The sequence below is a fragment of the Rhodothermus profundi genome, from assembly GCF_900142415.1.
In the GTDB taxonomy this organism is placed as follows: Bacteria; Bacteroidota; Rhodothermia; order Rhodothermales; family Rhodothermaceae; genus Rhodothermus; species Rhodothermus profundi.
In genome coordinates, this window is record NZ_FRAU01000001.1 from 343,954 (window position 1) to 400,806 (window position 56,853).

Genomic DNA, 56,853 nt, shown 5'->3' on the forward strand with positions numbered 1-56,853 from the left:
ACGCGATAAATACAATAGCGCCTCCGCCAAGCGCCCTCATCACCGGAATTGCAGCCCGGGCGCATCGAAGATGCGCCCGCAGATTGAGTTCAATCAACGCCGACCAGTCGGCCTCCGAAGTCTCTTCAAAGTAGCCACGTCGGTTACCACCGGCATTACCCACGAGAATATCTACCCGCCCAAACTGCTCGCGAGCCGCTTGCACCAGACGTTCTCCTGCTTCTGGATGCGTTACATCCAGCGTTAAGGTAACAACCTCAGCACCCTGCGCCCGAAGCATGTTGGCTGTAGCTTCCAGGTCCTCAGCCCCTCGAGCGCAGAGCACCAGCCGGCACCCTTCCGCTGCCAGACTTCGCGCGATTCCCTGCCCAATGCCGCGACTTGCTCCGGTTACAATCGCTACTTTTTCGCGTAAACCCAGATCCATCGTTCCAGCCGCTTGCGTTCCTGTCGAAGCTACTGCATATTTTCTCCGGTTCGCAAGCAAACACCCCCAGCTATAATGGACACTCCCTCCACACCCGCTGACGTTCCGCTTTCTTTTGAAGAGGCGCTGGCGCGCCTGAAGCAGATCGTAGAGCATCTGGAAGGCGACCAGTTAGACCTGGAAGCCTCCATTCTGGCCTACGAAGAAGGCCTCAAGTTAGCGCGTTACTGCCTGGAGCAGCTCCGAACAGCCGAACTGCGCATTCAGCAACTCTCCCTTAACGACGACGTCAACCTGGAAAATGCCGAGTGATCTCCCTGTACAGGTTAGCGTTAAATAGTGCTGTTTGCAAGCCGAAGGTAACGCCAACCATGCAGTTGTTTGCAGCATTCCCCGATGAAGCCCGCCTGTGGATCTTTGCTGCCAGTCGATCGCTATCGCCAACGGAAACGCAGACGCTGCTTGCCTCCCTTCAACCCTTTTTAGCAAGCTGGCAGGCTCACGGCCTGCCAGTGCACGGCCAAGCAGCAATGCTGCACCAGCGCTTTCTGCTGTTGGCCGGTTACGTACCGAACGGTGAGATTTCCGGATGCAGCATTGATGCAGCCACACGAGCCGTCAACGCAGCCGGGCAGGCCCTGGGTATTACCTGGCTGTCCCCCCTCGTTATCTTCTACCGAGACGCGGAAGGTACCGTGCAGCATGCTACCCGCGCCCAATTTCGCCGCCTGATTGCGGCGGGACAGGTTACCGCAGCAACGCCGGTGTTCGATCTGTCGCTGACGACCGTGGGAGAACTGCGCCGCGGAGCCTTCGAGAAACCGGCTGGCCAGAGCTGGCATGCCCGTGTTTTTTCGCTGACGCCCCAGCCATGAAGCCCCATGTCTTCGCTCAACCGTTTCTTTGAGCGCCTGCTACACTGGATCGTCCATGCAGAGGCAGAGCGGCGTGAGATTCTGCTGGGCTCGCTGCTGCTGGTATTCATCATGCTGGGCGGTACCATGGGGTACCGCATTATTGAAGGGTGGACATGGATCGAGGCCTTCTACATGACCTTCATCACGCTCACGACCATTGGCTTTTCAGAGGTTCGTCCCCTGTCGGAGGCTGGTCGACTTTTTACCGTACTTGTCGCGCTGGCAGGCATTGGTACGGTCGCTTTTATTGCGACCCGTATGGTACAGTTTATTCTGAGCAATACCGCCCTCCGCGATCGCTATCTTCGTCGAAAACTCAGAGCCATGCATGACCACTTTATTGTTTGCGGCTACGGACGCGTTGGGAAGCGGATTGTGGAAGACCTGCTGCAGGCAGGCCGACCGGTTGTCGTCATTGAGCGCGCTGCTGAAGAGCTGGAAGAACTGCGCGCAGCCCACCTGGTCTTTGTGGCAGGCGATGCCGAGGAGGAAGAAACGCTTCGTCAGGCAGGCATCGACCGGGCACGCGCCCTCATCCTGGCGCTAGCAGACGACAGCGCGAACGTGTTTGTTACCCTTCTGGCCCGCGAACTGAATCCCAACGTTTTCATTCTGGCGCGCACAAATGATCACAAAAATATGCGCAAACTGCTGCGCGCTGGCGCCAATAAAGTGATCGCTCCCAGTGAGGTTGGGGCCGATCGCATGGCTCAGGTTGTGTTGCGTCCGCATGTTGATGCGTTTATGGAACGAGTTCTGGGAACCGGAGCGCTGGGACTCCAGATGGAAGAAATTCGGATTGAAGCGGGCGCGCCCCTGGCCGGCAAAACGCTGGCCGAAAGTAACTTTCGCCAGCGCTACAACGCAATCGTAGTGGCCATCGTCGACGGCCAGACAGGAGCTATTCGGTATAATCCTGGAGCAGACGCTCGCCTGCAGGCCGATGACATTTTGATTGTGCTGGGCATCCCGGAAGCCATTGAAAAGTTGCAAACCGAGGGATGCCGCGCCCCATGAAAGGGAACTGAAGCCATTGCACCTGCTTTGTTCAGGAATTGGCAAGAAAAAACATGCTGAAGTTTACTATGTATCGCGGTATACTGGGACTGCTGTTGCTGGCGCTGGCTTTGCAGCCGCAGATGATATGGGCCCAGGACTACATCAATCAGACGGCTCTGGAAGATATTCTGGAGCACCAGAACGAGGACCTCGATGCGATTCCCGAGGTGCAGTATCACTACTATATCTTGCACCATAGCTCAGGCAACAACGTACTGGCCCGCAATACGCTCTACAAGGTGCTGGGCGATGGAGACCTCGCGCTCGGAAAAAAACGCGCGCGTCTGGTAGAGCTACTGAACCGCGTGCTTATCCGCAACCTGAAAATTGGCGACACGCTGGTTATTCCGAACCAGTTTGACCTGGATTTCCGGGCCTATTCGCCGTTTCCGCGCTACTATCCAGGCGGTCGCGACTTTGACAAATTGTTCATTATGGACAAATCGATCCAGGCTTTCGGCGCCTACGAATACGGAAAACTGGTCCGCTGGGGCGTTATCAACACCGGTGCTCCAGAAAACCCCACGCCAAACGGTCGTTTCAACTTCAACTGGAAAGAAGAATACCGCATTTCATCTCTGAGCCCTCCAGGCGAACCCTGGGAGATGTACTGGGTCTTTAACTTCCATGATGCCCGTGGCATTCACGTCCACCAGTATCCAATGCCAACGGGCGGGCCGGCCAGTCACGGCTGCGTGCGGCTCATTGATGCCGACGCCCGATGGGTCTTCTACTGGGCAGATCCCTGGCAAACCACAGCAGGGGGCACCGGAATTGAATCGCGGAAGGGTAAAATTATCAAACAGGGCACGACGGTTCTCGTCATCGGCGAAGATCCTGTAGGCCGTCCTCGCCCTTTTCTTTTTAAGAAACGGTACCCCGTACTGAAACGCGTGGAGCTGCCGGCGCATCCTTACGACGTGCCTCCGGGAACGCCGCAGCAGGAGTTCTTTGATCGGCTGCGGGAAACGCGTGCGGGAACCTCACGCTGAAGGCTCAGCAATAGTGCCCGATGATCCAGATAATTCCTACGATCAACAGATACCATCCGGCCAGCAACAGGTAAAAACGTAACCGTCCCCACTTAGGCCGAACCGACGGTAGCCATAGCAGATAGAACGCTCGCATCGGTTTACCCGGATTACAGAGCTCCTGCACTCTGGAAGTGCGAAAACCATTCCCAACCCTCAGATAGGCTTTCCAAGCAGCAATGCGGCTCGTTAGTGCACAGGGCGAAAGAGACGGTTCCAGCGAATCCGATGCTGCTCAGGATCCCAGGAAAGGTAAATGAGCAGGGCTTTCCCTACGATGTGATCGGCAGGAACGAGCCCCCAGGCCCGACTGTCAAGCGAGTTATCGCGGTTATCTCCCATAACAAAGTAATAATCCTGGCGGATCACGCAGGAGCGACCAGGCCGGCCATTGATCAGGAACGTACCGTCAGGCCGGGGATAGATCTGGTATCCTTCAAAACGTAGAAGGAGCTCCCGATAGAAAGGCCACGTACGGAGCGTCAGGTAGAGCGTATCGCCACGTCCAGGAATATAGACAGGCCCCCAGCCCTCCTCTCGACGAGCTTTCTGCGCGGCTGCTCCTTGCAATAATGCCGCGGCGGAGTAGGGCCGAAGCGTATCGACTTCAGCAAAGCCGGCAATATGGCGAGCAACCGCTACCGTCGCGTCAAAAAACAGGAGCCCCGCCCGATAAGCCGAACGCGAAACGTTGCGGGCCCCCATCGCTTGCAGCGAATCGAGCGAAAGCTGGGCGCCCGGGCGCAGTTGGAGCATCCAGCGCCGTTGCACCAGATCAGGATCGGGAAAGGGGCGACCGTTCACATAGACCACTTTGTCCTGAATCCAGAGCGTGTCGCCTGGCAGCCCGACCACCCGCTTGATGTAATGCGTCTTGCGGTCAATGGGACCTGTCTCGACCGGGTAATTGAAGACGACCACATCGCCGCGCCGAATCCCTGTCAGTCCGGGCAGGCGGAGATAGGGCAGCTCAACGCCGGGGACATACCACGCCGTAAAGGGCAATCCTAGTGACATGGGCATGCGAGGGCCGTAGTGGAGCTTGGAGACCAGTACAAAGTCTCCTACAAGCAACGTCTGCTCCATAGAAGGCGAAGGAATGCGATAGGCTTCCAGCACAAAAATGCGAATGAGCAGAGCGAGCGCCACGGCCAATCCCAGCGCGGCCAGCCAGTCCCGCATGCGCTGCCACCATGGGACAGGCCGTGCGGACGCGCCGTCTGTTTGCACCTCCGAGACCTTCCTTTCCTGCCCCCCCCTCACGGCCCGTCAGCGAATCGGTTTGAAGAGTCGGTTCAGGCGCGGCAGGTGGTGCCGGCTATCCCATGAGAAATAGATAAAGAGGGCTTTTCCGACCACATGATCCATGGGCACGAATCCCCAGAAACGGCTGTCCTCCGAATTGTCTCGGTTGTCGCCCATGACAAAGTAATAATCCTGGCGGAAGGTGTAGGTGGCCGTTGGACGGCCATCAATCAAAAACGTACCATCCTGCTGGCGACCGGTTGTATGTCCCTCGTAGCGCCGGATTACGGGCTCCACAATGGGCCAGTTTTCCTCTGTTAGCGTAATGGTCTGTCCACGGGCAGGAATAACCACCGGACCATAATTATCCGGCGAGTAGCCCATGCCGGGCGGATACATCAAGTCATTGTAGGTACTTCCCCGAGGAATGACCAGGGGTTCCACGCGTTCGACATAGGGCCACTGCGCAATAGCTTCTGCCGCCTCGGGTGTAGCCATGACCAGCACCTGGCGCGGATCAGGCGTTGGCTGCACCTCTTCAATGCCCAGTTCAGCCAGACGCACTTCTGGAAGCATAATGCGTGGATCGCTTTTGATCACCCGCCAGTACTGCTGCATGGTAGGGCGAAGCGGCTGGGGCTCACCGTTGACATAGACCACTTTGTCCTGAATCCAGAGCGTGTCGCCTGGCAACCCGACCACCCGCTTGATGTAATGCGTCTTGCGGTCAACCGGTAGATCCTCCTCTGGCGGATAGTTAAACACAATTATATCCCCTCGCTGAATCTCCGTAAATCCAGGCAAGCGCGTGTGCGGCAGCGTAACGCCCTTCAGATAGATTTTGGTAAAGGGGATACCGAGAGAGATGGGCGTGCGCACCCCATAGTGCAGCTTGGAGACAAATAGATAATCCCCTACCAGCAGCGTTTTTTCCATCGACGGCGTGGGGATGCGGAAGAGATCAAACAGAAACGTACGCACAACCAGCATCACCACCAGCGCAAAGCCCAACGCCTCAATCCACTCGCGCAACTTGCTTTTGGAAGGCCGGGCCTGACCATCCGCCGAAGGAGCGGATGCCCCCTTAATCTTACTCCGTGGCTTACGGGTACGCTGTTTTGTGGTCGATTCGGAACGCGTCGCTGCCAAGGCTCGGTGGGGTTTGGTCTGAATAACGTCGGGAAAACGCTACAAAACGCTTCCGGTTCAATGAACGTCTGACAGACGCGGCCGCCCGAGAATTCGGGCAGGCCGCCGAATAGGCGTAAGGAAAAAGTGCTGCCCATCAAAGCCTGTCAGATACCAGGTATCGGTCTCAGGCTGGTAGTAATAATCCACAAACGGGGCCCGTTTTGGATCGTCGATCAACCGTCCCAGCAGTGCCTGACGGATCTGCCAGAGTTGATCACGATAACGCGGCGCACTTGCTACCACCAGACCTCGCTCTAAAGGCCCGTTCACATCCATAATGCGGAACGGGATCGAGTCGTTCAGGACCAGCCAGTACTCGAACTGAATGTACTCATCACGCGGGCGGCGCCGAAAAAGATCGACTTCAGCCAGCGTGCGCGTTGGATTCCCAAAATGCGCCTGCAGGCGAGCCCGAAGCTCCGCAGTCCGGAGCGTGTCCAGCGGCGTCCAGCTATTGCTTCCCAGGTAAGCCCACCCTTCCTGGCCGAATCGTCGCTGAAACCAGCGTTGCTCGAAGCGTCGCACGACCCGCCACCGCGTCAGGGTAAAGCGGGGCCTGCGTGGCTGTCGGGAGGAGTCCTGCCTTAGCAGACGACTCAGGGCCGGGTAGCGCTGGTAGAGCGTAACGGGCAATAGCTCCGGTGGACGCGGTGGCAACAGGGTGGTCCATTTGGCCGCCTGCTGTTTGAGCCAGGCTGCCCGATAGGTCCACACAAGCGCCCGTTGCGCCTGAATGCGCTGCAGGAGATGGTCTATTTCCTGTTCCTGGGCTGCCGCAACGCCTACCAGCAGCAAGCCAAGCAGCCTGCCGCCCCATCCCACGCCGTAGCCTATCAGGCTTTTCATTGTCCTAGTCTCCCACCGAAAGCACGGCCAGAAACGCTTCCTGAGGCACCTCTACCCGTCCTACCTGTTTCATGCGCTTTTTCCCCTCCTTCTGGCGTTCCAGCAACTTACGCTTACGCGTTACGTCGCCGCCGTAGCATTTGGCGGTTACGTCCTTGCGAAGTGCCTTGATTGTCTCGCGCGCAATGACCCGCGAGCCAATGGCTGCCTGAATCGCCACGTCAAATAGCTGCCGTGGAATCAGCTCCCGAAGCTTTTGCGTCAGTTTTCGTCCCACTTCGTAGGCTTTGCTCCGGTGCACAATGGTTGAAAGCGCATCAACCGGTTCACCGTTGATCAAAATATCGAGGCGCACCAGATCGCTGGGCCGATAGTCCAGCATTTCGTAGTCGAACGACGCATATCCTCGGCTGACGCTTTTAAGCTTGTCATAAAAGTCGAAGACAATCTCTGCCAGAGGAAGTTCATACTGCAGATTGACGCGCGTGCGATCCAGGTAGACCTGGTTACGATAGATCCCCCGCCGGTCCTGGCAAAGCTGCATCAAGGGACCAATGTACTCGGTCGGAGTAATGATGTCGGCCCGCACGTAGGGTTCGCGAATTTCGGCAATCTTACCGGCTTCTGGCATTTTGCTGGGGTTATCCACCGTAATCACCTCGCCGGAGCGAAGCACTACCTGATATTCGACGTTGGGCACGGTGGTAATGATGTCCAGTCCGAACTCACGCTCCAGACGCTCCTGCACGATCTCCATGTGAAGCAATCCCAGAAAGCCGATGCGAAAGCCAAAGCCCAGCGCGGCCGAGGTCTCGGGTGAGAATGTCAGCGAAGCATCATTCAATTGCAACTTTTCCAGGGAAGCCCGCAGGTCTTCGTACTGATCGGGGTTTGTGGGGAAGACCCCGCTGAAGACCATCGGTTTGACCTGCCGGAACCCGGGAATGGGTTCACGAGCGGGACGGCGCGCCTGGGTTATCGTATCGCCCACGCGCGCAGAGCGAATGTCTTTGATCGAGCCGATCACATATCCTACTTCACCGGCCCGCAACATTTCTACTGGCTGGCGTTCCAGCCTCAGAATGCCCACTTCTTCGGCTACATATTCACGGCCGTTCGACATGAACTGGATACGCTCCCCGGTTTTCAACGTACCGTCAAACACGCGCACGTAGACGATTGCCCCCCGGTACGTGTCAAAGACCGAATCAAATACCAGGGCACGCAGCGGAGCTTCCGGATCGCCTTTGGGCGGTGGGATGCGCTGCACAATGCGCTCCAGGAGCTCAGGCACCCCTTCCCCCGTCTTCGCGCTAATGCGCAGGATGTCTTCTGCGGGCTCGCCAATTAACTCTTCAATGGACTGGGCTACTTCGTCGGGCCGCGCATTAGGCAGATCGACTTTATTCAGCACCGGAATGATTTCCAGGTCATGTCCGAGCGCCAGGTACAGGTTGGAGATCGTCTGCGCTTCGATTCCCTGGGAAGCATCCACGACCAGAATAGCGCCTTCGCAGGCCTTGAGCGCTCGCGAGACTTCGTACGTAAAATCGACATGTCCGGGGGTATCGATCAGGTTCAGAATGTACTCCTCCCCATCGCGAGCGTGGTACTTCATGCGAATCGCATGGCTTTTGATGGTGATGCCCCGCTCGCGCTCCAGCTCCATACTGTCGAGCACCTGGTCCTGCAACTCCCGCGCCGAAAGCGTACCGGTCAGCTCCAAGAGCCGATCGGCCAGCGTGCTCTTGCCGTGGTCAATGTGCGCAATAATGCAGAAATTTCGGATCCGATCGCGATACGACGCCATAGCCTACACGACACCACGCAAAGCTCCTGGAATGCAGCGCTGATATACCGCCTGGAATCTCTGGGTTCCGCGCTGCTGCTACGACTCCTCGACCGGCTGTTCCCGGGGGGTCGGTGCGGCCGCTGTCGCCATCTGTCGGCGATGAAACTCCTTTTGAAAGAGCAGCAGCCCTACCACCCCGGCCACAATGGCCATATCGGCTACGTTCCAGATAGGAAACAACGCCACGTAGGCCCCACCGATGAAGGGAATGGATTCTGGCAGATAGCCCCGCCAGATATCAAAGTGAATGAAGTCAACAACGCGCCCGTGAAAGAATCCGGCATAGCCGTAAAGCAGCCCGTAAAACAGCCGATCAATGATGTTGCCCAGCGCGCCGCCCAAAATCACTGCCAGACTGGCGCGGTAAGGGACGTATCCGTCGCGGATGCGATAGAGATACCACGCAATCAACACCGTGGCCACAATCGCCAGGATGGCCACTGTTCCGGGAGGCCCGAACGACAATCCAAAGGCCATACCCGGATTTTCCGTGTAGGTAAGCTTAAGCCAGTCATCCAGCAGGGGGATGGACTCGCCAGGGTACATGGTCTGGACCACCAGCACTTTGGTAAGCTGGTCCACCAGTACCACCAGCAACGTAATCCAGAGTATTCGCATATGGATCAACCCCGCGCCCCTGGAAACGGTTATTTTTTCTGCTTCAGCTTAGCCTCGATAGAGACCTCGGTATGCGGTACCGCCTCCAGACGCTCACGGGGGATTGGCTTGCCGGTCACCTTGCAGATTCCGTAGGTCTTGTTTTTGATGCGCTCGAGCGCCCGGTCCAGATGGCTGATGTACTTTTGCTGGCGCGCGATCATCAAAAAGAGCTTTTCGCGCTCCATTGCGTCGGTGCCGGCATCCGCCATGTGAAAACTGTAGGCCGTATCGGTGCCTCCCTGCTCACGTGCGTCCTCCAATTGCGCCTTCATGCGCTCAATGTCTTCTACAGCCTGCCGGCGCCGCTCCAGAATTAACTGTCGGAAGTACTCCAGTTCTTCATCGGTAAAAGGAGTCCGACGCACGGGCTCCGTCTTTTCTGGTTCCTGCGCCGACGTCTTCTGGTTCGACGTGGCGTTGTGTTCGTGCTTTTCCGCCATAGTACTTGCAGAACTTAACGTTACCACCCCACGCGTGTCTGAAAAAACAAAAGGGCAGCAGACCACTGTTGCAAAGATCAGGCCTGCTGTCCTGTGACTGTCCCGATCGGGATGCGCTGTACGCCTACCGTAAAGGTCTCCCCATCGATGTCGAATGTCTCTACGTGAGCTCCCGTAGGCTGCTCGGACGGTTGCAACGCTACGGCCAGCGTCTCGTTCCGGATCCAATCCCCATGGCGCGCCAGCGCCTGGGCCAGCCGTCCGCTTGCCTGGTAATAAACGGTAATGCGGTCGGTTACCTCAAATCCAGCTTTTTTACGCAGGTTCTGAATGCGGTTGATAACTTCCCGGGCCAATCCTTCCAGGATGAGCTCCTCGGTTCGGGTGGTGTCAAGCGCCACCGTTACTCCTTCTTCCTGGCCCACCAGCCACCCTTCAATGCCTTCACTTTTGATCTCCAGATCGTCGGGACCGAGCTCCACCTGCTGCCCCCCCACCTCCAGCACCAACCGTCCTTCCTGCAGATACCGGTCAATTTCTTCCTCAGTAAGCTGTGCCACGCGAGCCGCTACGCCTTTCATGAGCTTACCGAGACGCTTACCCAGGCGTCGATAATTCGGCTTAGCGGTGCGCCGCACCACCCGACTGGTCCCCTCCACATACTCAATGTCTTTGACGTTGACTTCTTCCAGAATGAGCGACCGTACCGACTCGACCACCTCACGTGCAACTCCGGTTCCGGTTACGACCAGAATACGAGGCAACGGTTGCCGCACGTTAATTCGCGCCTGGTTGCGCAGCGCCAGCACAATGGAAACAATGGTACGCGCCAGCGCCATGCGCTGCTCTAGCTTTGTATCGATCGCCCCACGCTCCACTTTCGGAAAATCAGCCAGATGCACCGATTCCGTCCCCTTCTTCTCACGACCATCCTGCAGAGCCCGATAAAGCCATTCGCTGAAAAATGGGGCAATAGGCGCCATCAACAGAGCGGTCGCTTCCAGGCATTCATAGACCGTCTGATAAGCAGCCTGCTTATCTCGTTCATTTTCCTGCTCTCCGGTGCGCGCGCTCCAGAAGCGCCGCCGCGAACGTCGGATGTACCAGTTCGACAATTCATCCACGAAGCGCTCAATGGCCCGGGCCGCCCGCGTCGGATGGTAGTCCTCGTAAGCAGCCTCCACCTCGGCTATCGTGCTGTTTAACCGGCTAATGATCCAGCGGTCCAGTTCCGTCCGCTCAGCAACCGGCATCCGGGTTGCCGGATAGACGAAGTCGTCTATGTTGGCATAAGTGGCAAAGAACGTATAGACATTTTCCAGCGTGTTAAAGAAACGGCGCCGGGTGGCCTCCAGCTCGCGTTCTGAAAACCGAAGATTTTCCCAGGGCGGCGCATTGCTGATCATGTACCACCGCACGGGATCGGCCCCGTAACGCTCCACGACCTCGAAGGGATCGACCACATTTCCCTTCGACTTGGACATTTTTTCGCCTTTCTCGTCAAGCACCAGCCCGTTAACCACGACGTGGCGGAAGGCTACGCTGTCCATGACCAGCGTAGCGATTGCATGCAGCGTGTAGAACCATCCCCGCGTTTGATCCACCCCTTCCGCAATGAAATCGGCCGGAAACGTACGTTGGAAGACCTCCTGATTCTCAAAGGGATAATGCCACTGCGCAAAAGGCATGGCACCTGAATCGAACCAGACGTCGATCAGGTCGGGCACGCGCCGCATGGTGCCGCCATCCGGGGCCGGCCAGGTAAGCCGATCCACATAGGGCCGGTGCAGGTCGAGCTCACCGGTCTCTGGATTGATCGCTTCCGGCGGAAACGTGCCGCCCAGCTTCTGGCGCAGCTCTTCAATTGAACCGATGACTTCGATGTAGTCTGGATTGCGATCGCTTTGCCAGATAGGAAGCGGCGTGCCCCAGTACCGCTGGCGACTCAGCGCCCAGTCCACATTGTTACGCAGCCACTCGCCAAAGCGTCCCTGGCCAATAGCAGGCGGATGCCACTGGATCGTCTCATTCAGGGCTATCATCCGGTCTTTGACGGCCGTGGTCCGGATGAACCAGCTCTCCACCGGGTAGTTCATCAACGGCGTGCCCTTACGCCAGTCGTGCGGATAGTTATGCCGATAGGTTTCCTGCCGGAAAAGCAGGCCCCGCTGCCGCAAATCGCGCAGAATAACCCGGTCGGCATCTTTAAACCACAGACCGGCCACCAGGGGCGCCTCGTCGGTAAACGTCCCTTCAGGCGTAATTGGATTAATCAGGGGCAACCCCTCTTTCTGCGCTGCTTCATAGTCTTCGGCCCCAAAGGCAGGTGCCATATGGACAATGCCGGTACCTTCTTCGGTGGATACAAAGTCGGCCGCAATGACGCGCCAGGCTTCGCCCTCCTTAAAGCGCTTTTTGAAGTACGGGAACAGCGGTTCGTAGAGCGTACCGACCAGCGCTCGTCCAGGAAACCGCTCGACCACTTCAGCCGATTCGTCATGCAGCACGTCCAACCGATCCTCCGCCAGAATCAGATATTCGGTTCCGTGCACTGCGTCTTCGCGACGCACTTTAACGTACGAGATGTCCTCTCCAACAGCCAGCGCAACGTTCGAGATGAGCGTCCAGGGCGTGGTTGTCCAGGCCAGCAGGTAGGTGCGCTCAGCGCCTCGCACGGGGAAACGCACGTAGGCGCTCGGGTCCTCTACCTCCTTGTAGCCCAGGCTCACCTCGTGCGAGGAAAGCACGGTACCAGAACCCGGGCTATACCACTGGATCTTGTAGCCTTTGTACAGCAGTCCCTTCTGGTAGATCTGCTTGATCAGCCACCAGACGGATTCGATATACGCATTTTCAAACGTGATATATGGATGCTCCAGATCCACCCAGTACCCAATGCGCTCGGTAAGCTGGTCCCAGAGTTCTTTGTAACGCAGCACGCTGCGGCGGCAGGCGGCATTGTATTTCTCAATACCAAAGGCCTCCACCTGCGCTCGCCCTTCCAGGCCCAGTTCCTTTTCAACTTCAATTTCCACCGGTAGCCCGTGCGTGTCCCAGCCCGCCTTACGCTCTACCCGGAATCCCTTCATGGTTTTGTAGCGGCAGAAAATGTCCTTGATCGTTCGGGCCAGAACGTGATGAATGCCGGGTTTGCCGTTGGCTGTAGGCGGTCCCTCGTAAAAGGAGAACGTGGGCCCCTGCTCCCGCTGCGCAATGCTGCGCTGGAAGATCTGGCGCTGCTTCCACCAGCGCAGGATTTCGCGCTCCATTTCGGGATGGCGAAACTGCGCAACCTGCTTAAAGCGCTTCATGCCTTTCGGTACCGACGGTTGACTGCTTGCGTCTGCGCATTCAGGAATCTCTGAAAAATACGCAATTCAGATGGCACGCGCGCTGCTGGCCCGTTAAGAATGCTGAAGAAACGCATGGCCTTCGCAAGGGCTTTTTCTTACCGTAGCTGCCTTCTTCTCCGGGGAAGCGGAGAAGCCATCTAGTTCCCAACGCTTTCACAAAAAAGGCCCGCTCCCCTGGTCGGGGGGCGGGCTCCGCGAGCGTCACCCCGTAACGCTTACGCAGCTTTTGCAGCCTACGACCGGACGTTAACTGGGCACCTTTTCCTGTTGCAGCAAACGCTCATAAGCGGGCAGCGTCATGAACTCGACGAATGTATCGGAGCGCACCAGTTCATCCAGCACTTCGGCGGCCTCCCGGTAATAGGCTGCGTCTCGGCCGCCCAGCTTGGCCAATTCTTCGTCCCGCACCTGGGCATACAGTTCAGGCGTAATAGGCCGGCCATCGTCCAGTTGGGCTTCGCGGTGGACCCACTGCCAGAGCTGAGCGCGGGCAATTTCAGCCGTAGCCGCATCTTCCATCAGATTGAAGATGGCGGCTGCCCCGTTGCCCGAAAACCACTGGTTCAGGTACTGGAGCGCTACACTTACGTTGTTGCGCAACCCGCTTTCCGTGATGCGTCCACCTGGCACCCGGAAGTCCAGGAGCTCCGCGGCGGTCACCTGTACGTCTTCACGCAAGCGGTCCTTCTGATGCGGCCGATCGCCCAGGTAGCGGTTAAACACTTCCTCGGCTACCGGCACCAGATCGGGATGCGCTACCCAGGTGCCGTCAAACCCCTGCCCGGCTTCCCGCTCCTTATCCTTGCGCACTTCGGCCAGCGCTCGCTCATTGACTTCGGGATTGCGACGCGAAGGAATGAAGGCCGCCATTCCGCCAATGGCATGCGCCCCGCGCCGGTGGCACGTCTTCACCAGCAACTCCGTGTACGCGTACATGAAGGGCACCGTCATTGTTACCTGCGCCCGATCCGGGAAGACCGGTGCCGTAGCATGGAATTTCTTGATGCAGCTAAAGATGTAATCCCAGCGCCCGGCATTTAACCCGGCGGCATGATCCCGCAGCTCGAAGAGAATCTCGTCCATTTCCAGGGCAGCCAGGATTGTCTCGATGAGCACCGTAGCACGGATCGTTCCGCGCGGAATGCCCAAGTAGTCCTGAGCAAAGTTGAAAACGTCGTTCCAGAGCCGGGCCTCCAGGTGGCTTTCAAGCTTTGGCAGGTAGAAATACGGTCCGCTTCCTCGCTCCAGCAACTCGCGGGCATTGTGGAAGAAATAGAGTCCAAAGTCAAACAGCGAGGCGCTGACCGGCTCCCCATCAATCCAGACGTGCCGCTCTTCCAGATGCCACCCGCGAGGACGCACCAGCAACGTGGCGAGCTGCTCCTTCAACCGGTACTCCTTCCCTTCCGGCGAAGTGTACTCCAGCGTGCGCCGCACCGCATCCATCAGATTCTTCTGCCCCCGCACTACGTTTTCCCAGGTGGGCGACAGCGCATCTTCAAAATCAGCCATGAAGACCCGGGCCCCGGAATTCAGGGCGTTGATCATCATTTTGCGATCGACTGGCCCGGTAATTTCCACGCGCCGGTCCTGCAAATCGTCGGGGCAGGGCGCCACCTTCCAGTCTCCTTCACGGATATGCCGCGTGTGAGCCAGAAAGTCCGGACGCTCCCCTTCCAGTAAGCGACGCCAGACTTCACCGCGACGAGCCAGCAGCCCCTTGCGAACCGCATTGAATTCACGATGCAACCCGGCCACAAATTCCAAGGCCTCGGGCGTCAACACCTGCTCGGCTTCAGCCAGCCGTGCACCTCGAATCTCAATACCTTGCATAGGTCCCTCCAGAATGATTGCTGGTTGCGCTGCTACAAACTTAGGATGCACTCTTGATTTTGTCAATAGATGAAATTATTTTTTATTAAACGAAAAACAAATCCAACGCTACGCACGGTTATGGCAACACGCAAACCTGGACGGACGCGCACCAGCGAGCCAACTGGTGTGCGGGCACTGGAGCGGGGATTGCGTCTGCTTGAGGAGTTGGGAGGCGGGGAAGCGCTCTCCCTTTCTGAACTGGCGCGGCGCACCGAACTAACGCCCAGCACCACCTATCGTCTGCTGGAAACGCTACGACGGCGACGCTTTGTTGACTGGGACGAAACCTCCGGGCTCTGGCGCATTGGGCTGCGTGCTTATCAAATCGGCCAGGCGTTCTGTCATCCGAACAGCCTTTCGTCGCTGGCCCTTGAGGCCATGCAGCAATTAGTTGCCAGCGTCAACGAAACGGTTAATCTCGCTGTACTCGACGGTACCGAAGCGGTTTACATTCAGCAGGTTGAAAGCAGTCAGATGCTGCGCATGTTCACACAACTGGGCGCCCGCGTGCCGCTACACTGCACGGGGGTGGGCAAGGTGCTCCTGGCCTGGCGGCCTCCCGAAGAAGTGCGTCGGCTACTGGGCCCTGAGCCATTGCCAGCCTTTACGCCGAATACGCTGACGCGTTTGGAGGCGATCCTGCAAGAACTGGCTCGGGTACAACAGCAGGGTTATGCGCTTGACCGCGAGGAACGAGAAATTGGCGTGCGTTGCCTGGCAGCTCCCGTGCGCGATGCAACCGGCCGCGTGGTGGCTGCCCTTAGCCTGTCGGCACCGGCCGTGCGACTACCGGACAGCCGGCTAACAGAGCTGGTACCGGCCGTACTGGAAACGGCTCAGACCCTTTCGTTGCGTCTGGGCTGGCAACCAGAAACTGCGTCGCTGCCGACAGGTCAGTCCAGTCCTACCTGAAAACGGGTGCGCAAGCGCTGCACGTGCAGGGCCAGCGCATTGCGCAGCTCATAGACTTCCTCATAAAGCGTGCGGTAGCGATGCGCTGTCATATAAGGAGCCAGGCGCAGCTCGGCCAATGTGGCCAGCGCCCGATTGGCCGTAATCAGGGCATGCCGCGCGCACACGATGTTACCGCCCAGCGTCTCCCGCTCATAGCCCAGCATATGCCCCTCAGCTAACTCCAGGGGAATCTGAGCCAGACAGGTGCAGAAGTGCACCAGGGCGCTGGTTTTAAGCGTGCCGGGCAGGCGGTTGGCCCATTCCAGCACAGCGTTGGCGAGCGCGCGGGCCTGGGCCATTAGGGCGCGGCAGGCTTCAGCCTCGGGGATGAGCGTCTCTTCGGCTTCGCTCTCCCCCTCACCGATGCCTTCCTCCTCAAACGGCCATCCGGCCTCGCGAGCCCGAAGCAATCCCTGAATTGCTGCCTGGCTCCAGCCGCGCGCTTCCAGAAAAGAACGCAAGCGCTGTCTCCAGGCCTGCACCTGGTCAGGCAGCGCATGCTCTGGATAGGGATCGTAGCGCGTAAAGGCAAAATAATCTTCCAGCAGGCGATCGATCTGGCGTCGACGCGCCTTCAGGTAGGCTTCCCAGCGCTCCTCATCCCAGATTTCACCCTCCCAAGGCAGCATTGCATAAGACGTCCATTAGGTTGAAGGCGCCGTCGTCTGCTGCCCCACGGCTTCGACAACGGCTTTCATCAGTCGGGTCAGACGGGGCTCGGCTTCAGCAGCCGCTGCCAACACGGCTTCAAGCGACAGGGGTTCGAGCGCATCGGGAAAGCACTCATCCGTAATGACCGAAATGGCCATCACGCGGAGGTTCATGTGGCGCGCCACAATGACTTCAGGCACTGTGCTCATGCCCACCGCGTCGGCCCCAATGAGCCTCAGAAAACGATATTCGGCTTTTGTTTCGAGATTGGGCCCCAGCACCGCAACGTAAACCCCCTGTTGGAGTTTGATGCCTAGCTCCAGCGCCTTCTCTTCGGCCAGGCGGCGCAGCTCTGGATCGTAGGGCTCGCTCATATCTGGAAAGCGCGGTCCCCACTCGTCGATGTTGGGTCCCACCAGCGGATTGTGCCCCTGCAGGTTGATGTGGTCGGTGATCAGCATCAGATCACCCCGGCGAAACAGCGGATTCATGCCGCCGGCTGCATTCGAAATAAGAAGCGTGTCAATGCCCAGCGTTGCCAGCACGCGCACCGGAAACGTTACCTGCCGGGGGGTATAGCCTTCGTAGAGATGGAAACGACCCTGCAATGCATAAACCGGCACCCCGCTTAGATGGCCAACAATCAACCGCCCGTGATGAGACTCAACGGTAGAGAGCGGAAAGTGGGGAATCTCGTCGTAAGGTAGCGTCATTTCCGCCTCAATTTCCCGGGCCAGTTCCCCCAGGCCCGTTCCCAGAATGATGCCTAGGCGTGGCCGCAGGGTCGTACGGTCCTGAATGTACGCGGCGGCCTCTTCAACGTGCGCGCGGTACGTCTTGACGTCGAACAGTGACTCCTGCATAGCGCTACTCAATCCAGATCTTTAAGGATACGACGAATTTTTTCGAATTCTTCGCTTACCTGTCCACTTTGCTGAGGCGTCTGCGTCTCACCGGAAGTCTGCGAAGGAGGCGGTGAGCCTACGATGCTCCGCACGGTCCATCCTTTTCGCTCTCCAGGCGTCTCCGAGGGAGCTGGTGTTTCGGGAGCGTCCGCAGCCTCGGGAGCCTCCGCCACTTCTGGTGGCTGCGGGTACGCCGTGAAGCGAGGCAGCGCAGGCGATTCAGCAGTCTCCGATAGCCCTTCCTGCGCTTCTTGAGCAAACGTCTCTGCCGAAGGGGCAGCAGCTTCTTCTGTTTCGGAGGGCGGCGTTTCGTACGAGGATGCAGCCGCTGCCTCCAGGGTCTTGCCGGATGTGTCGTCTCCAGCCGATGCTGAGGATTCAGCCTTCTGCTCCAGGGCACGCTGCTCGAACTTAGCCAGCACTTCCATTTCAGCCCGCAGGAAAGCCCGCAGCCGGGCGATCAGTTCATCGCGGCGCTCGGCAAGTTCAGCGATGCGTTGCTGCAATTGTCGCCGTTCCTGCTCCGCCTGCCAGCGGATTTCATCGGCCCGGTTTTTTGCTTCTTCAAGGATAAGGCGTGCCTTTCGCTCTGCCTGTTCAACAGTCTGACGGGCACTTTCGCGTGCCGTCTCCAGCGCTTGCTGCAACGCCTCTTCAATCCGTCGATAGTGCTCCAGCTTTTCCTCTAACTCTCGGATGCGTTCAGCCTGTCGGCGATGTTCGTCGAGCAGTTGCTGCCACTGCTCAGATACAGTCTGCAGAAAGGCCTGCACCTCCGTGATTTCATAGCCGCGAAACGCCCGCGTAAATTCTTGTTTGCGAATGTCCAGCGGGGTTAGTTTCATGGTAGCGCACCGGCTGGCTCAGGGTTCAGGCAAAGATAGGAAAAAAAGCGTCCCCCTGCACATTACTTCTCCAGACGTGGGCCAAACAGCGCGCTGCCCAGGCGTATATGCGTAGCGCCCTCTTCAATGGCCACCTCAAAGTCGCCGCTCATGCCCATGGACAGATAGCGCAGGCGCACGCGCGGGTTACGGCGCGGGTTGTACGTTTCGGCCAACTGGCGCAGCAGGCGAAACTGGGGCCGCACTGCCTCGGGGTCTTCGGCCGGCGCGGCCAGCGTCATGAGCCCTACGATTTCCAGATGCTCAAAGGGAGCCAGGGCGTCCAGAAAAGCATGCACGGCGTCAGGCTCCAGACCAAACTTGGTGGTCTCGCCGGAGACGTTCACCTGCACAAAGCAGGGCAACACGCGCTCGGCCATGGTTGCCCGTCGCTCCAGCGTTTCCGCCAGCCGCAGATTATCCAGGCTATGAAGCCAATCGGCATGAGCTACAACGTCTTTGGCCTTGTTGCGCTGTAGATGTCCGATCATATGCCAGGTAATGGCACCACCTTCAATCTGTCCAGGTAATACTGCGGCCTTGGCCACCAACTCCTGCACTCGGTTTTCACCAAAATGGCGCACTCCTGCTTCATAGGCCGCCTGCACTACAGAGATCGGAAACGTTTTGGTTACGCCAATGAGCGTGATCTCATCGGGACTACGTCCGACCCGCCGGCAGGCGCGGGCAATCCGCTCCTGAATGCGCGCCAGTCGTTCCTTGAGCGCAACGCTGTCTGCGACGTACTGCTCGGCCATGCGACCTGCGTTTTTTTGCAGCTCGAATGTTCAATCCCGGGGAAAAGGTTCCAACAGAGAAACCCGAAGGCTTGTGATGGGGTAGGCTAAGCAGTTTTTTCTTCCTTCCGAATCAGAGGTGATGCAACACAACACAAGGATGGCAGAATTTGGGGCCGCTTCAGAGAACGAACCAATCTGGTGGTACGAAACCGGTACCGATGACGTGACGCTGGGCTTCCGCATGCGGCTACTTCATCGGGAGCAAACCGCCTACCAACTGTTGGAAATCTACGAGCATCCTTTCTTTGGCCGCGTGTTGGTGTTAGACGGTAACCTGCAAACCACCCAGGGCGACGAGTTCATCTATCACGAGATGCTCACCCATGTACCGCTTCTAGGCGCTTTGCCGGCCAGCATGGAGGATGCTTCGGTGCTGATTATTGGAGGCGGCGACGGCGGCACGTTGCGCGAGGTGCTGCGCCACGACTGGGTTCGGCGGGTCGTCATGGTTGAAATCGACCCGGTAGTTATCGAGCGCTGCAAAGAATATCTGGGATTTCATGGCAACTACGACGATCCCCGGGTTACCCTGATTATTGGCGATGCGGCGCAATACGTGGCGGAAGAGGCACCGCGCCAGCAGCCGTTCGACGCCATTCTGGTGGATTCAACCGATCCGGTAGGTCCGGGCGAAGTGCTTTTTACGCCTGAATTTATTCGCAACGCCTGGGCCTGTTTAAAGCCCGGAGGCGTGTTTGCCCGTCACCTGTGCATGCCGCTGTTTGACGGTCCGGTTGTGCGCGATGGAGTTGCCCGGCTGCGTCAGGTGTTTCCTCGGGTTGAAGTTTACCAGGCTACCATCTTTACGTATGTAGGGGCCCAGATGGCGTTTGTGGCCTGCACAAAGGACGGTCACTCCGTCCGAGAACCGCAGCGCCTGCTGACAGCGCGCTACTACAATCCCGATGTGCATCGGGCCTCCTTTGCGCTGCCTACCTGGTGGATGACCGAGCTGATTGACGCTCCAGCGGCAGCAGCTGGATTGTAAACCTACCTGTCGCTCCAAAGCGCCAAAAGAAAGGCCGGGTTAACTCCCGGCCTTTCTTTTTGGTTGCCTTGCAGCGGTTGCTTACAGGTTCTTGATTTCGTTAATCAACTGCATTAGGGATTCCCGGGCATCGCCAAAGAGCATGCGCGTATTGGGCAGGTAGAAGAGTTCGTTTTCAATACCTGAATACCCGGGCCGCAAGCTACGCTTTAGCACCAGCACTGTTTTCGCCTGATCCACGTTCAGAATAGGCATGCCATAGATCGGGCTGCTCTGGTCGTAGCGAGCGGCTGGATTGACCACGTCGTTAGCCCCGATGACCAGCGCCACGTCGGCAGTGGCAAACTCGTCGTTGATTTCCTCCATTTCGAAGAGCTGATCATAGGGCACATTCGCTTCGGCGAGCAGCACGTTCATGTGTCCGGGCATGCGGCCGGCAACCGGATGAATGGCATACTTGACCTCCACGCCGCGCTCTTGCAGTAGATCTGCCAGCTCCCGCACCTGATGCTGCGCCTGGGCCACCGCCATGCCATACCCCGGCACGATAATCACTTTATTCGCATACGCCAGCAGAATGGCTGCATCTTCTACCGTGGCTTCGTGGACCGTCTTACCTTCAGCAGCCGCCACTGCTCCTCCTTCCCCTGCCTCGCCTCCGAATCCGCCCAGCAGCACGTTGAGCAGCGAACGGTTCATTGCCTCGCACATGATCCGCGTCAGGATCAATCCCGAAGCGCCCACCAGTGCCCCGCTGACGATCAGTGCCGTATTGTCCAGCACAAACCCGGTAGCAGCCGCAGCGAGTCCTGAGTAGGAGTTGAGCAACGAGACCACTACCGGCATGTCGGCCCCTCCAATTGGGATCACCAGCAGCACGCCCAGCACGAGCGCCAATCCGGAAAGGACTACCATGCCCCACACAACCGGATCGGAAACCGCTGGAAAGGTATTGGCACCGGCCACCACGAATCCCATCGACACCAGCGCACCCAGCGCGATCAGCAGCGTCAGCAGGCGCATCCCCGGGAAAATGACCGGATTACCTGTAATGTATCCCCCCAGCTTGCCAAAGGCCACAAAGCTGCCGGAGAAGGTGACCAGACCGATCAGCACGCTGAGCACTACCGTGATGGCCTGCACGGCATCGAAGGGTACCTGTTCAAGCGCCGGCAGCAGAGCAGCAAGCGCCACGGTGGAATTTTCAGGAATCAGGTAGCGGGCTACCTCGGCCGCGGCGACCAGAGCCGAAGCCAATCCGCCAAATCCGTTGAAGGCGGCCACCAGCTCGGGCATGGCCGTCATTTCGACGCGTCGCGCCAGCACGGCGCCAATCGTCCCCCCGATGACCAGGCCGGCAATCATTTCAATCGGGGTAATGATCTCGTGCAGAAAGAGCGTGGCTACTACGGCCAGCAGCATGCCCAGGGCTGCTAGCTGGTTGCCTCCTCGAGCAGTTTTAGGGGATTGCAGCCGTTTCAACCCGAAGATAAACAGGGCGGCTGCCACCAGATAGGTCAGATCAATCAGCGTGGTCTTCATGGGTACGCTCTGGATGGATGGCCGTCCACATGAGATCAGGACACAGTAGCCGGTTCGGCTGCCTCCGTCTTTGCGGCAGGAGCCTGCGCAGGTGCTCGCCGCTCCCGTGCCTTGAACATTTGCAACATTCGATCGGTCACCAGAAAGCCGCCCACCACATTAATCGTGGCGGCAATCAGGGCAACCATGCCCAGCCATTTCGACCAGGTGCCGCCCACCATACCCGCCACAACCAGGGCTCCTACAATGGTAATTCCACTGATCGCGTTAGAGCCCGACATGAGCGGAGTGTGCAGCGTCTGCGGCACCTTACTGATAACTTCGAACCCTACAAAGGCAGCCAACACAAAAATGATCAGGTTGTCTAGCATAGCTCCCCCTATCGGTCTGTTCTACCAAATCGTCCGGTTCAGGCAGCCAGCAACGCCCGAACGCGCTCATTAACCACTTCGCCGTTGTAGGTCACGCAGGCGCCTTTGAAGATTTCGTCTTCAAAGTTAGGCTGGAAGCCTTCCGAGGTGGCGAATTCCTGAATCATAGCCAGCAGGGTACGTGCATACATCTGGCTGGCATGCACCGGCATTTCGGCAGGGAGGTTGAGCGGTCCCACAATCTGAACCCCGTTGCGCACTACCGTTTCGCCGGGTTGCGTCAGCACACAGTTGCCTCCGTTCGGGGCCGCCAGATCAATGATCACCGAGCCGGGCTGCATCGCTTCCACCGCCTCTTCTGTGATCAGCACAGGTGCCCGGCGGCCCGGCACCTGGGCAGTGGAAATCACCACATCGGACCGCCCGATATGGGGCACCAGCAACTGCGCCTGCTGCCGCTGTTTTTCCTCAGCCAGCGCTTTGGCGTAGCCTGATACATCCTGCGCGTCGGGCACCTCAAAGGGCAGCTCTACAAACGTTGCGCCCAGACTTTGCACTTCCTCTTTGACCACATCGCGGATGTCATAGGCCGACACCCGCGCTCCCAACCGCCGCGCGGTGGCAATAGCCTGCAAACCAGCTACACCGGCGCCCAACACCAGCACGCTGGCCGGCCGCACCGTCCCAGCCGCTGTTGTCAGCAACGGGAAGAATTTAGGCAGCAAATTGGCCGCAATGAGCACGGCCTTATAGCCGGCCACGGCTGCCATGGCCGAGAGTGCATCCATTTTCTGAGCCCGCGAAATGCGCGGCACCAGCTCCATCGCCAGCGCCGTTACCCCCTGACGGGCCAACTTTTCGGCCAGCTCAGGATGATCCAGGGGACTTAAAAATCCGATAAGCACACTGCCTGACCGCAGCAGCGCGATTTCCTCCTCCGAAGGAGGCTGAACATGGACCACCAGATCGGCAGCCCACGCTTCCTCTTGCGTCACAATCCGGGCGCCCGCAGCTTCATAAGCTGCGTCGGAAAAGAACGCCCCCTCCCCTGCTCCTCGGGCCACCCGCACCTCCATTCCCTGCTGCGCCAGGCGCTTCACCACATCAGGCACCAGAGCTACCCGCCGTTCACCGGCAGCCGTTTCGGCCGGAACGCCAATTTGCAAGGCCATAATCAGAGGACTGGTTAGGATTTACGGATAAAAAACCGTACTCCTGTTATTTTTTCAACCTGGCAGTAATAAACATTGAAAAAAGGCGTCCGGCAATGCCTTTTCACTGTTTGACCAATCCATCACATAAAATCAACCGTATCTTTGCTCAAAATAGTCCATAAAGGATATAAGAGCCTCCACTGCTTCAATCGGGCAGGCGTTGTAGATGGAAGCGCGCAATCCTCCTACAGAGCGATGGCCTTTCAGGCCAATAAGGCCCGCCTGTTTGGCTTCTTCGACAAAGCGCTGTTCCAACTCTTCAGAGGGCAGCCGGAAGGTTACATTCATCTTAGAGCGCGAGCCAGGCTCGGCAGTCCCACGATAGAAGTCACTCCGATCAATGCGTTCGTACAGCAGTTGGGCCTTTCGGTTATTAATAGCTTCCATGGCAGGCAGCCCACCCAACCCCTCCAGCCAGCGCAATACCTTCTCTACAAGGTAGACGGCAAAGACCGGCGGCGTATTGAAGATCTTGCCGACGTGCGTGCCGTAGTCCAGCATCGTAGGCAGCGGTTGATTGCGGCGCTGCAAAAAGTCCTCCCGAATCAGCACCACAGTCACGCCGGCTGGTCCTACGTTCTTCTGGGCTCCTGCGTAGATCAGTCCATACCGCTCCGGCGTGATGCGCCGGCTTAAGAAATCGCTGGAAGCATCACATACCAGGGGGACTTCAACCTCGGGTTCGGTCTGAAATTGCGTGCCATAGATGGTATTGTTCGACGTAAAGTGCAGATAAGCGGCTCGGGGATCTACCTCCCAGGTAGAAGGATCTGGAATGTAGCTGAAGTTGCGGTCTTCACTGCTGGCGGCCACGCGCGCATTGCCCAGGAATTTTGCTTCTTTGTAGGCCTTCTTGGCCCATGATCCGGTAATCAGATAATCAGCAGAACCGTCTTTGGGCAGGAAGTTCAGTGGCACCTGATGAAATTGCAGGGAGGCACCGCCTTGCAGAAAAAGTACGTGCCACTCCTCCCCCAGTCCTAGCAGCTTTCGAAGTAGCGTCTTGGCTGAGGCATCAATGGCGGCGTATTCAGGAGAGCGGTGGCTGATCTCCAGTACCGACGTTCCCAGATTTCGGTAAATGGGCAGTTCTTCCTTGACTTCCAGGAGAACCGACTCGGGCAAAGCAGCAGGACCGGCCGAAAAGTTGTAGACGCGACCGCTTGCTGTGCGAAACACCGGGGTTTGAAGCGCTGTAGGCTGCGTCATGGCTGCTTCTCGGGTTTTGAGGGTTCCAGCGGAATCAGTGAAACGGCGAGCACATCGGGTAGTGCCGCGATGCGTTGCACTACCGTTTCGTCAGGTCGTCCGTCAAAGCGGATGCGCGCGCAGGCAGCACGCGCACCGGCAAAAATCAGGTTCTCCATTTCCTGCACGTTCCAGTTTGCGCGTCGCACCTCGTCCAGCACCGACGCCAGCACCCCCACCTTGTCGAGGTGGCGCACCGTTAGCAGGTGCGTGGCCGGTGAGTGGACTTCCAGGTTAACGCAGTTGGGCGCATGTCCCGTTTCAAGATAGGTTTTGATGACACGCACCACTTCATCAGCAATGGCCTCCTGGGCCTGCTGCGTTGAAGCGCCAATGTGATGCGTAAAGTACACCTGGGGATGCCCGGCCAATGGATGCGCAAATGGACCCGCCTTGGCAGCCGGCTCCCCTTCCATGACGTCCAGTGCAGCGCGGATGCCGCGGTGCTCCAGCGCCCAGGCCAACGCCTCTTCGTCAACTAGGGAGCTCCGACTGGTATTGATAAAGTAGGCTCCGGGCCGCATGGCCTCAAAGAAATCCCGGTTGGCCAGGTGTCGCGTCTCTGGCGTAGCCGCCAGATGAAGCGTCACAATGTCGGCGCTGGCCGCTACTTCCCGCGGACTGTCTTTACGAATGACCCCCAACGCCTGGGCCATTTCATCGGTCAACGAGCGGCTCCAGGCCACAACCGTCATCTCAAAGGCATGGGCCCGCCGGACTACTTCCCGGCCAATGTGGCCCAGACCGATGACGCCCAGCGTGCGTCCTTTGAGCCCGCGTCCCTTGCTGTAGGCTGCTTTGTTCCACCGACCTTCCCGGGCATCCTGCACATTTTCCGGAATGAATCGGTCCAGCGCAAGGATCAGCCCGAATGTAAGTTCGGCCACAGCGACTGCATTCTTCCCCGGGCAATTAGCCACGAAGATTCCTCGATCAGAGGCGGCCGCTACGTCAATGGTATCGTAGCCGGCGCCAGCGCGGATAATCAGTTCTAGCGCCGGTGCCGCGCTCATCATGTCGGCCGTCACCCGGGTGGAACGCACCACAAGGATTTCCGGGTTGAGGGAAGCAAGGGCTTCGGCCAGGGCCGCATCTTTCAGCTCAGGGCGGTCATGCACGATCAGCCCTGCAGCTCGAAGCGCTTCCAGACAACGCGCTTCTAACTTGTCAGCAATGAGCACCTGCATGGCACGTTACTTTTTTCAGTCAAACACGTGGATGAGCAAGCCGCTGCGCAGCTTCGGTTCAAACCAGGTAGATTTGGGCGGCATCAGCAGGCCTGCGTCCGAAACCGCTACCAACTCATCAATGCTGGTCGGGTACATCGCAATAGCCAGCGCCACCTCTCCCCGATCCACCATCTCTTTCAACGCGTTCAACCCTCGGATCCCTCCCACAAAATCCAGGTTCGGATCCGTTCGCGGATCGGTTATCCCCAGCACAGGTTCCAGGATATGTTCGTTCAGACGGGCCACGTCCAACTGATCGGCCACCGTATTGCGCTGCGACGGTGGCAGCACCACGCGGTGCCAGCTCCCCTCCAGATAGATCGTAATGGTCCCACGAGCCGGCGGCGCAGGATCCGCTACGTTGCGCGTCACCTCCATACGCGCTTCCAGCGCCTGCAAAAACGCTTCCGGCGACATCGGAAGCTTACGGATTACCCGATGGTATGGCAGAATTTGCAACTGGCTCATGGGGAACAGCACGGCCGGAAAAATTTCGTACTCGGCCAGTCCCTCATGCTGCGGTTCCTGCTGGCGCAGCACTGCAGCCGCCCGAGCAGCCGCTGCGCATCGATGGTGCCCATCAGCCACGTAAACCCGCGCTACCGCCTGAAACGCTTCCCTTAACGCATTCGGCTCGTCGACTTTCCAGATAGTATGCCGAACGGCATCGTCGGCCACAAAATCATACAGCGGCTTTTCTTTCGTAATCTGCTCTATCTGCCGGTCAATCGCCTCCTGATCCGGATAGGTCAGCATGACCGGCTCCGCGTGCGCGCGCTGCTCCAAGATATGCCGCGTGCGATCCGCTTCTTTGTCGGGTCGCGTCTTCTCATGCCGCACGATGCGCCCGTCCTCATAGGCAGCTACCGGCACGCAGCCAAACACGCCGGTTTGCACATGCGCCCCCATCTGCTGCCGATAAACGTACAGGGCAGGTGCCGCATCCTGGACAAATACGGAACTCGACCGAAACCGCCGCAGGTTCTCCGCTCCCTTGGCATAGACCGCCTCATCATGTTCATCCGTGCTTTCAGGCAGGTCAATTTCAGGGCGGATAACATGCAGAAAACTCCAGGGCTTGCCGGCCGCCAGCTTTCGCGCTTCTTCCGTACTTACCACATCATATGGGGGCGAAGCAACTTCGGCAGCCTTCTCGGGAATCGGTCGCAATGCACGAAAGGGATACAACAGCGACATTGGTTACTCACAGGTTGTCAAACGTTTGGAAGTAGACTATAAGTTAACAACAGGCGAATTCTGATAGTAGAAATCATATAAATTTGATCTGCATCTCCCCTGAAACTTCACTTGACGTTTTGTCGTTACAGGGCGTAGCTTGCGAGCAACATCGCGGGGTGGAGCAGCTGGTAGCTCGTCGGGCTCATAACCCGAAGGTCGCGGGTTCGAATCCCGCCCCCGCTACTATGCCAGGCGCCTGACCTTCTAGGTCAGGCGCCTTTTTTTGTTCATTGTACTGCCCATCTTTTGGCCGCTCGATTTAAGTCCTCGTCCGAACGGCCGATTCTACCACAGACCGTAGCCCCCGTGTACCTTAACCCAAACCCTTAAAAGACCATGCGTAACCCTCGACTGCTTGCCGTACTCGTTGTCCTGGCGACTACCGCCTTTGCGCTGCTGCCAGAACGGGCCACCGATGTTACGCCTATCCAGCAGCTCTTTCTGATCAAGGAGCTCAAGCCAGACATCGCGCGCATCGGGGTAATCTGGGATAAGAACACGGCCAATCGCGACAAAATTTTGCCGCAATTAGAACGGGCCTCGGCAGCTACGGGCATTAAGGTCATTGTCGGAGAAGTTGCCAACCTGCAGGAAGTAGGCCCTCAGTTTCGGACGTTGCTGCGCGAGCACAAAATCGAAGCGCTGTGGATTCTGGAAGAGGCTGGCCTGCTCGGGCAATCCGCTACGCGCAGCTTTTTAATTAAGAGTGCTACGCAGGCCGGTATGCCGGTCTTTGCGCCATCCGAAACCTGGCTGAAAGAGGGAGCCTGCGTTACCTGGCGTAAGGATGCCAGTGGCATTCAACTGGTGGTCAACAAGGCCGTGGCCGAGGCCATGGGCATTACGATTCCGGCCAAATATCAGGATCGGACAGCCTTCCTGGCTATGAACTGAATGTTTCACCAGCAGCTTACAGGTAGTTATGGAAGATCTGCGGACCCATTCACTACGGGCGTGGCTGACCCGGATGAACCTGCGTCAGCGCTTCATCCTGTTTCTGGGCGGGCTGGCAACGTTGACGTTTATTGCCTTCTTCGTCTACGCCCAGTATGCCACGCAGGTCACCGAAGAGGAGTTCGCGCAGCGAGGCCACCTGCTGGCGCAAACGCTGGCCCGCCAGAACGGCCTGGCCCTGTTGATGCAGGACACCAACGGCCTGCAGCAGGAGCTTGAACAAACGCTGGCTTCAGGCTACGCCATAGCGGGTGCCTTCCTTAACCAGGAAGATAGCGTTGTAGCAGCCCAGAACCTGGAGACGCTGCGCCCGGAAGACCTGGCCCCACCGTCCGACACCACGGCGGAAGCTCGCTTGCGCTGGAGCAAAACGCAGGCAGGGGTTCCCGTATTGATTGCCCAGGCACCCGTCACACTCGGAAGCGACGGGCAACAGCTAGGACGCGTGCTGGTAGCCATTCCTGCTGAGTCTGTCCAGGCCCAGCAGCGCACGGGCTTCTGGCTGTCGATGCTGATTGCGGCGTTTATCACGCTGGTGGTGTGGCTGATTCTGGTGGTGGTTCAGCGAACCGTCGTGCGGCCGGTTGATCAGTTGCGCCAGGCAGCCCGCGCTGTTGAGCAGGGAGACCTGAGCGTCCGGGTTGCTATTGATCAGCAGGACGAAATCGGCCAACTGGCCGCCTCTTTCAACGCCATGGTTGAGGCCAGCGAGCGCAATATGGAGGCGCTGCGCGAGCAGCAAGAAGCTGCAGAGGCGGCCCGCAAGCAGGCAGAATCCCTGCGCCGACAGGCCGAAGAAACCAGCCGACGCCTGCAGGAACGTTTTCGCCAGATCTCGCAGGTCATTGCAGCCGTAACCCGCGGTGACCTGACCCACCGGCTTGAGGTGCCTGACGATGATGAGGTAGGCGCCCTCATGCGCCAGATCAATCAGATGATCGAAGATCTGACAGCGCTGGTACGGGAAATTCACGCCACGGGCAACGCCCTGGCCGAAGTTGCGCATAACGTGTCGACTTCGGCCGAGGAAATGTCGGCCGGCGCCAGCAGCCAGGCCCATCAGACCATGGAGGTGGCCACAGCTATTGAAGAAATGACGCAGACCATTGCCTCCTCCGCGCAGAACGCGCACGAAGCGAATCGTATGGCCAAACGGGCCTCCGAGCTGGCTGCAAGTGGTGAAGAAATCTTTCGGAGAACCACCGAGGGCATGCATCGCATTGCCACCATCGTTAAGGATTCCACCCAGAAGGTCATGGCCCTCGGTGAATCCAGCGCGCAGATCGGCGAAATCATCCAGGTGATCAGCAGCATTGCCGACCAGACGAACCTGCTGGCGCTTAATGCTGCTATTGAAGCGGCGCGCGCGGGAGAGCAAGGCCGTGGATTTGCCGTGGTGGCCGACGAAGTGCGCAAACTGGCCGAGCGCACGACCAGTGCTACCAAGGAAATTGAGCAAATGATCACCCGCATTCAGCAGAATACCAGCGAGGTGGTCGACTCCATGACTAAAGGCAATGCGGAGGTGGAAGCCGGTCTGAAGCTGGCCGATGATGCCTCGCATGCCTTCGGCGAAATTCTGCAGGCCATTGACCAGATGGTGCTGATGATCAACCAGATTGCCTCGGCCAGCGAACAGCAATCGGCCACCAGCAGCCAGATTTCGCAGAGCGTCGAGGAGATTTCGTCGGTGGCCAACGAGGTCTCGCGCGCCACTTCCGAACTGGCGGCTACGGCCAATGTGCTGAACCAGCACGTGCTGCAAATGCGTCAGCTTATCGAACGCTTCCGCATTCGACAGGAAAGCGGTGCGTCCACGGAAGTGGCGTCGCCTATTGGAGACGGGCTGTAGGCCACACGGGGGAGGTTCAAAAAGGCTGCCCAGACTGGGCAGCCTTTTTTTTATGGCCAGAGTTGATGTACGGCCCAGGCCACCCCTGCTCCCAGCACGGCACCGGCCAGCACGTCTGTCGGATAGTGCACGCCTTTCCAGATGCGTCCAACCGCTACGCTGGTAGCCCAGACATAAACCGGGATTACGACATACCCCCGGGGGACTTCCAAGCTCCAGGCTGTAGCCAGCGCAAAAGCAAGTGCAGCATGGCCCGAAGGAAAAGCATAGGAATCTGGTGGATCCCCTCGCGGTGCAATGTCATCCCACAGGCGAAATGGACGATCTCGCCGAATAATTGCCTTCATCCCGATGACTAAACCAGCCGTCGCTGCTGCTGAAAGCGTAATCCGCTCAGCCGCTGGACGAGCCATCTTCCCTATCCATACCCCTCCCCAGGCCCCGACCGTCAGCCCGGCAAACATCGGATAAGCCGCTGCATCAACTGTCTGGAAATAGGCCGAAACGACAGCGCTGTCCCATTGATACGTCAGGCAAAGCAGTCGGAGCTCCAGGGCCGTTTGCTCACAGGCAGCCTGCGCCCAGGCGTTACCCGTTACCAGAAGGGCCAGCGCAGGCCCCAGCCACAGACAACGCTGCATTATTCTTCCAGATAGACCTCGTCCAGCTCAGCCCGGCTGCGCGGCGGCTTCATCCCCAATGCTTCCTTAACCCGCCGCCGCACCTCTTCCTGCAACTCTGGATGCGCTTTGAGCCACGCTTTGGCAGCCTCCCGGCCCTGGCCAATTCGCTCTTCCCCATAGGCGTACCAGGAACCACTCTTCTGAATAATTTTGTGCTCGACCGCCAGATCGACCAGTTCCCCCAGAACTGAAATGCCCTCGCCGTAGATAATGTCGAACTCCGCTTCACGGAACGGAGGAGCCACTTTGTTTTTAACAATCTTCACCTTTGTACGGTTACCCACTACTTCGGTCCCCTCCTTGATCGCTCCGATGCGTCGAATATCCATGCGCACCGATGCGTAGAACTTGAGCGCCCGGCCTCCGGTAGTGGTTTCAGGATTGCCGAACATGACGCCAATCTTTTCGCGGAGCTGGTTGATAAAGATGAGCACCGTACGCGTGCGGTTGATCGTACCGGTCAGCTTACGCAGCGCCTGGCTCATCAGACGGGCCTGAAGCCCGACATGACTGTCGCCCATGTCGCCCTGAATTTCTGCCTGCGGTACCAGCGCCGCCACAGAGTCAACTACAATAACGTCAAGCGCTCCGCTACGCACCAGGGTATCGCAGATATTCAGGGCTTGTTCGCCGGTGTCTGGCTGCGACACCAGCAGGTTGTCCAGATCGACTCCCAGATTGGCAGCGTAGCGCGCATCAAAAGCATGCTCTGCATCAATAAAAGCACAGGTTCCCCCCAGCTTCTGCGCCTCCGCCATAATGTGCAGCGCCAGTGTCGTCTTACCAGACGACTCGGGGCCAAAGATCTCAATGATGCGTCCCCGAGGCACTCCTCCCACTCCCAACGCTGCGTCCAACGCCAGCGAGCCTGTAGGGATTACGTCGACCGAAATGGCCGGCGCATCCCCCAGCCGCATGATTGCTCCTTTACCGTACTGCTTTTCAATATGCTTAACCGCCAGTTCCAGCGCCTTGGCTTTTGCCGAGTCCTGAATGGCCATGATACCTGCTTTCGATTAATCGTTGTCGGTTAGCTCTTTTTGTAACATCAGTAGAGTCGGTGACATCTATCTGTCACCGATGAAATATAGCCGCCCTGGGAACCTTTTGTTGAAGTAAATGACGTCGCAAAAGATCCAGGGCTGCTGCGGTAGCCCGCTGTTTAAACCGTTTCCGATCGTCTGGTAGAAAGTAGCGCTGCGCAAAGGCTACCTGGTCATCGGCCAGTCCAATCCAGACCGTACCCACGGGCTTGTCGGGCGTGCCTCCGGTTGGCCCGGCAATGCCCGTCGTTGCAAGTGCTACCTGCGCTCCGAGCCGCTTACGCACGCCCCGGGCCATTTGAATAGCCACAGCCTCGCTGACAGCTCCTTCGCGTGCGAGCAGCTCCGGCGCCACTCCGAGCACTTCGACTTTGACTGCATTATCATAAGCCACGACGCCTCCTCGAAAGTAGGTGGAGGCGCCGCTCACGTTGGTTATGCAATCGGCCAGATGGCCTCCTGTGCAGCTCTCAGCTACCGCGACCGTAGCACCTAATCGTCGCAGCAACTTGCCGACCACCACCTCCAGCGTCTCTCCGGAAAGGCTTACCAGATACGGCTGGATGCGCTTCTGGATAAATGCAACCAGCTCGCTTAGCCGCTGCTGCGCCGCTTCACGGCTCGCAGCGCGCGCTGTCAACCGAAGGCGCACGCCGTAAGGGCTCGGCAAATACGCCAACTGCACTGCCTCATCAAGCAACGATTCCACCCCTTGGAGCCGCTGCTGCAGCTCGGATTCACCAATGCCGGCCGTTACCAGCGTGCGTTGTAGAATGGCAGGACGTCCGGGCAATTGCTGCAGGCGAGGCAGTACAGCTTCGCGCATCAATCCCTGCAGCTCGTGCGGCACTCCGGGCAACACGACCACAATGCCGGAAGCATCCTGCAACCACAGTCCAGGAGCTGTGCCGAGCGGGTTAGGGATCGGAGTAAACCCCTCAGGAACCAGGGCCTGCACCTGATTGCGTTCGGGCATGTGTCGTCCGCGGCGCGTGAAGTACGCCTTGATCTGCTCCAGCAGCGCCGCGTGCATTTGCAATGGCCGGTTCAGGCAGTCGGCCAGCGCCTCTCGGGTTCGGTCATCGTGCGTCGGCCCCAGCCCCCCGCACACGATCACCACGTCTGCTTCTGCCCGGGCCCGCTGCAACGCCTGGCAGATCGCGTGGGGATCATCTCGGAGCGTTTCGGCGCGCACCACGGTAAAGCCGTGGGCTGTCAATTCAGCTCCCAACCAGGCCGCATTGGTGTTGACCGTGGTTCCGGTAAGTAATTCATCGCCTATGGTCAGCAGAATGATTTTCATGGCATCATTCGCGGTGCGCTTCCGACCAGCCATATGGATCCGCCTGCCAATCCTCCAGAGCGGCTATGGTCTGCCGGTCAAGCAATCCATGTTCCCAGGCGACTTCCAGCAAAACAGACAGATTGGTCAGCGTATGCAGGGGAATGTCGGCCTGTGCGAAGCGCATTTCTGCTTCAGGAAACCCATAGGTAAAAATCGCCAGCACCGCCTGCAACCGGGCATCGGCCGCGAGCAATGCCTCCGCGGCAGCCAGCGATGAGCTGCCGGTAGAGATCAGGTCTTCGACCAGGACAACGCGCTGCCCCGGCTCCAACCGTCCTTCAATCTGGCGGCGCTGGCCATGCGCTTTAGGTTTAGCGCGCACATAAACCATGGGCAGTTCCATCCGATCTGCCAGCCAGGCTGCATGGGGAATGCCCGCCGTGGCTGTTCCAGCGATTACCTCTGGCTCCAGCTCCCAGAATTCGATAATCTGGCGGAAGCCTTCTGCAATGGTGCGCCGCAGATGGGGATAGCTGATCAGCAACCGGTTGTCACAGTAAATGGGCGCTTTCAGTCCAGAGGCCCACGTAAAGGGTCGCTCTGGCGAAAAAGACACGGCCCCAATGGTCAGGAGTGCTGTGGCTACCTGTCGGGACAATGCGTCTTCAGGCGTCATGGTGGTAGAGAATGGTTCGTCTCCACATACCCTGCACATACCAGAAGCCCGTAAGCACAGTCAGCGCTACCAGGCCCAGCAAAAACAGGCGAGGTACGGGCCCTTCCAGCAATTGAAGGGCATACATGCCCGGTGTTCCGGGCATCTGTCGCAGCACCAGCAGCAGCAACATGCCAATCAGAAAGACGAGCTGGACGGTTGTCTTGGTTTTGGCCAGCGGGAGCGTGCGCAGGCTCTGGCCGCGGGCTTCTGCCCAGGTGCGCAGCGCGGTCACCAGCAAATCGCGTCCGGCGATAATGCCCACGGCCCACCAGGGTATCTGGTGCGGCAGCAGGATCGCCAGGCAGACAAACGTACCCAGCACCAGGACTTTATCGGCAAACGGATCCAGAAATTGGCCCAATCGAGAACGAGCTCGAAAGCTGCGAGCCAACTTGCCATCCAGATAATCTGAGATCGCTGCGGCTACAAACAGACCCAGAGCAGCAAGCTGCCCGGTAAAGGTTCCGCTGAGCAGCAGTACCAACAAAACAGGAGTCAGCACAATGCGCGCAATGGTCAGCGCATTTGGCAGATGTCGCATGATCGAACGAAATACCGGTTTCGCTTAAAATACAAAAATTGCCTCTGACACCAGAGGTCGCTGCACGAACGTCCGCATAGGCGGCAGGTTCGTACGCCGATGCGAAAAGCCTATGTATGACTGGCTGACATTCTGACGCACCTTACAAGTCGGCATTGTTCTTGAGCAGCGGCCTTCGCAGCATCCAAGCCGTGCAAATTGTCGGACTTTAAAACATCAGCAGTGAACGATGGGCAAGATCATCGGCATCGACCTGGGCACCACGAACTCCGTTGTGGCTGTCATGGAAGGCGGCGAGCCTAAGGTTATCATTAATCCAGAGGGCTCGCGGGTTACGCCATCGGTGGTAGCGTTTACGTCAGACGGTGAGCGCCTCGTCGGCGCCCCGGCCAAGCGGCAGGCGATTACCAATCCGAAAAATACCATCTTTTCGATCAAGCGCTTTATGGGGCGCTTTTATGACGAGGTGACCGAAGAGATCAAGATGGTGCCCTACAAGGTCGTGCGGGGCGAGAATAATACGGTCCGCGTCGAAGTTGAAGTCGGCGGTGAAAAGCGTCTCTACACGCCTCAGGAGATCTCGGCCATGATTCTGCAGAAGCTGAAGCAGACGGCCGAGGAGTACCTGGGCGAGCCCGTTACGGAGGCGGTAATTACGGTGCCTGCTTATTTCAACGATGCCCAGCGCAAGGCCACCAAAGAAGCCGGTGAAATTGCTGGCTTGAAGGTGCGCCGGATCCTTAACGAGCCGACCGCCGCAGCGCTGGCCTATGGGCTGGACAAGAAAGAAAAGGAGCTCAAAATTGCTGTCTACGACCTTGGCGGAGGTACCTACGACATTTCGATCCTGGAGCTAGGCGATGGCGTCTTTGAGGTCAAGGCCACCAGTGGCGACACGCACCTGGGCGGTGATAACTTCGACCAGCGACTGATCGACTACATTGCCGACGAATTCCAGAAGCAGGAAGGTATTGACCTGCGGAAAGATCCGATGGCGCTGCAGCGGCTCAAAGAGGCGGCCGAGAAGGCCAAGATTGAGCTGTCCAGCGCCATGAAGACAACGGTCAACTTGCCCTTCATCACCGCAACCGCCGAAGGGCCCAAGCATCTGGTCATGGAGATTACGCGCGCCAAGTTTGAGCAGCTTATCGAAGACCTGGTGGCGCGCACTATTCCGCCCATGGAGCAAGCCCTCAAGGATGCTAAGCTTCGAAAGGAAGACATTGACGAAGTCATCCTGGTGGGTGGCTCCACGCGCATTCCGCTGGTGCAGCGGACCGTTGAGGAATTCTTTGGCAAAAAGGCCAACAAGTCGGTTAACCCGGATGAGGTCGTGGCCATTGGCGCGGCCATCCAGGCCGGTGTCCTCGCGGGCGAAGTGGAGGATGTGCTCCTGCTGGACGTAACGCCACTGAACCTGGGCATTGAGACCCTGGGTGGTGTCATGACCGTACTGATTCCGGCCAACACCACCATTCCAACCCGTAAAAGCGAGATCTTTACGACGGCGTCGGACAACCAGACTTCGGTCGAAATCCATGTCCTGCAGGGCAACCGCGAGATGGCGTCCGACAACCGGAGCCTCGGACGCTTCATCCTGGATGGCATCCCCCCGGCTCCGCGGGGCGTACCGCAGATTGAGGTAACCTTTGACATTGACGCCAACGGCATCCTGCATGTGTCGGCTCGGGACAAGGCCACCGGCAAAGAGCAGTCAATCCGCATTGAAGCCTCCAGTGGCCTGACCCCTGAGGAGATTGAACGGATGCGCGAGGAGGCGCGTCGGCATGCGGCCGAAGACCGAAAGCGGCGCGAGCAGGTCGAGAAGCTCAACCAGGCCGACTCGCTTATCTACATGACCGAAAAGAACCTGCGCGAGTATGGCGACAAGCTGCCAACCGAAAAGCGGGCAAAAATTGAGTCGGCTCTTGAACGCTTGAAAGAGGTGCACAAAGCGCGCAACTTTGACGAGCTGGATTCGGCCATTGCCCAACTGAACCAGGCCTGGAACGAAGCCAGCCAAGAGCTCTACCAGGCCCAGCAAGCGGCCGGTGCCCAGGCTTCCGACGGCGCCTCCACGCAGTCCAGCTCCGGAGGCGTTCGCGAGGCCGACTATGAGGTAATTGACGAGGACGACAAAGACAAGCAGTAAGCGCGTCCATGCGGTTCGGCTGCCGCCTGTAAGTAGAGCAACGCCCCGGCTGAACGCCGGGGCGTTGTTTTTCGGGCGGTCCACAGGCCCTGCTACCCTACGGGGCCTGGCAGTCGAAAAAGCCGACGGGCATTTTCGGTCGTAATCCGCGCTACTTCCTCCAGCGGTACCCCCTTGATTTCCGCCAGTTTCTCTGCCACATGACGCACAAAAGCGGGTTCGTTGCGTCGGCCGCGATGCGGCACCGGTGCCAGAAAGGGCGCATCCGTCTCTAAGACAAGCTGTTCTAGAGGTAGCGTGCGTACTAGCTCTGCCAGTTTGCTCTTTTTGAACGTCAGGATACCGCCAATGCCCAGCAGAAAACCTAATTCAGCCGCGGCCTCAGCTACCCAGGCCGGCCCTGTAAAGCAGTGAAAAATTCCCCGCAATCGCTCTGGATGCGCGCTGGCCGCCTGCTCTTCCCGCAGAATGCGCACCAAATCCTCCGACGCTTCCCGATTATGCAAAATCAATGGTAGATCTTTTTCGATCGCCAGCCGAATGTGCCTTCGGAAAAACGCCTGCTGGCGGTCGTCAAACGAACGATCCCAGTAGTAGTCCAGGCCGCTTTCTCCTACGGCCACCACGCGCGGATCATCGCACAGGCGGGCGATTGCCTCAAAGTCTGCCTCGGTAGCCTGCCGCGTCTCTGAAGGATGCAGGGCGGCCATTGCGTACACGCCGGGGTAGCGATCGCAGAGCGCCAGCGCACGATGGACCGACGGCACGTCGATCGCCGGCAGGATCATAGCGACCACACCCGCATCCCGAGCGCGCGCTACAACTGCATCTCGATCCGCATCAAAAGCCTCCAGATACAGATGCACGTGCGTGTCAATCAGCGAGACCATAGGCTGAAGTTATTAGTGACATCAGGTCATATGCGCGCACGTACGCACAGACGTCCTTCAGGATCGGACCTTTTTAAGAGGTTGATCCGGACTTCAAGGCCGGGGACGGAATCTTGCAGCCGGCGTTTATTTAATTTGTAGTGAACGCAATCTTTCCACAGACTGCTGACCGTCGTGTCCGCTCTCCGTCGTCGGCTGGGGCTTTTGCTATTACCCCTGGTAGCCATCGTGGCGGTGTGGCCTATTGGCCGCATGGTTCACGACGGATGGGAGCTGGTCCAGCTAACGGGCCAGGTCCCTCAGGCGCCGCCCCGGGGCTTCGATTGGGTACACTGGGTAGCAGATGAAGGGCGCATTGTGGCCGGCTACGTTTTTCCGAATGGGCCGGCAGCGCGCGCAGGCATTCGACCGGGCGATGTGTTTTACCTGCTGGACTTTCAACAGTTTTTCAATCTGGAAGATCTCAAGCAGGCGATTGACGGACAGCCCCCCGGCAGCGTTCATACCTATGCCCTGTTTCGAGACGGTAATTACCTGGAAGCTCGGGTGCGTTTCACGCGCTACCCGACGTTTCTTTATCCCCTTTCGCCTACCCTCTGGCAATTTTCGCTCTGGGGATTTGCGCTGGGGTCGTTCGTGCACGTACTGGCGTTGCTGTTGCTGTTTCCACTGGCTCGCCGCAGTCGTCGCGCCCGTTTTTCGCTGCTGCTCATTTGCGTTTCAGGGCTCTGGTTTTTTAGCAACTTGGGCCGGCTTCTGCTGATAACCTTTCTGGGGCCTCCGCTTCCCGGAGGGATGCAGGATCGGGTATTTCAGTTGCTTACGTTTACTGGTCTGGTTGGCTGGATTGGCTTTCCTGCGCTGCTGCTTCGCCAGATCGTGCATGATCTGCGGCTGAACCGCCCTGTCCTTTACCATCGCATCTGTTATCTTCCGCCACTGATTCTGGCCCTGGCCATGGTGCTGACCACGTTTCATCCGAGCCTGCTTCCCTTCTCGGTGGAAGCACTGATTGCCCCGATCCTGTTTTACGTTTGCTGTTACGTAGCTCTAGCAGCTGGGCTGACCCTGCTCCTTCGATCAGGCCGCAGCACCCCCTCAGAAAGCTGGAATCGTTCGGGAAGCTGGCTGACATTAGGCTTTTCAGTACTGCTAGGCCTTTCGGTGCTGGATGTCGTCCCCCTGCTCGGGCTCGTCACCGACAGCATGGTGGGCTGGCTCATTGTAAGCGTCCAGCTCCTGTCGGTGGCGCCAATTGGCCTGGTTTCATTGGCTACGCTCAAGCTAGGCAAAGTGGATCTGGTACTGGAACGCACCCTGGTCTACAGCACAGTTCTGGGCGCCATTTTTCTGGCGTTTGTCGGTGGCATGTCGCTCATGGAACCTCTCCTGCAGCGCATTAATGCCCCATGGCAGGTCGTAGCTGGCCTTTACGTGGTCGTGCTCCTGGTACTCTTTGAGCGCTTTGCCCGCTGGCTCCGCCGGGAACTTCCCGCTTTCTTTTCGACTGAGCGGCAGCGTACCCGTCAAATGCTGAGCCGCCTGCAGGAACAGCTGCGACAGATGTTCAGCCTGGAAGAACTGGCGCAGCGAACAGTTGAAGTAGTCGGCGCTGCGTTTCAGGCGCGATCCGTTCGCCTCTTTTTCCGGCCCACGGAATCGACACCCTGGATCTCAGCCGCTTACCATCCGGAGCCTCCTTACCTGACAGAACGTATCGTGGAGACGATCTGGCCCCACTTTCGTCAGAAAAGTGCTATCTGGGCCTGCAATCCTGAACTGAACGAACATCGGCTTCCCGGTGAACTGCACGCGCTTCTTGAAAGCCGGAACGTGGCACTCGTTATCCCTATCACCGGCGAGCAACGCCCCCTGGGATTGCTTATTCTGGGCGATAAGCGCAATCGCCATGAATTCTATAACCTCGAAGATCTGGATCTGCTTCGTATGTTGAGCAGCCAGCTCGCCCTGGCCATTGAACGCCTGCACTTACTTGAACGTGAGCGTGCCCTGATTCGTCAGAACGCAGAAGCCCAACTGGTTGCCCTGCGGGCGCAGATCAATCCTCACTTCCTGTTCAATGCGCTCAACACCATTGCTGCGCTGATCAATGAGCGACCGGAAGAAGCCGAGGCGGTCGTTGAACACCTGGCAGCCATTTTCAGGCATACGCTAAACACCGGAGGACGCTCGTTTGTCACGCTAGAAGAGGAGCTTCGGCTCGTTTCGCACTACCTGGAGATTGAACGGGCACGATTTGGCGGCAAGTTACAGGTTTCCATAGACCTGCCTGCTACGCTCCAATCATTTCCCGTCCCTGCCTTTGCGGTGCAGACCTTAGCCGAAAATGCCGTCAAACACGGCCTGGAGAAACTTCGCGCAAGCGGAACGATTCAGATCCAGGTGCAACGTTTGGAAAATGGACTTGTTGAAATCCTGGTTGCTGATACCGGGGTAGGCATCCCGGCACTCTGGGAACAGAACGGCCAGGCTACCGAAGGGCCTCTCCCCTTTTTCGGTCTGGGATTGCGTAATGTGATGGCCCGTTTGGAACAACTCTACGGACGTCGCGATCTGCTTCGCTTTGAAAGCGCTCCTGGCCAGGGCACGCGCGTGCGTTTGCTGCTGCCTACACCACAGACCGAACCGGCTTCGTCTGCAAACCTGAATCCCTGAGTACAATGCTGCGCATTTTAATCGTCGACGACGAACCACCGGCCCGACGCCGTCTTCGCAAGTTGTTAGAACCGCTCCGAATTGCCGGACGCGTGGCTGCGATTGAAGAAGCAGCCGACGGTATCGAAGCCCTTGAAAAATTACGCCAGCCCTTTGACCTGCTGTTGTTGGACGTTCGGATGCCTGAGCTAGATGGGTTCGAGGTGCTCGAACGCCTGGATCCCGAACATCGCCCTTTCGTGGTATTCGTTACGGCTTATGACGACTATGCGTTGAAGGCGTTTGAAGCTCACGCCATTGATTATCTGCTCAAACCGGTAAACCAGGAGCGTCTGATGAAGGCGGTTGCTCGCGTGGAGCAAATGCAAGCCGCCACCTTACGCAAAGAACAGGAGCAGCGTCTGGCGCAACTGCTCGACTGGCTGGAATCGCAACAACAGGCTGCTTCGTCCGCCCCATCAGGTCCCTATCTGGAGCAACTCTCGGTCGCCTACCGGGATCGCATCCTGATTATTCCGGTTACGCACTTAGTTTCTGCCGAAATCCATGACGGCATTACGCGCCTGTACGTGCTGGACGAGGAGACGGGTGCCCACCCGAGACTACGTCAGCACGTTGTCAGCTACACGCTCGACCAACTGGAAGCGCGGCTGAACCCGCATGACTTTATGCGGGTTCACCGCTCAGCCATTGTGCAGCTCCGCCATATTCGGGAGCTGATACCGTGGTTCAGCGGCCGCTACAAGCTAAAGCTCACCGGCGACCATGAAGTAATCGCCAGCCGAGAGCGTTCAAAATTGCTAAAGGAACGGCTTGTACTTTGAGATATGAGGCCCCCTTTCCCCATCCTCGTGCTTGCGGCCCTTGCGGTCCGGCTGGGCTGGACCCAGCCTGTCGACACGCTGCGCGTGCAGCTATTCACGCAGTTCCAGCCAGACGTACTGGCCATTGCCCCAACAGGCACCGCCTGGGTATTTGCAGCAGACTATGCGCAGCCGCTACTGCGCCTTTCCACTGGCATGACGTTGCTGGTTGACCGCCGCGGCAGCGAGCTCCGCCTGCGCACGGCCGACCGAACCCTCTTTGCCCGGTGGATCCGCATTTATCCCTCTGCCGAAGGGCATCTTCAGTTAACTGCTCGACGGCCTGGTCAGACCGCCGGCCCCTTCACCTATCCAGGCTGGATTCGCATTGCTCCCACCCCCTCCGGTTTACAGGTCATTAACTATGTCGCTCTCGAAGACTACGTAGCGGCCGTGCTGGCGCGGGAGCATCACTTCGATGACCTGGAAAGCACCAAGGCACTGGCCGTAGCCATTCGCACCTATACGCTTCGTCGGCTGCAAATGGGCGATACGCTGCTGGATCACGCCACCCATCAGATGTATGAAGGCATAGACCGCGTTACGCCGCTGATCCGAGAAGCGGTGCAGCAGACCCGCAATGAGGTGCTCACCTATCAGAACACCTTGATTGAAGCCGTATACTTTGCGGCCAGCGGGGGCCATACGGCCAACAATGAAGACGTATGGGACGGTCCTCCTCGTCCCTATCTGCGCGGCCAGCCAGACCCCTATGACCGCAACGCACCTTTCCAGCACTGGGAGGCTGCTATCCCGCGCACTCAACTGCTGGAGGTCCTCTCCCAACAGTACAACGCGCGCATCATCGACCTGCGCATCGGACGCCATAGTCCTGATGGCCGAGTTGCTACCATCGAACTACTCCGCGAACGCGGCGCTCCGCTCACCATCCGCGCAAACGCCTTCCGATTGCTGGTCAACGCACACTTCGGCCGGCATACCCTCCGCAGCACATTCTTTACGGTTCGTCGGCAGGGTAATATCTATCATTTTGAAGGAAAAGGTTTTGGTCATGGGGTAGGGCTTAGCCAGTACGGCGCGCTGGAGATGGCTCGCCAGGGGTATTCATACCGTGACATTCTGGCATTCTACTATCCTGGCACCACGCTACACCGTTATGAAGCCGGCACGCTGCTGGCTGCCCGGCATACTGCGGCAACGGTCGGCACCGACGAGCTAGCACCGCCGCCTCGCCGCACGCGTCCTACCGCCTCCACAGCCATGCCGCCTGAACGGCTGGCTGCCACCACAGCGATTGGCTGGAGTGCTTCCCCCGTACGTTCAGACAAACGTCAATCCTCCCGTCGTATCGGCTGGTAACCATGCGCTGGTTTTGTTTGCTGTTCATCCTGAGCCTGCCGGCTCTACAGGTGCAAGCTCAGCAGCCTTCGCCCTCCCGCATTCGCTCTGAGCCAGACAGCCTTACCCTCTTTCAGCTTCCCCCCATTCTGGTGGAGGCGACGCGGGGGGTTACGGCTCCCTGGGGCGATGCGCTGCCGCTGCTCACGTTTACACGGCAGCCGCTGGAAGTGCGCTTTCGTCCGGCGCTCACGCTGACCGAGACGTTGCGCGACCTACCGGGACTCTGGCTGAACGACCGCCAGAATTATGCACTGGGTGAGCGGGTACTGGTGCGCAGCGCCGGATGGCAGGCCGCCTTCGGGGTGCGCGGCGTGCAGGTCGTGCTCGACGGAGTTCCTCTGACCATGCCCGACGGCCAGGCGGTGCTCGATCCGGTTGATCCTGCCTTTGTGCGCCGCGCCGAGCTCCTGCGCGGCCCGGCTGCCCTGTTCTGGGGCAATGGTAGCAGTGGTGCCCTGGTTCTTTCTACCTGGCCTGACCCGTTTCAACCAGGCTTTCGCCTGCGCTTCCTCAGCGGAAGCTATGGCCTGCGTCGCCTGGGAGGTGAAGCTGCGTTACGCTTTGGTTCACATGCGCTGGTTGCTCATGCTTCTCATTTTGAGCAGGAGGGTTATCGGGCCCACAGTCGCACCCGACTGAGCCGCTTTGGCATGCAAGCCGGTCTGCGGCTGAGCCCTGTCAGTCGGTTGCGGATCACCCTGGCGGGCTCCTGGTTAGACGCACGGCATCCAGGCGCGCTGACGGCCGACGAGGCAGCCCGCAATCCTGAGCAGGCCAGCGTCCGCTATGTGGCTACCCGTGCCGGCAAAGAAAGCCGTCAGCTTCAACTTGGCACCACTTTCGCCCACCAGCTTCCGTTGGGTTGGCTCACGCTCACTACCTATGTGCTGACGCGCCACCTGGATAATCCCCTGCCCTTCGCTTACATTCGCCTGCGGCGTCAGGTAGCTGGCCTACGCACCACGTGGACCCATCAGCGCGGCCCCTGGCGCACGGGGCTGGGCTTTGACTTCACCTTCCAGAAAGACGACCGCCAGAACTTCCGCAACGAAAACGGCCGCCCGGGCACAACCCTGTTGCGAGATCAGCGTGAGCGCGTTCGTGAGACAGCCCTGTTTGGGCTGGCACGGTATGCTTTCTCCCCGCACCTGCAGGCACTGGCCGGACTGCGCCTGAGCTACCTACACTTTGCCCTGACCGACTACCTGCTCACCAACGGCGACCAATCCGGTCGTCGCACCTTCCAGATCTGGACGCCCACCCTGGGTCTGATTTATTATGCTTCCCCGACGACGCAGCTTTTCCTCACCCTGGGAACCGCTTTCGAGTCGCCGACCACGACCGAGCTGGTCAATCGCCCGGACGGCCAGGGTGGCTTTAACCCATCGCTGAAGCCCCAGTACCTCTACGGCATCGAACTGGGAGGGCGCCAGCAGCAGCCTGGACTGCATGCTGAGGTGACGTTGTTCTACCAGTGGGTACGCGGCCGCATCATTCCTTTCCAGCTTGAAGGGAACGGCCGCACCTTCTATCGAAATGCTGGTCGCAGTCGGCAGTATGGTATCGAGGCCTGGCTCCAGGCGCAGCTAACCACGGCCCTGCACGTGCGCCTGGCCTACACAGGTGCTCGCTTTGTCTTTGAGGAGGCCACCCTTCGGGGCAATCGCCTGCCTGGCCTCCCGGAGCACCGAGCCGCTCTGACCCTGCAATTTCAGAAAGGGCTTTTCTGGCTGGAAACAACCGGCATCGCCGTAGGCCCTTACTATGCCGACGATGCTAACACCGTACGAATAGACGGCTATGTTACCCTGGACGTTACGCTGGGATTAAGACGCTCGCTCGTCTCCGGCCTGCATATCCAACCTTTCATCTCCATGCATAACGTGCTGGACCAGCGTTACATTGGCTCCGTCGTTGTAAACGCCGGCGGGGGACGTTATTTCGAACCTGCGGCTGGCCGCAGCGTTCGTTTCGGGCTTAACCTGGGTACTCCCTGAAAATGCATGGGTAAGCAAAAATTACAGGCAGGTGTTTTACCGGTCCGGTTCCGCAACGGACAGATCGAAGTCCTGCTGATTACCTCGCGTACGGTAGGCCGGTGGGTTATACCGAAAGGCAACGTCAAACGACGTCAATCGCCGCTTGAGGCGGCTCGCCAGGAAGCCTATGAGGAAGCCGGCGTTCGTGGACGTCTTCACCCTGAACCCCTGGGCCGCTACCTGCATGGCCGCCCAGGTGACCAGCGCTGGGTCGAAGTATATCTAATGACGGTGGCGGAAGAGCTAGACGACTGGCCCGAACAGGCCGAACGTCGTCGCTGCTGGGTTCCCCTGGAAGAGGCCCGCCAGCTCGTCTATGAAGAGGGACTTCGCCGGCTGCTGGATCGCCTTCCTGATGAATGGGAACGGCGCCGTCAGGGACGGTTGCTGACGCCTCAGGCGTCGCGCCTGCTGGTGCTCCTTTTTCTTTTGATTTCGCTGGTGCTTGCCTTTGGCGGCACGTACTACCTGGCCCACTTACTGACCCAACCCGAAGTGCAACAACGCCTGCAGGAATTGCAACAAGGCACGCCCCCTTCGCTTTCGGCTGACTCCGTCCGTTCTTAACATCCCCTCGCTGCAGAATTCACGTTAAGCCAAACGTCCTTTTCCGCTACGCGTTGTAGTTTCCGGAAGCTGTTTCAAACCAGGAAAACAATCAGTTACGCCATCTATGAGTCAGCCGCAGGAGAAACATCGGGTCACCATTGCCTATGGCGACGGCATTGGACCAGAAATCATGCGAGCTACCCTGGCCGTGCTTGAAGCGGCCGGTGCTCCTCTGGAATATGATGTGATTGAAATTGGAGAAAAAGTCTATCGCCAGGGCATTACCTCGGGCATTCCCGATGAGGCATGGGACGTGCTGCGCCGCAACCGGGTCTTCCTCAAGGCGCCGATCACTACACCCCAGGGCGGTGGCTACAAAAGCCTGAACGTAACGATTCGCAAGGCGCTGGGTCTGTTTGCCAACATACGCCCTACCAAGTCGTTGCATCCATACGTTGAAACGCCTTACCCTCACATTGATCTGGTCATTGTTCGCGAAAACGAAGAAGACCTGTACGCTGCTATTGAGCACCAGCAGACAACCGAAGTGGTACAGGCCCTTAAGCTGGTTACCCGTCCGGGAAGTGAAGGTATCATTCGCTATGCCTTCGAGTATGCCCGCGCCTACGGCCGTCGCAAAGTGACCTGCATGTCAAAGGACAACATTCTCAAGATGACCGACGGCCTGTTCCATAAAATCTTCGACGAGATTGCCGCCGAATATCCGGACATCGAAGCTGAACACCGCATCATTGACATTGGCGCCGCCCTGGTAGCTGCCCGTCCGGAGACGCTGGATGTAATTGTTACCCTGAATCTCTACGGCGACATTCTGTCCGACATTGCGGCCCAGGTGGCCGGTTCGGTAGGGCTGGGCGGCTCAGCCAATGTGGGTACGCACGCGGCTATGTTTGAGGCAATTCACGGCTCGGCACCCGACATTGCCGGCCGGGACATTGCCAACCCTTCTGGCCTGCTCAACGCTGCGGTAATGATGCTGGTGCATCTGGGGCTGGCTGACATTGCCGCCCGCATTGAAAATGCCTGGCTGCGCACCATCGAAGACGGTATCCACACGGCCGATATTTACCGTCCGGGCAAAAGTAAGCAGAAAGTGGGCACGCAGGCTTTTGCCGAGGCGGTCATTGCCCGATTGGGGCAGAACCCCCAACATCTGAAGCCTGTGCACTTCCGTAAGCCCGGCGTCTCTGTAGCGATCCGTCCCACTCCCCGCCAGCCCAAACAACTGGTAGGGGTGGATGTGTTTATCGACTGGGACGAAGCCGGGCGCGATCCCAACGTGCTGGGGCAGCAGCTTGAGGCGCTGGCCGGCGACGCATTCCGCCTGCGCGTTATCACGAATCGGGGCGTAAAGGTTTATCCCGGCGGTCTGCCGGAGACGTTTTGCACCGACCACTGGCGCTGCCGCTTCGTGGCTGCCCGCGAGGGCGGTACGGTCACCCCGGTACAGGTGTTAGAGCTGCTGCGCCGCATTCACGAAGCGGGCCTGACGTTCATCAAGACCGAGCATCTGTACACGTTCGACGGCCGGCTCGGCTACTCACTCGCCCAGGCGGAATAACAGCGAAAGAACTGCACTGGCCTACGAACCGGGTAGCTGCGTCCGCAATCTCCTACGCAGGGCAGCCTGGTTTCTGCAGAAGCTGAGAAAGCCGGTGTAAAAATCGATAGGCCGGCCGCACTATCGCTTCGAGCTGTCGGCTCAGGCCGGAGTGGAGCTTCGCATGCCGGAGCGGGTCCGGATCACTACCAGACAATGGTAGACAGGATTCCCACCACGATAAGCGCCTGCGTAATCAAAGAAATACCGCTTCAAGCCTGGGGATTCTCCTCGGAGGCGGGGGATTTGCGGGCCGCGGGAAGCGCTTTAAGCTGATGTTCCAGGGCTTCAATCCGGGCGATCAGGGGGCGCTGCGCTTCTTCAACGGCCTGTCGCACCAGGTGCTGCAGCTCCCGTGCCCCCAGCGATGGCCCTTGCTTCAGTTTGAGTTTTTCCCGTCGATAGCTCAGCCACATGTTCATCATAGCCAGCGGCAGCCCGAATGCCACAGCGATCAAAAACACAAATTCCCAGAAATTCATGGCCCCTTATCTTTGAGTGGTCGATCCCGCATCTCAAAAATACGTACGCGTTATTCAACAGGTTACGCGGGTTTCAACAAGACCTTACAGGCCCATGCTTTTTCTATGCGCCAGAATTTCTAAATTTCCGACGCGCCTGTTGGCCAGTCGGATGATGCTGTGCCGTCAATCCATACAGAAGCCATGAAACGCCGCCCGTGCCTTCTTTTTGCGCTGTTGCTGCTAATGGCCGGAACAGCCTTCGCCCAGCGCCAGACCCGCGTAGGCCTGGGCTTTAATGCTCTGCTCACGACGGCCGAGGGGCTCGGCCTGGGCGTGCGGGCCCGCGCCGCTGCTCCGGTCAGCGCCGATCTGTCGCTGGCTGTGGATCTGGGATTTACCGGCTTTATTTTTCGGGGCCGGGACGAGGCCAGTTACGTGTTTGATCCGCAGCTTTCCGCGATTGTGACGTTTCCGCCCCGCGAGCGGCAGGCGTTCTATATCCTGGGAGGCGTTGGCGCCTATGCACCGCTGTCGGATCGGTACCGTGGAGAAAGCGGCCCAACCGTGCACTTTGGCTTTGGCTGGGTGCAGCTCTTGCGCGAAACCCAGGTTTTCTATGAAATCAACCCTGCACTGGTGGTCGGCGAACGCAGCGTGGACGTTGTGCTGCCTCTACGCGTCGGTGTGATTTTTTGAGCGTCACACAACCCGACGCAGAATAGCCTGAAGCCGCTCATGGTCGTCGCGTAGCAATCGGCTCAGCACGCGCCCTGCTGCAATGAGTGCCTGTTCTCGCTCGGCATCCCTGTGGCCATTGTAGATTTGCCGCAGCACGGCCACCAGCAGATCATCGACAGGCACAGCCGGATCGGGGTTTTGCACCAGCGTGCGCAGAAAGTCGTATGGTGGTCCTAGCCGCTGGACAATGTCGGGCGGACAGACTTCGACAAACGCGTGAATACTGGCCGGATACGGTGGAAGCGTCTGGCGAATCGGTCCTCCTGGCTCCTCATAGGCCAGCACCTGCGCTCGAAACGTCGTACGGATTAACTCCAGTACGTGCGGCATTTCGCGGCGCAGTTCGTCAGGAGAGCGCCCCAGGGCCACAGGACGTCGTCCGGGTTCGACGCTGCCTATCTCAACATGGCTGACCAGTCCATAAACGGTCTGCCCATCAGGCTGTCTCACCTGCACCCAGCTTCCCAGCGCAGGGGGAGCCTGTTCCCGGTATACCTCGGCTACAAACTGCCGCGTGCTTGACTCGATAACCTCTCCTATCGGCATCGTTGCTGTCCTGTATTGGCTTCAAAGTACTGGTCGGCGTTTACTGGTCTGCTTACGGGACTGCTCCATGGCTATACCGCCCCGCCAGAGCTGCCGGCCGATCAGTTCGTAGAAGGCCTCCCGTTCCGGCGCTCGAATCACAGCCTGTTCATGTGCTTCTGCCAGCACCATGGGATAGCCGTTGCCCTTCACGCATTCCTTTAGCAACACTGCACAGATCAACGCCACCCACTCGGGCTGTTCGGCCACCCATCGAGGAAATTCAACCCGAGCAATTTCAGCCTGCCCGTAGGGTCCTGGTACCGACAGATAGGTATAGACGATGCGGTGCGGATCGGCATACGCCTGTTGAATGTGCGAGCCCGACAGGAATAGCCCGGAACGTTCACCGGGCTGAAGCAGGTGCGCAAACAGCAACCGATCGGTCAGTCCGTCCAGTGACAGAGCCGGCGGATCAGGGGTGCATTCCCCTCGTGCGACGCGCAATAGATTGACCACTTCCGCTCCACCGGGCATGCTAATGTAGGAAGCAACAGGTATCCGGGCCTTCTGAAACTGCTCCAGCAGGCACACATAGCGCTGAATGAACCGCTCTTCCAGCTCGCGTTGGTGGAGCCGGCGAATCATCCAGCGAATGAGCGTCCCATCCAGCAGCGCAACCAGAGGGCGGCCATCGCGCCGGACTTCCCGTGCCAACTGCAGCAGCTCCTCCAACTCAAACTCGTCCCGCAGGGCTGAAACTATTTCTACGGACACCGATGCCAGTCGTTCGTCCAGCACCTCCTGTAACTCCTCCCGACGGAAGCAAAATCGGGGGATTGATTCGAGCCGAACCGGCTCGTGCGTTCCCAGTTGGAAAGCTACCCGCCCTACGTTCAGCAGAAAACACGGAGGCTCCACATGCCGATCTGGGAAGATCTGAGAGCCGTCAGCCGCCACGACCGTTACCTGCGCGGGCCGCTCTGGTACGGTGACGCGCGTCTGGAGCCGCTCGCCCAGCGGCCGGGCTACCAACCAGCTTGGCCGAGCGCGTTCCACCTGTTCCAGCAGCTCACCTACGTCCCCTATCGCACGCCAGGTGTCCAGTGCAGCCGCCAGCTTTTCCTGCAACAGATCCCGCTGTTGCTGCTGGTAGGTAGCAAAACCTTGCAGTTGCTGCTGAAGACGCACAAAATCAAGCATCAGCGCGCTGGATTGGAATAGGGGGCGTGCTCCACGCGTTTAAGTTCTCAACAAGTAAGGGCACACGCAACCCTTTGACAATGGCCGGGCTTTACCTTCACATTCCTTTTTGCAAGCAACGCTGCATTTACTGCGATTTTTACTTTGTTACAGGCCAGCGGCTTTACGCAACCTTTGTACAGTCGCTCTGCACGGAGATTGCTTATTACGGGCAGCTCTACGGCCGTCTGGAGCCTATCGAGACCATTTATTTCGGGGGTGGTACCCCTTCCCGCCTGTCGCTTGACGAAGTCGCCCAGTTGCTGAACGAGCTTGCTCGCTTTTTCGACCTGTCAGCCCTCCAGGAAGTTACGTTTGAAGTTAACCCAGAAGATGCTTCGCTGGACTATCTACGGGGCCTGCACCATCTGGGGATTAACCGCCTCTCCATCGGCGTGCAGTCGTTCTATGAGGCAGACCTGCGCTTTATGAATCGGGCGCACACAGCGGCCCAGGCCGAAACAGCTATTGAAAACGCGCGTCGCGCTGGCTTTGAAAACCTTAACATTGATCTGATCTTCGGCCTGCCTGATCAGCCGCTTGAATACTGGATGGCTAACCTTCAGAAAGCAGCCGATCGCAGCATTCCCCACATTTCAACCTACAGTCTGACCATTGAACCGCGCACCGTGCTCTACAAGCAGGTAGAACGAGGCCTGGTGCAGCCAGCCGATGAAGAAACGTACCGGGCCTGTTATGATTTTGCGATGGAGTACCTGGAAGCGCGCGGTTATGTGCATTACGAGATCTCCAACTTTGCGCGCCCGGGGTACCAGTCGCGCCACAATCATACCTACTGGCGGCATGGCAACTATCTGGGCTTCGGACCGTCGGCGCATTCGTTCTGGTGGGGCCAGTTGCCCGAACCCGGTGCCTATCGCTGGGCTAACGTCCGCAACATCCGGCGTTACGAAGCCCTGCTGGCCCAGCACCACCTGCCGCTGGAATTTCGGGAAGGCCTTTCCTACGATCAATTGGCGGAAGAGTACCTGCTATTGCGCCTGCGCACCGCAGAAGGCCTGGACCTTGACCACTACGCTGAGCGCTACGGCGTTGATCTGCTCAGCGAGCGTCTGGACGAGCTGGCCGAACTAGAGGCGGAAGGGTTGATCGAACCGATTCGTAACGGCACGCTCCGCCTGAGCCGCAAAGGACGACACGTCTGCGACGCTATCATTGCACGTCTTCTCTAAGCGGCACTGACTTTGCGGCTTGTCATGCTAAAGCCTCAAAGCGCTTCGTCGATACCCGCAAAGAAGCGTCAGGCGTTCTGCTTGTCTTTGCACCGTGCAACCCAAACGGAATTACAAAGCTACCCATGCAACGCATTTTTTCCCTCCTGCTGGCTGGCTGCTTGCTCTGGACCGGGTGTGACCAGACAACTCCGGACGAAACGGCCGGCATGGTTACCCTGACCGGTCAGGTGCTTGACGCAGAAACCAATGATCCTATTGTAGGCGCGCTGGTGCAGTTGCAACCGCAAGGTCTTATCACCGACACGGATTCGCTGGGACGCTATCGCTTCGAGGTAACGATCGATAGCACCATGCAACTGACGCTCAGCGCTACCAAAACAGGCTACACCAGCGCCTCGCTGCCGGTGCTGGCCGTACCGGATCGCACCATTGAGGTGCCGGTGCTTCGGCTGACCCGCACTGCTACCGAAGAGCCCGTTTCTGGCGAAGCAGCCAACATTTTGCTGCTGTCGCAGTCGGACCAGGCCATTGGCGTGCGCGAAAGTGGCTCAAAGGAAACAGCAGAACTGGTTTTCCAGGTAGCCGATTCCATGGGCCGCCCCGTTGTGCTTGACCATGCCGTGCGCGTGCGCTTCCGCTTCGGCGTACAGCCCGGCGGCGATGAATACCTGTTCCCGGAAGAAGCCCTGACAGATAACAGTGGGCGCGTGCGCGTGCACGTGGCCAGTGGTACCCGGGCCGGCATCGTCCAGATCGTAGCCGAAGCGACCGTAAACGGCCGCACCATCCGCTCACAGCCCGTTAGCCTGGCCATTCACGGGGGCCTCCCCGACTCGAACTTTTTCACCCTGGCTCCAACGCAGTACAATTTTCCAGGCTGGGTAGCTTACGGCCTGGAGAACAAGATCACGGTCATTGTAGGCGACCAGTATGGTAATCCTGTCAAACCCGGCACAGCCGTCTACTTTACGACCACGCATGGCATTATTACCGGCTCTATCCTGACCGACGCAAAGGGCCAGGGAAGCGTTACGCTCTTTTCAGCTAATCCGCTCCCCTCCGATGGCATCGCCATTGTCACGGCTACTACGGCCGACCGCAACCAACAGCCTGTCACGCGCAGCATTCCAATCCTCTTTTCCGGTCCTCCACGGGTTGAGCTATGCATGCTCAATGATCAGAATAACTGCCTTAACCAGCCTCTGGTCGCTGCGCTCAATCAGTCGTACTTGCTTACGTTGACCGATCATTTAGGCAATCCGCTAGCCCCAGGCACAAAACTGACCATCGAAGCCCAGGGCACCAAGGTAAAAGCGGTCGGCGCCGTTGACGTCGAGCTGGGGGACACAGGCTTCCGGACGCTGAGCGCCGAAACAACCTATGACGATGTAGTCCGAGGCCCTGGCATTACCGAGTTCTTTTTCCGCGTGGTCGCAGATCAGACGCTGGATGAAGGAGGATCCCCTACCGTAGAGGCCATTGTCATCAACATCGATAGTCCAAACGGCAAACTTTCTCTGGCATTTGGCCCGACTCCTGGCTCAGCTCGTATCCTTTCGGAAGAGGGCGAGCTGCAAAGGGACGGTGCGCTCCTGAAGGCTTTTATTTTAAAACGCTAAGCAGCGCTCCGACCGGGCAAGCTACGGGCGTGGCGAGACCTGCCTTTTTGTGCAAACCTCTGGCCAGAAACTTATTTTTGGGTTGTTGTCTGGCAACAACAACCTGCATGATTCATGCGTCCCACCATCACCCTGGCTCTGGGGATATTCCTGCTGTTTCTGGCTACCCATTGCCAACGCCCTGCGCCTCCCCCACCCACTGAGCTGTCGATCCCCTTCCGAGAAGACGGACAATTGGCCTTTGTGCGCAATGGCGATACGCTGGTGACCATTGCGATCGAAATTGCCGAGACCGACTCTGCGCGTCAGCGTGGGCTGATGGGCCGCACGCACCTGCCTGAGCGTAGCGGCATGCTCTTCATTTTTGAGCGCGAGGAAATGCAGGGTTTCTGGATGGCCAACACGCCCCTTTCGCTGGACATCATCTTTGTTAATGAGGACTCGCAGATTGTCTCCATCGCCAAATATACGCGACCGTACTCGACCGAAACGATCTCGTCGCAGTTTCCAGCGCGTTTTGTGGTAGAAGTGCCGGCCGGTTTTGCCGACACGTATGGCGTCCTAGAAGGGGATCGCATTCGCTGGCGCCGCCATGAGCAATCACTCATCGCTACCCGGCCTTAGCGTTGCCTGCCGGCAATCCTCCTCGCAAAAGCGATCTGGCAACCTTCTTCCGCCATGCGGAACAAAAAAACGGGGCAGCCTTGAGGGCTGCCCCGTCCTGTTGATCCAATCACTTTACCTCCTCAGAAAATCCGGAATCCTGGCGAGACGTAGTTGGGCGGCAGATAGCTCAGGAAGAACGGACCGTAGGCGATCACAATCAGGATAATTGCCACAATAACCCAGAAGCCGATCCGGTCCATATGGGCCGCCCATCCATTCCGGGCTGGCTCCGTAAGCGTCTCAGACCAGGGAATATCTCGGGGCGCCTCGCCTGGCTTTCCTTTCCAGACCGTCATGAGAATCACCACAAAGAACAGCGCGATGCCCACAAACATGAGCGTACCGCCCACCCCTGTAAGCACACGCCCCACCAGCCAGTCTGGGTCCATATAGGGAGCCTGCACCAGAAACGTTCGGCGCGGCATGCCTTCCAGACCGGCCGAAATCATGCCGCGTGCGAAGATAAACAGGCCAATCGTATAGATCCAGTTGGAGGCCAGCGCTACCTTGCGTCCCCAGAGTTTCTTGCCAGTCAGGTAGGGAACCATCCAGTAGGCCACGCCCATGAACGTCATGGCTACGGCACTTCCCACCGTCATGTGGAAGTGTCCGGGCACCCAGGTCGTGTTATGAATGACCTGGTTCATGGTGAACGAGGCATTGATCAGGCCTGTGATGCCCCCAAAGACGAACGTGATCATGGCCAGTAGTTGCGCCGACAGCGAGGGATCCCCCCAGGGCAGCTTGGGAATCCAGCCCAGCAACCCCCGCCCTCCATGCGCCCGACCGCCCATTTCCAGCGACGCCATGACGCTGAAGGCCGTGATCAGGCTCGGGAAGAAGACGCCAAAGGTGAGGATAGCATGGACAAACTTTAATCCTTCATGGATGCCCGGGTCCGTGTACTGATGATGAAAGCCGGTTGGAATTGACAGCAGCAAAAAGAGAATAAACACCAGGCGCGTGAGCGCATCGCTGACCACCTTTCCCCCGGCCTGACGCGGCACCAGCGCATACCATGACACGTAGGCTGGCAACAGCCAGGCATACACGATAGCATGGCCCGTAAACCAGAAAAGCGTGCGCGTCAGTAAGGGGTCGGTTCGCTCTACCCACCCGAACGACCAGGGAATCAGAAAGAACAGAAATTCAACCGCAATGGGTAGCGATGCCAGAAACCACATGACGTAGGAAACGATCGAGATATGGGCCAGCAGCGGCATGCGCTTTTCGGGATGCTCCCGTTTCCAGGCGCGCCAGATCTGCAGCATGCTCAGCAAAGCCAGCCATGTACTGATCACCACGAAGACCAGCCCCACATAGTACGTCCAGTGCGCCTGAAGGGGCGCGTAAGACGTGTACAGCACGCTTGCTTTGTTGGTAACTACCGCGTAGATCACCAGCAAATTACCCAGCACCAGCGTGCCAAAGCTGGCCCAGAGCAGCCGCTCATCCAGAGGGCGCGAAAGCGCGCGCGCTACCATAAGCGGCAGAAAGGCATTGGCAAAGGAGAAGGTGAAAATAATGGCGTTGGCCACGCCATGGGCGGTCAGCCCCTGATAGTAGCTGCGAAGGGCCGGAAAGTATCCCAGAATATCAATGCCTGCGTAAGAGAGGGCCTGGGCCAGTCCATGAAAAATACCGGCCGTTAGCGCCGCGTAGCCCACGTACAGCGTCCAGCGCAGCAGCCGGCGCTGCGTTTCCGGCAGCGTGAACGGGGTCGGATCGGCTACGACCGGCGTCGAAGCTGCAATGTACTCTGCCATGGCTTATTCCACGATGATTTTTCCATACATGTTATGATGCCCGGCGCCACAGTATTCGTGGCAGATGATCAGGTATTCCCCCGGTTTCCGGAACCGGTAGGTCAGGCGGGAGATCTGGCCGGGAATGAGCATCATATTGACGCGCGTCCCTTCAATGTGAAAGCCGTGAATGACATCGAAGGTCGTCGCAATGAAATTCAGCTCAGCCCCGACCGGCACCCGGATCTCCATAGGATGAAAACGCCAGGCCTGTCCGATGATGACTACGTCGTACTGGTTAGGGCCTGTCTGATGAACACCGGGGTTATCAAAAGGCGGCGTGGTGAAGACCTTACCCGGCTCAATTTCGCCCGCGCGTCCGGGCAGGTGAATGCCCATCGCCACCGTCGCATAGACGAGCGCTGCCATACATAGCACCAGCAGCACGCCGCCCAGTATCAGGAAAGCCCGTTCGTAGGTATGCACTTTCATGGCCTTAACGGTTTAGCAACAGGTAGTAGACAATCACCCAGAAACCCACCACCATTGCCAGAAATAGCATGGTCAGAAACAGAGTGCCCCGCACGTCAGGCTCTTCCGGCGGAGCAGACTCCGGTCCCTTGGATTGCAATTCAGCCATAGCGCCTCCTGGGGTTAACGTTGGTCCACGGTTGCTTTCAAGGGCCTGCTTCCATCCAACGCTGCGCCTGCCGCGCCAACCATCGTAGCCAGACGATAAAGACTGCAAGCAGGGGCAGCGAGATCAACAAACGCATGGGATTTACATGCAACGAGAGCAACTGGTTGAGCGTCTCCCACAGATAGGCTACCACGGGCATTCCCAGCAACACGACCAGCCCCATCTGCAATACGGCCCGCGTCGTCGATACCGACGTCCGTGTCTCCTGCATAGCATTCGCTTGATTGGCCGTAGGTTGGCGTACAAAAAAAGCGTTCCAGATCTTTAAATCAACTACTCCACGGCAAGGGAATTGTAACATTTGCATGAATATGACGAATAAAAGATATAATATTATTTTATCTTATTTAAATCATAACTTCACAATAAATCCTGACGGTGCCGTTCCTGACTACCGCACGACAGCACCCGGTTCGCTCTCGGCCGTAACCGGCACCAGCCGTCCTTCTCGATCTTCGGCCATAAGCAGCATCCCCTGGCTCTCAAGCCCCATCATCTTGCGAGGCTTCAAGTTGGCTACGACGACCACGCGCCTTCCTTCCAGGTCTTCAGGCGCCATTTGCTGGGCCACACCGGCCAGAATCTGTCGTTTCTCAAAGCCCAGATCGACTTCCAGGCGCAGCAGTTTTTTCGACTTGGGCACGCGCTCGGCCTTTTGCACGACCCCTACCCGGAGGTCCAGTCGATCAAAATCGTCATAGAGAATCTCCGGCTTGAGCGGCGCGTAGGGTGGCCCATCGGTCTGTGCCGCCGCCTGCTGCGCTCGCGTCCTGAGCCGGGTGATTTGCCGTTCGATCACGGCATCGTCGAGTTTGGTAAATAAGATCTCCGGCTGACCAATGGCATGGCCTTCCGGCAACAGCGGACGTGCTGCGTCGTCCCATCCGAGCTGTCCCTTCCCGCCCGGCGTGCTGGGCCGCACCCCGTCGAGTCGGAGCATGGCGCGCAGCCGCACTGCAGCAAACGGCAACACCGGCTCCATCAGGATGCTCAGGGCCGCGCAAATCTGAAGCGAGACATGGATTGTATTGGCACAGGCCTGCGGATCGGTCTTACGCGTATGCCAGGGGGCTGTGTCGTTGAAGTATTTATTGCCCAGCCGGGCCAGGTTCATCGTTTCCTGTACGGCTTCCCGGAATCGAAACTGCTCGTAGGCCGAGCCAATGCGTTCTGGAAAAGTTGCCAGTTCCTGCAAGGCCTCCTGATCCGCAGGATTCGGGTTGCGCAGCGGGGGCACCCGGCCTTCCGCAAACCGCTGCGCAAAGGTTAGCGTGCGATGGACAAAATTGCCCAGAATATCGGCCAGCTCCGCATTGACGCGTTGCTGGAATTCCTTCCAGCTAAAATCTGCGTCGCGCGTCTCGGGCAGCATGGTGGCCAGTGCGTAGCGAAGCAGATCGGGCGGGAATTCCTCCAGGTATTCGTGGAGCCAGACTGCCCAGCCGCGACTGGTTGATAGTTTCTGGCCCTCCAGGTTCAAAAATTCGTTAGCGGGGACGTTGTCGGGCAGCACAAAATCGCCATGCGCCATGAGCATGGCCGGAAACATCAGGCAGTGGAAGACAATGTTGTCCTTCCCGATGAAATGAATAAGCCGGGTGCGTTTATCCTGCCAGTAGCGTCGCCAGGCTTCCGGATCGCCCTGCTGCTGCGCCCACTCACGCGTGGCCGAAATGTAGCCAATAGGAGCGTCAAACCAGACGTAAAGCACCTTACCTTCGGCATCAATTCCATGACGCCGGGCCACGTCCTCTGGCACCGGTACGCCCCAGGGAATGTCCCGCGTAACGGCTCGGTCGCGCAATCCCT

General features: G+C 58.4%; 53 protein-coding genes and 1 tRNA gene (2 of these 54 cut by a window edge). 20 read left to right on the plus strand and 34 right to left on the minus strand.

Annotation, left to right across the window (positions count from 1 at the left end):
* Positions 1-427, minus strand: partial view of an SDR family NAD(P)-dependent oxidoreductase gene (locus tag BUA15_RS01485; RefSeq protein ID WP_072714168.1) — the 5' portion only. Its footprint begins 350 nt before the window's first position; 427 of the gene's 777 nt are visible here — the first part of the coding sequence; its start codon is at positions 425-427; its stop codon lies beyond the left edge, outside the window.
* A gap of 75 nt (positions 428-502) precedes the next feature.
* Between BUA15_RS01485 and xseB the strand changes: the two genes are divergently transcribed.
* The 4 genes from xseB to BUA15_RS01505 all read left to right on the plus strand — a co-directional run bounded on the left by xseB (position 503) and on the right by BUA15_RS01505 (position 3,395).
* On the plus strand, positions 503-739 hold the full coding sequence (gene xseB / locus BUA15_RS01490; protein ID WP_072714170.1) for an exodeoxyribonuclease VII small subunit: 237 nt from the start codon (positions 503-505) through the stop codon (positions 737-739).
* A 59-nt stretch (positions 740-798) separates the two neighbouring features.
* Positions 799-1,302: a hypothetical protein gene (locus BUA15_RS01495; RefSeq protein ID WP_072714172.1), complete on the plus strand. Its 504-nt coding sequence runs from the start codon at positions 799-801 to the stop codon at positions 1,300-1,302.
* Between the two features lie 6 nt (positions 1,303-1,308).
* Complete coding sequence (locus tag BUA15_RS01500) at positions 1,309-2,361, plus strand: potassium channel family protein (protein ID WP_084660491.1); 1,053 nt, start codon at positions 1,309-1,311, stop codon at positions 2,359-2,361.
* Between the two features lie 68 nt (positions 2,362-2,429).
* Positions 2,430-3,395 (plus strand): L,D-transpeptidase, encoded by a 966-nt coding sequence (locus BUA15_RS01505; RefSeq protein WP_072714575.1) that lies wholly within the window; start codon positions 2,430-2,432, stop codon positions 3,393-3,395.
* Between the two features lie 4 nt (positions 3,396-3,399).
* Here the strand turns inward: BUA15_RS01505 and BUA15_RS13905 are convergent, their stop codons facing one another.
* From BUA15_RS13905 to aceB, 9 genes are all read right to left on the minus strand, one after another.
* Positions 3,400-3,531, minus strand: coding sequence for a hypothetical protein (locus BUA15_RS13905; RefSeq protein ID WP_262501638.1), 132 nt, complete (start codon positions 3,529-3,531; stop codon positions 3,400-3,402).
* Between the two features lie 92 nt (positions 3,532-3,623).
* Positions 3,624-4,616 (minus strand): signal peptidase I, encoded by a 993-nt coding sequence (gene lepB, locus BUA15_RS01510; protein WP_245771877.1) that lies wholly within the window; start codon positions 4,614-4,616, stop codon positions 3,624-3,626.
* An 87-nt stretch (positions 4,617-4,703) separates the two neighbouring features.
* Positions 4,704-5,828, minus strand: a complete 1,125-nt coding sequence (lepB, locus tag BUA15_RS01515; protein ID WP_245771878.1) for a signal peptidase I — start codon at positions 5,826-5,828, stop codon at positions 4,704-4,706.
* A gap of 57 nt (positions 5,829-5,885) precedes the next feature.
* On the minus strand, positions 5,886-6,716 hold the full coding sequence (locus BUA15_RS01520; RefSeq protein WP_072714178.1) for a hypothetical protein: 831 nt from the start codon (positions 6,714-6,716) through the stop codon (positions 5,886-5,888).
* A gap of 4 nt (positions 6,717-6,720) precedes the next feature.
* Complete coding sequence (gene lepA, locus BUA15_RS01525) at positions 6,721-8,526, minus strand: translation elongation factor 4 (RefSeq protein ID WP_072714180.1); 1,806 nt, start codon at positions 8,524-8,526, stop codon at positions 6,721-6,723.
* Between the two features lie 78 nt (positions 8,527-8,604).
* Positions 8,605-9,186, minus strand: a complete 582-nt coding sequence (lspA, locus tag BUA15_RS01530) for a signal peptidase II (RefSeq protein WP_072714182.1) — start codon at positions 9,184-9,186, stop codon at positions 8,605-8,607.
* 29 nt (positions 9,187-9,215) lie between these two features.
* Entirely contained in the window at positions 9,216-9,668 is a 453-nt protein-coding gene (locus tag BUA15_RS01535) for a TraR/DksA family transcriptional regulator (protein ID WP_072714183.1), read from the minus strand.
* A 77-nt stretch (positions 9,669-9,745) separates the two neighbouring features.
* Positions 9,746-12,979 carry an isoleucine--tRNA ligase gene (gene ileS / locus BUA15_RS01540; RefSeq protein WP_072714185.1) on the minus strand — a complete coding sequence of 1,078 codons (3,234 nt, stop codon included), beginning with the start codon at positions 12,977-12,979 and terminating at the stop codon, positions 9,746-9,748.
* 288 nt (positions 12,980-13,267) lie between these two features.
* A complete protein-coding gene (gene aceB, locus BUA15_RS01545; protein ID WP_072714576.1) occupies positions 13,268-14,854 on the minus strand; it encodes a malate synthase A in 1,587 nt (528 codons plus the stop codon).
* 120 nt (positions 14,855-14,974) lie between these two features.
* Here aceB and BUA15_RS01550 point away from each other — a divergent pair, with 120 nt between their 5' ends.
* Entirely contained in the window at positions 14,975-15,808 is an 834-nt protein-coding gene (locus tag BUA15_RS01550; RefSeq protein WP_072714577.1) for an IclR family transcriptional regulator, read from the plus strand.
* Here BUA15_RS01550 and BUA15_RS01555 read toward each other — a convergent pair.
* The 4 genes from BUA15_RS01555 to BUA15_RS01570 form a co-directional block, all read right to left on the minus strand.
* Positions 15,790-16,479, minus strand: coding sequence for a hypothetical protein (locus tag BUA15_RS01555; protein ID WP_072714187.1), 690 nt, complete (start codon positions 16,477-16,479; stop codon positions 15,790-15,792). The genes BUA15_RS01550 and BUA15_RS01555 overlap by 19 nt on opposite strands.
* 15 nt (positions 16,480-16,494) lie before the next feature.
* The gene (locus BUA15_RS01560) at positions 16,495-17,364 is read right to left on the minus strand and encodes a purine-nucleoside phosphorylase (protein ID WP_072714189.1); all 870 of its coding nucleotides are present in this window, start codon (positions 17,362-17,364) and stop codon (positions 16,495-16,497) included.
* An 8-nt stretch (positions 17,365-17,372) separates the two neighbouring features.
* A complete protein-coding gene (locus BUA15_RS01565; protein WP_072714191.1) occupies positions 17,373-18,251 on the minus strand; it encodes a DivIVA domain-containing protein in 879 nt (292 codons plus the stop codon).
* 62 nt (positions 18,252-18,313) lie between these two features.
* A complete protein-coding gene (locus tag BUA15_RS01570; RefSeq protein WP_072714193.1) occupies positions 18,314-19,048 on the minus strand; it encodes a YggS family pyridoxal phosphate-dependent enzyme in 735 nt (244 codons plus the stop codon).
* A 139-nt stretch (positions 19,049-19,187) separates the two neighbouring features.
* Here BUA15_RS01570 and speE point away from each other — a divergent pair, with 139 nt between their 5' ends.
* Positions 19,188-20,078: a polyamine aminopropyltransferase gene (gene speE / locus BUA15_RS01575; protein WP_084660492.1), complete on the plus strand. Its 891-nt coding sequence runs from the start codon at positions 19,188-19,190 to the stop codon at positions 20,076-20,078.
* 81 nt (positions 20,079-20,159) lie between these two features.
* Here the strand turns inward: speE and BUA15_RS01580 are convergent, their stop codons facing one another.
* From BUA15_RS01580 to BUA15_RS01605, 6 genes are all read right to left on the minus strand, one after another.
* Complete coding sequence (locus tag BUA15_RS01580; RefSeq protein WP_072714195.1) at positions 20,160-21,620, minus strand: NAD(P)(+) transhydrogenase (Re/Si-specific) subunit beta; 1,461 nt, start codon at positions 21,618-21,620, stop codon at positions 20,160-20,162.
* 35 nt (positions 21,621-21,655) lie between these two features.
* A complete protein-coding gene (locus tag BUA15_RS01585; RefSeq protein WP_178139374.1) occupies positions 21,656-22,003 on the minus strand; it encodes an NAD(P) transhydrogenase subunit alpha part 2 in 348 nt (115 codons plus the stop codon).
* A 26-nt stretch (positions 22,004-22,029) separates the two neighbouring features.
* On the minus strand, positions 22,030-23,163 hold the full coding sequence (locus BUA15_RS01590) for a Re/Si-specific NAD(P)(+) transhydrogenase subunit alpha (protein WP_072714199.1): 1,134 nt from the start codon (positions 23,161-23,163) through the stop codon (positions 22,030-22,032).
* A 132-nt stretch (positions 23,164-23,295) separates the two neighbouring features.
* A complete protein-coding gene (gene serC, locus BUA15_RS01595) occupies positions 23,296-24,414 on the minus strand; it encodes a 3-phosphoserine/phosphohydroxythreonine transaminase (protein ID WP_072714201.1) in 1,119 nt (372 codons plus the stop codon).
* Positions 24,411-25,640 carry a 3-phosphoglycerate dehydrogenase family protein gene (locus BUA15_RS01600; RefSeq protein ID WP_072714202.1) on the minus strand — a complete coding sequence of 410 codons (1,230 nt, stop codon included), beginning with the start codon at positions 25,638-25,640 and terminating at the stop codon, positions 24,411-24,413. The genes serC and BUA15_RS01600 overlap by 4 nt, the downstream gene beginning before the upstream one ends.
* Before the next feature lie 15 nt (positions 25,641-25,655).
* The gene (locus BUA15_RS01605; protein ID WP_072714203.1) at positions 25,656-26,879 is read right to left on the minus strand and encodes a DUF1015 domain-containing protein; all 1,224 of its coding nucleotides are present in this window, start codon (positions 26,877-26,879) and stop codon (positions 25,656-25,658) included.
* A 152-nt stretch (positions 26,880-27,031) separates the two neighbouring features.
* Between BUA15_RS01605 and BUA15_RS01610 the strand changes: the two genes are divergently transcribed.
* The 3 genes from BUA15_RS01610 to BUA15_RS01620 all read left to right on the plus strand — a co-directional run bounded on the left by BUA15_RS01610 (position 27,032) and on the right by BUA15_RS01620 (position 29,727).
* Positions 27,032-27,104: transfer RNA gene (locus BUA15_RS01610), tRNA-Met, on the plus strand.
* Between the two features lie 153 nt (positions 27,105-27,257).
* Positions 27,258-27,815 (plus strand): ABC transporter substrate binding protein, encoded by a 558-nt coding sequence (locus BUA15_RS01615; protein WP_072714204.1) that lies wholly within the window; start codon positions 27,258-27,260, stop codon positions 27,813-27,815.
* 28 nt (positions 27,816-27,843) lie between these two features.
* A complete protein-coding gene (locus BUA15_RS01620; RefSeq protein WP_072714205.1) occupies positions 27,844-29,727 on the plus strand; it encodes a methyl-accepting chemotaxis protein in 1,884 nt (627 codons plus the stop codon).
* A gap of 50 nt (positions 29,728-29,777) precedes the next feature.
* Here the strand turns inward: BUA15_RS01620 and BUA15_RS01625 are convergent, their stop codons facing one another.
* The 5 genes from BUA15_RS01625 to pgsA form a co-directional block, all read right to left on the minus strand.
* Positions 29,778-30,368 (minus strand): phosphatase PAP2 family protein, encoded by a 591-nt coding sequence (locus BUA15_RS01625; RefSeq protein ID WP_178139366.1) that lies wholly within the window; start codon positions 30,366-30,368, stop codon positions 29,778-29,780.
* Positions 30,368-31,411 (minus strand): recombinase RecA, encoded by a 1,044-nt coding sequence (recA, locus tag BUA15_RS01630; protein WP_072714207.1) that lies wholly within the window; start codon positions 31,409-31,411, stop codon positions 30,368-30,370. Before recA ends, BUA15_RS01625 begins: the two co-directional genes overlap by 1 nt.
* A gap of 73 nt (positions 31,412-31,484) precedes the next feature.
* Complete coding sequence (locus BUA15_RS01635; RefSeq protein ID WP_072714208.1) at positions 31,485-32,756, minus strand: competence/damage-inducible protein A; 1,272 nt, start codon at positions 32,754-32,756, stop codon at positions 31,485-31,487.
* A gap of 4 nt (positions 32,757-32,760) precedes the next feature.
* Complete coding sequence (pyrE, locus tag BUA15_RS01640; RefSeq protein WP_072714209.1) at positions 32,761-33,414, minus strand: orotate phosphoribosyltransferase; 654 nt, start codon at positions 33,412-33,414, stop codon at positions 32,761-32,763.
* Positions 33,404-33,997, minus strand: a complete 594-nt coding sequence (gene pgsA / locus BUA15_RS01645) for a CDP-diacylglycerol--glycerol-3-phosphate 3-phosphatidyltransferase (RefSeq protein ID WP_072714210.1) — start codon at positions 33,995-33,997, stop codon at positions 33,404-33,406. Before pgsA ends, pyrE begins: the two co-directional genes overlap by 11 nt.
* A gap of 229 nt (positions 33,998-34,226) precedes the next feature.
* Between pgsA and dnaK the strand changes: the two genes are divergently transcribed.
* A complete protein-coding gene (gene dnaK, locus BUA15_RS01650; protein WP_072714211.1) occupies positions 34,227-36,149 on the plus strand; it encodes a molecular chaperone DnaK in 1,923 nt (640 codons plus the stop codon).
* Positions 36,150-36,241: 92 nt separating this feature from the next.
* On the opposite strand, the gene BUA15_RS01655 is transcribed toward dnaK, so the two are convergent.
* A complete protein-coding gene (locus tag BUA15_RS01655; RefSeq protein WP_072714212.1) occupies positions 36,242-37,039 on the minus strand; it encodes a TatD family hydrolase in 798 nt (265 codons plus the stop codon).
* A 174-nt stretch (positions 37,040-37,213) separates the two neighbouring features.
* Here BUA15_RS01655 and BUA15_RS01660 point away from each other — a divergent pair, with 174 nt between their 5' ends.
* The 6 genes from BUA15_RS01660 (at position 37,214) to BUA15_RS01685 (ending at position 46,110) form a co-directional block, all read left to right on the plus strand.
* Positions 37,214-39,715 (plus strand): histidine kinase, encoded by a 2,502-nt coding sequence (locus tag BUA15_RS01660; RefSeq protein ID WP_072714213.1) that lies wholly within the window; start codon positions 37,214-37,216, stop codon positions 39,713-39,715.
* A gap of 5 nt (positions 39,716-39,720) precedes the next feature.
* Complete coding sequence (locus BUA15_RS01665) at positions 39,721-40,539, plus strand: LytR/AlgR family response regulator transcription factor (protein ID WP_072714214.1); 819 nt, start codon at positions 39,721-39,723, stop codon at positions 40,537-40,539.
* A gap of 3 nt (positions 40,540-40,542) precedes the next feature.
* Positions 40,543-41,898, plus strand: coding sequence for a SpoIID/LytB domain-containing protein (locus BUA15_RS01670; RefSeq protein WP_072714215.1), 1,356 nt, complete (start codon positions 40,543-40,545; stop codon positions 41,896-41,898).
* 2 nt (positions 41,899-41,900) lie between these two features.
* Positions 41,901-43,937 carry a TonB-dependent receptor family protein gene (locus BUA15_RS01675; protein WP_072714216.1) on the plus strand — a complete coding sequence of 679 codons (2,037 nt, stop codon included), beginning with the start codon at positions 41,901-41,903 and terminating at the stop codon, positions 43,935-43,937.
* A gap of 6 nt (positions 43,938-43,943) precedes the next feature.
* Positions 43,944-44,546 (plus strand): NUDIX hydrolase, encoded by a 603-nt coding sequence (locus tag BUA15_RS01680; RefSeq protein ID WP_072714217.1) that lies wholly within the window; start codon positions 43,944-43,946, stop codon positions 44,544-44,546.
* A 106-nt stretch (positions 44,547-44,652) separates the two neighbouring features.
* The gene (locus tag BUA15_RS01685; protein WP_072714218.1) at positions 44,653-46,110 is read left to right on the plus strand and encodes an NADP-dependent isocitrate dehydrogenase; all 1,458 of its coding nucleotides are present in this window, start codon (positions 44,653-44,655) and stop codon (positions 46,108-46,110) included.
* Positions 46,111-46,361: 251 nt separating this feature from the next.
* On the opposite strand, the gene BUA15_RS01690 is transcribed toward BUA15_RS01685, so the two are convergent.
* Complete coding sequence (locus tag BUA15_RS01690; RefSeq protein WP_072714219.1) at positions 46,362-46,631, minus strand: hypothetical protein; 270 nt, start codon at positions 46,629-46,631, stop codon at positions 46,362-46,364.
* A 183-nt stretch (positions 46,632-46,814) separates the two neighbouring features.
* Here BUA15_RS01690 and BUA15_RS01695 point away from each other — a divergent pair, with 183 nt between their 5' ends.
* Positions 46,815-47,309 carry a hypothetical protein gene (locus BUA15_RS01695; protein ID WP_072714220.1) on the plus strand — a complete coding sequence of 165 codons (495 nt, stop codon included), beginning with the start codon at positions 46,815-46,817 and terminating at the stop codon, positions 47,307-47,309.
* A gap of 3 nt (positions 47,310-47,312) precedes the next feature.
* On the opposite strand, the gene BUA15_RS01700 is transcribed toward BUA15_RS01695, so the two are convergent.
* Positions 47,313-47,897: an HAS-barrel domain-containing protein gene (locus tag BUA15_RS01700; RefSeq protein WP_072714221.1), complete on the minus strand. Its 585-nt coding sequence runs from the start codon at positions 47,895-47,897 to the stop codon at positions 47,313-47,315.
* Positions 47,898-47,918: 21 nt separating this feature from the next.
* Positions 47,919-49,079 (minus strand): DNA double-strand break repair nuclease NurA, encoded by a 1,161-nt coding sequence (locus BUA15_RS01705; RefSeq protein WP_072714222.1) that lies wholly within the window; start codon positions 49,077-49,079, stop codon positions 47,919-47,921.
* A gap of 80 nt (positions 49,080-49,159) precedes the next feature.
* On the opposite strand from BUA15_RS01705, the gene hemW reads away from it, so the two are divergent.
* From hemW to BUA15_RS01720, 3 genes are all read left to right on the plus strand, one after another.
* Complete coding sequence (gene hemW, locus BUA15_RS01710) at positions 49,160-50,311, plus strand: radical SAM family heme chaperone HemW (RefSeq protein WP_072714223.1); 1,152 nt, start codon at positions 49,160-49,162, stop codon at positions 50,309-50,311.
* Between the two features lie 125 nt (positions 50,312-50,436).
* A complete protein-coding gene (locus BUA15_RS01715) occupies positions 50,437-51,933 on the plus strand; it encodes a carboxypeptidase-like regulatory domain-containing protein (RefSeq protein ID WP_072714224.1) in 1,497 nt (498 codons plus the stop codon).
* A 114-nt stretch (positions 51,934-52,047) separates the two neighbouring features.
* Entirely contained in the window at positions 52,048-52,557 is a 510-nt protein-coding gene (locus BUA15_RS01720) for a DUF192 domain-containing protein (RefSeq protein ID WP_072714225.1), read from the plus strand.
* Positions 52,558-52,679: 122 nt separating this feature from the next.
* Here BUA15_RS01720 and BUA15_RS01725 read toward each other — a convergent pair whose 3' ends face one another.
* The 5 genes from BUA15_RS01725 to metG all read right to left on the minus strand — a co-directional run.
* Positions 52,680-54,365, minus strand: coding sequence for a cbb3-type cytochrome c oxidase subunit I (locus BUA15_RS01725; protein WP_072714226.1), 1,686 nt, complete (start codon positions 54,363-54,365; stop codon positions 52,680-52,682).
* Between the two features lie 3 nt (positions 54,366-54,368).
* On the minus strand, positions 54,369-54,836 hold the full coding sequence (locus BUA15_RS01730; protein ID WP_072714227.1) for a cytochrome c oxidase subunit II: 468 nt from the start codon (positions 54,834-54,836) through the stop codon (positions 54,369-54,371).
* A gap of 4 nt (positions 54,837-54,840) precedes the next feature.
* Positions 54,841-54,984: a cytochrome c oxidase subunit 2A gene (locus BUA15_RS13565; RefSeq protein ID WP_143149544.1), complete on the minus strand. Its 144-nt coding sequence runs from the start codon at positions 54,982-54,984 to the stop codon at positions 54,841-54,843.
* 37 nt (positions 54,985-55,021) lie between these two features.
* Positions 55,022-55,255, minus strand: a complete 234-nt coding sequence (locus tag BUA15_RS01735) for a hypothetical protein (protein ID WP_072714228.1) — start codon at positions 55,253-55,255, stop codon at positions 55,022-55,024.
* 180 nt (positions 55,256-55,435) lie between these two features.
* On the minus strand, positions 55,436-56,853 hold the 3' portion of the coding sequence (gene metG, locus BUA15_RS01740) for a methionine--tRNA ligase (protein ID WP_072714229.1). It continues 682 nt past the right edge of the window; the window shows 1,418 of its 2,100 coding nt (coding positions 683-2,100); its start codon lies off the right edge, out of view; its stop codon occupies positions 55,436-55,438.

Excerpts from the sequence above, each read along its gene's own strand:
- xseB (WP_072714170.1), top strand. The coding sequence starts at position 503 with ATGGACACTCCCTCCACACCCGCTGACGTTCCGCTTTCTTTTGAAGAG.
- BUA15_RS01495 (WP_072714172.1), top strand. The coding sequence starts at position 799 with ATGCAGTTGTTTGCAGCATTCCCCGATGAAGCCCGCCTGTGGATCTTT.
- BUA15_RS01500 (WP_084660491.1), top strand. The coding sequence starts at position 1,309 with ATGTCTTCGCTCAACCGTTTCTTTGAGCGCCTGCTACACTGGATCGTC.
- BUA15_RS01505 (WP_072714575.1), top strand. The coding sequence starts at position 2,430 with ATGTATCGCGGTATACTGGGACTGCTGTTGCTGGCGCTGGCTTTGCAG.
- BUA15_RS13905 (WP_262501638.1), bottom strand. The coding sequence starts at position 3,531 with ATGCGAGCGTTCTATCTGCTATGGCTACCGTCGGTTCGGCCTAAGTGG.
- lepB (WP_245771877.1), bottom strand. The coding sequence starts at position 4,616 with ATGCGGGACTGGCTGGCCGCGCTGGGATTGGCCGTGGCGCTCGCTCTG.
- BUA15_RS01520 (WP_072714178.1), bottom strand. The coding sequence starts at position 6,716 with ATGAAAAGCCTGATAGGCTACGGCGTGGGATGGGGCGGCAGGCTGCTT.
- lepA (WP_072714180.1), bottom strand. The coding sequence starts at position 8,526 with ATGGCGTCGTATCGCGATCGGATCCGAAATTTCTGCATTATTGCGCAC.
- lspA (WP_072714182.1), bottom strand. The coding sequence starts at position 9,186 with ATGCGAATACTCTGGATTACGTTGCTGGTGGTACTGGTGGACCAGCTT.
- BUA15_RS01535 (WP_072714183.1), bottom strand. The coding sequence starts at position 9,668 with ATGGCGGAAAAGCACGAACACAACGCCACGTCGAACCAGAAGACGTCG.
- ileS (WP_072714185.1), bottom strand. The coding sequence starts at position 12,979 with ATGAAGCGCTTTAAGCAGGTTGCGCAGTTTCGCCATCCCGAAATGGAG.
- aceB (WP_072714576.1), bottom strand. The coding sequence starts at position 14,854 with ATGCAAGGTATTGAGATTCGAGGTGCACGGCTGGCTGAAGCCGAGCAG.
- BUA15_RS01550 (WP_072714577.1), top strand. The coding sequence starts at position 14,975 with ATGGCAACACGCAAACCTGGACGGACGCGCACCAGCGAGCCAACTGGT.
- BUA15_RS01555 (WP_072714187.1), bottom strand. The coding sequence starts at position 16,479 with ATGCTGCCTTGGGAGGGTGAAATCTGGGATGAGGAGCGCTGGGAAGCC.
- BUA15_RS01560 (WP_072714189.1), bottom strand. The coding sequence starts at position 17,364 with ATGCAGGAGTCACTGTTCGACGTCAAGACGTACCGCGCGCACGTTGAA.
- BUA15_RS01565 (WP_072714191.1), bottom strand. The coding sequence starts at position 18,251 with ATGAAACTAACCCCGCTGGACATTCGCAAACAAGAATTTACGCGGGCG.
- BUA15_RS01570 (WP_072714193.1), bottom strand. The coding sequence starts at position 19,048 with ATGGCCGAGCAGTACGTCGCAGACAGCGTTGCGCTCAAGGAACGACTG.
- speE (WP_084660492.1), top strand. The coding sequence starts at position 19,188 with ATGGCAGAATTTGGGGCCGCTTCAGAGAACGAACCAATCTGGTGGTAC.
- BUA15_RS01580 (WP_072714195.1), bottom strand. The coding sequence starts at position 21,620 with ATGAAGACCACGCTGATTGATCTGACCTATCTGGTGGCAGCCGCCCTG.
- BUA15_RS01590 (WP_072714199.1), bottom strand. The coding sequence starts at position 23,163 with ATGGCCTTGCAAATTGGCGTTCCGGCCGAAACGGCTGCCGGTGAACGG.
- serC (WP_072714201.1), bottom strand. The coding sequence starts at position 24,414 with ATGACGCAGCCTACAGCGCTTCAAACCCCGGTGTTTCGCACAGCAAGC.
- BUA15_RS01600 (WP_072714202.1), bottom strand. The coding sequence starts at position 25,640 with ATGCAGGTGCTCATTGCTGACAAGTTAGAAGCGCGTTGTCTGGAAGCG.
- BUA15_RS01605 (WP_072714203.1), bottom strand. The coding sequence starts at position 26,879 with ATGTCGCTGTTGTATCCCTTTCGTGCATTGCGACCGATTCCCGAGAAG.
- BUA15_RS01615 (WP_072714204.1), top strand. The coding sequence starts at position 27,258 with ATGCGTAACCCTCGACTGCTTGCCGTACTCGTTGTCCTGGCGACTACC.
- BUA15_RS01620 (WP_072714205.1), top strand. The coding sequence starts at position 27,844 with ATGGAAGATCTGCGGACCCATTCACTACGGGCGTGGCTGACCCGGATG.
- BUA15_RS01625 (WP_178139366.1), bottom strand. The coding sequence starts at position 30,368 with ATGCAGCGTTGTCTGTGGCTGGGGCCTGCGCTGGCCCTTCTGGTAACG.
- recA (WP_072714207.1), bottom strand. The coding sequence starts at position 31,411 with ATGGCCATTCAGGACTCGGCAAAAGCCAAGGCGCTGGAACTGGCGGTT.
- BUA15_RS01635 (WP_072714208.1), bottom strand. The coding sequence starts at position 32,756 with ATGAAAATCATTCTGCTGACCATAGGCGATGAATTACTTACCGGAACC.
- pyrE (WP_072714209.1), bottom strand. The coding sequence starts at position 33,414 with ATGACGCCTGAAGACGCATTGTCCCGACAGGTAGCCACAGCACTCCTG.
- pgsA (WP_072714210.1), bottom strand. The coding sequence starts at position 33,997 with ATGCGACATCTGCCAAATGCGCTGACCATTGCGCGCATTGTGCTGACT.
- dnaK (WP_072714211.1), top strand. The coding sequence starts at position 34,227 with ATGGGCAAGATCATCGGCATCGACCTGGGCACCACGAACTCCGTTGTG.
- BUA15_RS01655 (WP_072714212.1), bottom strand. The coding sequence starts at position 37,039 with ATGGTCTCGCTGATTGACACGCACGTGCATCTGTATCTGGAGGCTTTT.
- BUA15_RS01665 (WP_072714214.1), top strand. The coding sequence starts at position 39,721 with ATGCTGCGCATTTTAATCGTCGACGACGAACCACCGGCCCGACGCCGT.
- BUA15_RS01670 (WP_072714215.1), top strand. The coding sequence starts at position 40,543 with ATGAGGCCCCCTTTCCCCATCCTCGTGCTTGCGGCCCTTGCGGTCCGG.
- BUA15_RS01675 (WP_072714216.1), top strand. The coding sequence starts at position 41,901 with ATGCGCTGGTTTTGTTTGCTGTTCATCCTGAGCCTGCCGGCTCTACAG.
- BUA15_RS01680 (WP_072714217.1), top strand. The coding sequence starts at position 43,944 with ATGGGTAAGCAAAAATTACAGGCAGGTGTTTTACCGGTCCGGTTCCGC.
- BUA15_RS01685 (WP_072714218.1), top strand. The coding sequence starts at position 44,653 with ATGAGTCAGCCGCAGGAGAAACATCGGGTCACCATTGCCTATGGCGAC.
- BUA15_RS01690 (WP_072714219.1), bottom strand. The coding sequence starts at position 46,631 with ATGAATTTCTGGGAATTTGTGTTTTTGATCGCTGTGGCATTCGGGCTG.
- BUA15_RS01695 (WP_072714220.1), top strand. The coding sequence starts at position 46,815 with ATGAAACGCCGCCCGTGCCTTCTTTTTGCGCTGTTGCTGCTAATGGCC.
- BUA15_RS01700 (WP_072714221.1), bottom strand. The coding sequence starts at position 47,897 with ATGCCGATAGGAGAGGTTATCGAGTCAAGCACGCGGCAGTTTGTAGCC.
- BUA15_RS01705 (WP_072714222.1), bottom strand. The coding sequence starts at position 49,079 with ATGCTTGATTTTGTGCGTCTTCAGCAGCAACTGCAAGGTTTTGCTACC.
- hemW (WP_072714223.1), top strand. The coding sequence starts at position 49,160 with ATGGCCGGGCTTTACCTTCACATTCCTTTTTGCAAGCAACGCTGCATT.
- BUA15_RS01715 (WP_072714224.1), top strand. The coding sequence starts at position 50,437 with ATGCAACGCATTTTTTCCCTCCTGCTGGCTGGCTGCTTGCTCTGGACC.
- BUA15_RS01720 (WP_072714225.1), top strand. The coding sequence starts at position 52,048 with ATGCGTCCCACCATCACCCTGGCTCTGGGGATATTCCTGCTGTTTCTG.
- BUA15_RS01725 (WP_072714226.1), bottom strand. The coding sequence starts at position 54,365 with ATGGCAGAGTACATTGCAGCTTCGACGCCGGTCGTAGCCGATCCGACC.
- BUA15_RS01730 (WP_072714227.1), bottom strand. The coding sequence starts at position 54,836 with ATGAAAGTGCATACCTACGAACGGGCTTTCCTGATACTGGGCGGCGTG.
- BUA15_RS13565 (WP_143149544.1), bottom strand. The coding sequence starts at position 54,984 with ATGGCTGAATTGCAATCCAAGGGACCGGAGTCTGCTCCGCCGGAAGAG.
- BUA15_RS01735 (WP_072714228.1), bottom strand. The coding sequence starts at position 55,255 with ATGCAGGAGACACGGACGTCGGTATCGACGACGCGGGCCGTATTGCAG.